At 70.2% G+C, this 55,752-nt stretch carries 53 protein-coding genes and 1 riboswitch (2 of these 54 running past the window's edge); of the genes, 25 read left to right on the top strand and 28 right to left on the bottom strand.

Annotated features, from left to right (window positions below):
- Positions 1-172, bottom strand: partial view of a ketopantoate reductase family protein gene (locus tag ACIHFB_RS09025; protein ID WP_400126095.1) — the 5' portion only. The gene continues 731 nt to the left of window position 1, outside the view; 172 of the gene's 903 nt are visible here — the first part of the coding sequence; its start codon is at positions 170-172; the stop codon falls past the left edge of the window.
- A 151-nt stretch (positions 173-323) separates the two neighbouring features.
- On the opposite strand from ACIHFB_RS09025, the gene ACIHFB_RS09030 reads away from it, so the two are divergent.
- A complete protein-coding gene (locus tag ACIHFB_RS09030) occupies positions 324-557 on the top strand; it encodes a DUF2277 domain-containing protein (protein ID WP_400126097.1) in 234 nt (77 codons plus the stop codon).
- Between the two features lie 241 nt (positions 558-798).
- Here ACIHFB_RS09030 and ACIHFB_RS09035 read toward each other — a convergent pair whose 3' ends face one another.
- Complete coding sequence (locus ACIHFB_RS09035) at positions 799-1,410, bottom strand: VTT domain-containing protein (protein WP_365278376.1); 612 nt, start codon at positions 1,408-1,410, stop codon at positions 799-801.
- A gap of 246 nt (positions 1,411-1,656) precedes the next feature.
- Here ACIHFB_RS09035 and ACIHFB_RS09040 point away from each other — a divergent pair, with 246 nt between their 5' ends.
- Positions 1,657-2,184 (top strand): superoxide dismutase family protein, encoded by a 528-nt coding sequence (locus ACIHFB_RS09040; RefSeq protein WP_365278374.1) that lies wholly within the window; start codon positions 1,657-1,659, stop codon positions 2,182-2,184.
- 97 nt (positions 2,185-2,281) lie between these two features.
- Here ACIHFB_RS09040 and ACIHFB_RS09045 read toward each other — a convergent pair whose 3' ends face one another.
- The 3 genes from ACIHFB_RS09045 to ACIHFB_RS09055 form a co-directional block, all read right to left on the bottom strand.
- The gene (locus ACIHFB_RS09045; RefSeq protein WP_400126099.1) at positions 2,282-4,213 is read right to left on the bottom strand and encodes an FAD/NAD(P)-binding protein; all 1,932 of its coding nucleotides are present in this window, start codon (positions 4,211-4,213) and stop codon (positions 2,282-2,284) included.
- 205 nt (positions 4,214-4,418) lie between these two features.
- Complete coding sequence (locus ACIHFB_RS09050) at positions 4,419-6,056, bottom strand: alkaline phosphatase D family protein (RefSeq protein ID WP_365278368.1); 1,638 nt, start codon at positions 6,054-6,056, stop codon at positions 4,419-4,421.
- Positions 6,057-6,194: 138 nt separating this feature from the next.
- Positions 6,195-6,839 carry an HNH endonuclease family protein gene (locus tag ACIHFB_RS09055; RefSeq protein WP_365278365.1) on the bottom strand — a complete coding sequence of 215 codons (645 nt, stop codon included), beginning with the start codon at positions 6,837-6,839 and terminating at the stop codon, positions 6,195-6,197.
- 386 nt (positions 6,840-7,225) lie between these two features.
- Between ACIHFB_RS09055 and ACIHFB_RS09060 the strand changes: the two genes are divergently transcribed.
- A complete protein-coding gene (locus ACIHFB_RS09060) occupies positions 7,226-7,807 on the top strand; it encodes a TMEM165/GDT1 family protein (RefSeq protein ID WP_365278362.1) in 582 nt (193 codons plus the stop codon).
- A gap of 166 nt (positions 7,808-7,973) precedes the next feature.
- Positions 7,974-8,636: an HAD family hydrolase gene (locus tag ACIHFB_RS09065; RefSeq protein WP_400126102.1), complete on the top strand. Its 663-nt coding sequence runs from the start codon at positions 7,974-7,976 to the stop codon at positions 8,634-8,636.
- A gap of 24 nt (positions 8,637-8,660) precedes the next feature.
- Here ACIHFB_RS09065 and ACIHFB_RS09070 read toward each other — a convergent pair whose 3' ends face one another.
- The gene (locus ACIHFB_RS09070) at positions 8,661-9,698 is read right to left on the bottom strand and encodes a peptidoglycan-binding protein (RefSeq protein ID WP_400126104.1); all 1,038 of its coding nucleotides are present in this window, start codon (positions 9,696-9,698) and stop codon (positions 8,661-8,663) included.
- Positions 9,699-9,860: 162 nt separating this feature from the next.
- Here ACIHFB_RS09070 and ACIHFB_RS09075 point away from each other — a divergent pair, with 162 nt between their 5' ends.
- The 3 genes from ACIHFB_RS09075 (at position 9,861) to ACIHFB_RS09085 (ending at position 13,212) form a co-directional block, all read left to right on the top strand.
- On the top strand, positions 9,861-11,936 hold the full coding sequence (locus ACIHFB_RS09075; RefSeq protein ID WP_400126106.1) for an MDR family MFS transporter: 2,076 nt from the start codon (positions 9,861-9,863) through the stop codon (positions 11,934-11,936).
- A gap of 309 nt (positions 11,937-12,245) precedes the next feature.
- Positions 12,246-12,827 (top strand): hypothetical protein, encoded by a 582-nt coding sequence (locus ACIHFB_RS09080; RefSeq protein ID WP_400126108.1) that lies wholly within the window; start codon positions 12,246-12,248, stop codon positions 12,825-12,827.
- A gap of 4 nt (positions 12,828-12,831) precedes the next feature.
- The gene (locus tag ACIHFB_RS09085; RefSeq protein ID WP_400126109.1) at positions 12,832-13,212 is read left to right on the top strand and encodes a hypothetical protein; all 381 of its coding nucleotides are present in this window, start codon (positions 12,832-12,834) and stop codon (positions 13,210-13,212) included.
- Here ACIHFB_RS09085 and ACIHFB_RS09090 read toward each other — a convergent pair.
- Positions 13,201-13,629: a DUF1992 domain-containing protein gene (locus tag ACIHFB_RS09090; RefSeq protein WP_365278350.1), complete on the bottom strand. Its 429-nt coding sequence runs from the start codon at positions 13,627-13,629 to the stop codon at positions 13,201-13,203. The two genes, ACIHFB_RS09085 and ACIHFB_RS09090, sit on opposite strands and share 12 nt — an antisense overlap.
- A gap of 97 nt (positions 13,630-13,726) precedes the next feature.
- On the opposite strand from ACIHFB_RS09090, the gene ACIHFB_RS09095 reads away from it, so the two are divergent.
- Positions 13,727-14,119, top strand: a complete 393-nt coding sequence (locus ACIHFB_RS09095) for a hypothetical protein (protein WP_365278347.1) — start codon at positions 13,727-13,729, stop codon at positions 14,117-14,119.
- Between the two features lie 16 nt (positions 14,120-14,135).
- Here the strand turns inward: ACIHFB_RS09095 and ACIHFB_RS09100 are convergent, their stop codons facing one another.
- Together ACIHFB_RS09100 and ACIHFB_RS09105 are read right to left on the bottom strand one after the other, a co-directional pair.
- On the bottom strand, positions 14,136-14,807 hold the full coding sequence (locus ACIHFB_RS09100) for an O-methyltransferase (protein WP_365278345.1): 672 nt from the start codon (positions 14,805-14,807) through the stop codon (positions 14,136-14,138).
- Positions 14,808-14,907: 100 nt separating this feature from the next.
- Positions 14,908-16,071 carry a DUF2330 domain-containing protein gene (locus tag ACIHFB_RS09105; protein WP_400126111.1) on the bottom strand — a complete coding sequence of 388 codons (1,164 nt, stop codon included), beginning with the start codon at positions 16,069-16,071 and terminating at the stop codon, positions 14,908-14,910.
- Positions 16,072-16,151: 80 nt separating this feature from the next.
- Here ACIHFB_RS09105 and ACIHFB_RS09110 point away from each other — a divergent pair, with 80 nt between their 5' ends.
- Together ACIHFB_RS09110 and ACIHFB_RS09115 are read left to right on the top strand one after the other, a co-directional pair.
- A complete protein-coding gene (locus ACIHFB_RS09110) occupies positions 16,152-16,559 on the top strand; it encodes an AraC family transcriptional regulator (protein ID WP_365278339.1) in 408 nt (135 codons plus the stop codon).
- 34 nt (positions 16,560-16,593) lie between these two features.
- A complete protein-coding gene (locus tag ACIHFB_RS09115) occupies positions 16,594-17,004 on the top strand; it encodes a VOC family protein (protein ID WP_365278336.1) in 411 nt (136 codons plus the stop codon).
- A 390-nt stretch (positions 17,005-17,394) separates the two neighbouring features.
- Here the strand turns inward: ACIHFB_RS09115 and proP are convergent, their stop codons facing one another.
- Positions 17,395-18,753 (bottom strand): glycine betaine/L-proline transporter ProP, encoded by a 1,359-nt coding sequence (proP, locus tag ACIHFB_RS09120; RefSeq protein ID WP_365278333.1) that lies wholly within the window; start codon positions 18,751-18,753, stop codon positions 17,395-17,397.
- Positions 18,754-19,141: 388 nt separating this feature from the next.
- On the opposite strand from proP, the gene ACIHFB_RS09125 reads away from it, so the two are divergent.
- Positions 19,142-21,217 carry a bifunctional glycosyltransferase 87/phosphatase PAP2 family protein gene (locus tag ACIHFB_RS09125; protein WP_365278330.1) on the top strand — a complete coding sequence of 692 codons (2,076 nt, stop codon included), beginning with the start codon at positions 19,142-19,144 and terminating at the stop codon, positions 21,215-21,217.
- Here ACIHFB_RS09125 and ACIHFB_RS09130 read toward each other — a convergent pair.
- The 3 genes from ACIHFB_RS09130 to ACIHFB_RS09140 are packed head-to-tail and all read right to left on the bottom strand — an operon-like array spanning position 21,180 to position 24,573.
- The gene (locus ACIHFB_RS09130; protein ID WP_365278327.1) at positions 21,180-22,316 is read right to left on the bottom strand and encodes a hypothetical protein; all 1,137 of its coding nucleotides are present in this window, start codon (positions 22,314-22,316) and stop codon (positions 21,180-21,182) included. The genes ACIHFB_RS09125 and ACIHFB_RS09130 overlap by 38 nt on opposite strands.
- On the bottom strand, positions 22,313-23,365 hold the full coding sequence (locus ACIHFB_RS09135) for a DUF2332 family protein (RefSeq protein WP_365278325.1): 1,053 nt from the start codon (positions 23,363-23,365) through the stop codon (positions 22,313-22,315). The genes ACIHFB_RS09130 and ACIHFB_RS09135 overlap by 4 nt, the downstream gene beginning before the upstream one ends.
- A gap of 35 nt (positions 23,366-23,400) precedes the next feature.
- The gene (locus ACIHFB_RS09140; protein WP_365278322.1) at positions 23,401-24,573 is read right to left on the bottom strand and encodes a glutamate-cysteine ligase family protein; all 1,173 of its coding nucleotides are present in this window, start codon (positions 24,571-24,573) and stop codon (positions 23,401-23,403) included.
- Positions 24,574-24,863: 290 nt separating this feature from the next.
- On the opposite strand from ACIHFB_RS09140, the gene ACIHFB_RS09145 reads away from it, so the two are divergent.
- A complete protein-coding gene (locus ACIHFB_RS09145) occupies positions 24,864-25,721 on the top strand; it encodes an alpha/beta hydrolase (RefSeq protein WP_365278319.1) in 858 nt (285 codons plus the stop codon).
- Between the two features lie 22 nt (positions 25,722-25,743).
- On the opposite strand, the gene ACIHFB_RS09150 is transcribed toward ACIHFB_RS09145, so the two are convergent.
- Positions 25,744-26,169: an ATP-binding protein gene (locus ACIHFB_RS09150; protein WP_400126114.1), complete on the bottom strand. Its 426-nt coding sequence runs from the start codon at positions 26,167-26,169 to the stop codon at positions 25,744-25,746.
- Positions 26,170-26,243: 74 nt separating this feature from the next.
- Here ACIHFB_RS09150 and ACIHFB_RS09155 point away from each other — a divergent pair, with 74 nt between their 5' ends.
- Both ACIHFB_RS09155 and ACIHFB_RS09160 read left to right on the top strand, forming a co-directional pair.
- Positions 26,244-27,092 carry a helix-turn-helix domain-containing protein gene (locus ACIHFB_RS09155; protein ID WP_400126116.1) on the top strand — a complete coding sequence of 283 codons (849 nt, stop codon included), beginning with the start codon at positions 26,244-26,246 and terminating at the stop codon, positions 27,090-27,092.
- Complete coding sequence (locus ACIHFB_RS09160; protein WP_400126118.1) at positions 27,052-27,402, top strand: DUF397 domain-containing protein; 351 nt, start codon at positions 27,052-27,054, stop codon at positions 27,400-27,402. Before ACIHFB_RS09155 ends, ACIHFB_RS09160 begins: the two co-directional genes overlap by 41 nt.
- Here the strand turns inward: ACIHFB_RS09160 and ACIHFB_RS09165 are convergent.
- Entirely contained in the window at positions 27,386-28,555 is a 1,170-nt protein-coding gene (locus tag ACIHFB_RS09165; protein WP_365278311.1) for a steroid 3-ketoacyl-CoA thiolase, read from the bottom strand. The genes ACIHFB_RS09160 and ACIHFB_RS09165 overlap by 17 nt on opposite strands.
- A gap of 456 nt (positions 28,556-29,011) precedes the next feature.
- On the opposite strand from ACIHFB_RS09165, the gene ACIHFB_RS09170 reads away from it, so the two are divergent.
- Complete coding sequence (locus ACIHFB_RS09170) at positions 29,012-30,247, top strand: cytochrome P450 (protein WP_400126120.1); 1,236 nt, start codon at positions 29,012-29,014, stop codon at positions 30,245-30,247.
- A 135-nt stretch (positions 30,248-30,382) separates the two neighbouring features.
- On the opposite strand, the gene ACIHFB_RS09175 is transcribed toward ACIHFB_RS09170, so the two are convergent.
- The 8 genes from ACIHFB_RS09175 to ACIHFB_RS09210 form a co-directional block, all read right to left on the bottom strand.
- A complete protein-coding gene (locus ACIHFB_RS09175) occupies positions 30,383-30,673 on the bottom strand; it encodes a hypothetical protein (protein ID WP_365288175.1) in 291 nt (96 codons plus the stop codon).
- A gap of 152 nt (positions 30,674-30,825) precedes the next feature.
- Positions 30,826-31,518, bottom strand: coding sequence for a YoaK family protein (locus tag ACIHFB_RS09180; RefSeq protein WP_400126122.1), 693 nt, complete (start codon positions 31,516-31,518; stop codon positions 30,826-30,828).
- 170 nt (positions 31,519-31,688) lie between these two features.
- Positions 31,689-32,108 carry a transglycosylase SLT domain-containing protein gene (locus ACIHFB_RS09185; RefSeq protein WP_365288179.1) on the bottom strand — a complete coding sequence of 140 codons (420 nt, stop codon included), beginning with the start codon at positions 32,106-32,108 and terminating at the stop codon, positions 31,689-31,691.
- Positions 32,109-32,444: 336 nt separating this feature from the next.
- Positions 32,445-33,290, bottom strand: a complete 846-nt coding sequence (locus tag ACIHFB_RS09190; protein WP_400126125.1) for an ECF transporter S component — start codon at positions 33,288-33,290, stop codon at positions 32,445-32,447.
- Positions 33,287-34,990, bottom strand: coding sequence for an ABC transporter ATP-binding protein (locus ACIHFB_RS09195; protein ID WP_400126126.1), 1,704 nt, complete (start codon positions 34,988-34,990; stop codon positions 33,287-33,289). The genes ACIHFB_RS09190 and ACIHFB_RS09195 overlap by 4 nt, the downstream gene beginning before the upstream one ends.
- The gene (locus ACIHFB_RS09200; protein ID WP_400126128.1) at positions 34,987-36,195 is read right to left on the bottom strand and encodes an energy-coupling factor transporter transmembrane component T; all 1,209 of its coding nucleotides are present in this window, start codon (positions 36,193-36,195) and stop codon (positions 34,987-34,989) included. Before ACIHFB_RS09200 ends, ACIHFB_RS09195 begins: the two co-directional genes overlap by 4 nt.
- Entirely contained in the window at positions 36,188-36,817 is a 630-nt protein-coding gene (locus ACIHFB_RS09205) for an SCO2322 family protein (RefSeq protein WP_400126130.1), read from the bottom strand. Before ACIHFB_RS09205 ends, ACIHFB_RS09200 begins: the two co-directional genes overlap by 8 nt.
- A complete protein-coding gene (locus ACIHFB_RS09210; protein WP_365288189.1) occupies positions 36,814-38,037 on the bottom strand; it encodes a prenyltransferase/squalene oxidase repeat-containing protein in 1,224 nt (407 codons plus the stop codon). Before ACIHFB_RS09210 ends, ACIHFB_RS09205 begins: the two co-directional genes overlap by 4 nt.
- A 131-nt stretch (positions 38,038-38,168) precedes the next feature.
- Positions 38,169-38,242, bottom strand: a riboswitch (cobalamin riboswitch).
- Positions 38,243-38,491: 249 nt separating this feature from the next.
- On the opposite strand from ACIHFB_RS09210, the gene ACIHFB_RS09215 reads away from it, so the two are divergent.
- Both ACIHFB_RS09215 and ACIHFB_RS09220 read left to right on the top strand, forming a co-directional pair.
- On the top strand, positions 38,492-39,160 hold the full coding sequence (locus tag ACIHFB_RS09215; RefSeq protein WP_400126132.1) for a phosphotransferase: 669 nt from the start codon (positions 38,492-38,494) through the stop codon (positions 39,158-39,160).
- Positions 39,161-39,452: 292 nt separating this feature from the next.
- Entirely contained in the window at positions 39,453-42,245 is a 2,793-nt protein-coding gene (locus tag ACIHFB_RS09220; RefSeq protein ID WP_400126134.1) for an NACHT domain-containing protein, read from the top strand.
- Positions 42,246-42,282: 37 nt separating this feature from the next.
- Here the strand turns inward: ACIHFB_RS09220 and ACIHFB_RS09225 are convergent, their stop codons facing one another.
- Together ACIHFB_RS09225 and ACIHFB_RS09230 are read right to left on the bottom strand one after the other, a co-directional pair.
- The gene (locus ACIHFB_RS09225) at positions 42,283-43,311 is read right to left on the bottom strand and encodes an MBL fold metallo-hydrolase (protein WP_400126759.1); all 1,029 of its coding nucleotides are present in this window, start codon (positions 43,309-43,311) and stop codon (positions 42,283-42,285) included.
- Positions 43,312-43,372: 61 nt separating this feature from the next.
- Positions 43,373-43,582 (bottom strand): hypothetical protein, encoded by a 210-nt coding sequence (locus tag ACIHFB_RS09230; RefSeq protein WP_365288191.1) that lies wholly within the window; start codon positions 43,580-43,582, stop codon positions 43,373-43,375.
- A gap of 115 nt (positions 43,583-43,697) precedes the next feature.
- On the opposite strand from ACIHFB_RS09230, the gene ACIHFB_RS09235 reads away from it, so the two are divergent.
- Positions 43,698-45,155, top strand: coding sequence for an aldehyde dehydrogenase (locus ACIHFB_RS09235; protein WP_400126136.1), 1,458 nt, complete (start codon positions 43,698-43,700; stop codon positions 45,153-45,155).
- A gap of 4 nt (positions 45,156-45,159) precedes the next feature.
- The gene (locus tag ACIHFB_RS09240) at positions 45,160-45,393 is read left to right on the top strand and encodes a ferredoxin (protein WP_365288195.1); all 234 of its coding nucleotides are present in this window, start codon (positions 45,160-45,162) and stop codon (positions 45,391-45,393) included.
- Here ACIHFB_RS09240 and ACIHFB_RS09245 read toward each other — a convergent pair.
- A complete protein-coding gene (locus ACIHFB_RS09245; protein ID WP_400126138.1) occupies positions 45,347-49,027 on the bottom strand; it encodes an NACHT domain-containing protein in 3,681 nt (1,226 codons plus the stop codon). The genes ACIHFB_RS09240 and ACIHFB_RS09245 overlap by 47 nt on opposite strands.
- Before the next feature lie 132 nt (positions 49,028-49,159).
- Between ACIHFB_RS09245 and ACIHFB_RS09250 the strand changes: the two genes are divergently transcribed.
- Positions 49,160-49,333 (top strand): hypothetical protein, encoded by a 174-nt coding sequence (locus ACIHFB_RS09250; protein ID WP_400126140.1) that lies wholly within the window; start codon positions 49,160-49,162, stop codon positions 49,331-49,333.
- A 43-nt stretch (positions 49,334-49,376) separates the two neighbouring features.
- On the opposite strand, the gene ACIHFB_RS09255 is transcribed toward ACIHFB_RS09250, so the two are convergent.
- A complete protein-coding gene (locus ACIHFB_RS09255) occupies positions 49,377-49,994 on the bottom strand; it encodes a TetR family transcriptional regulator (protein WP_400126142.1) in 618 nt (205 codons plus the stop codon).
- Between the two features lie 221 nt (positions 49,995-50,215).
- Between ACIHFB_RS09255 and ACIHFB_RS09260 the strand changes: the two genes are divergently transcribed.
- Genes ACIHFB_RS09260 through ACIHFB_RS09270 form a run of 3 tightly spaced genes read left to right on the top strand, consistent with a single transcriptional unit; the run spans position 50,216 to position 53,846 of the window.
- Complete coding sequence (locus tag ACIHFB_RS09260) at positions 50,216-52,009, top strand: glycosyltransferase family 4 protein (RefSeq protein ID WP_400126144.1); 1,794 nt, start codon at positions 50,216-50,218, stop codon at positions 52,007-52,009.
- On the top strand, positions 52,003-52,779 hold the full coding sequence (locus ACIHFB_RS09265; protein ID WP_400126145.1) for a class I SAM-dependent methyltransferase: 777 nt from the start codon (positions 52,003-52,005) through the stop codon (positions 52,777-52,779). Before ACIHFB_RS09260 ends, ACIHFB_RS09265 begins: the two co-directional genes overlap by 7 nt.
- Positions 52,776-53,846, top strand: coding sequence for a prenyltransferase (locus ACIHFB_RS09270; protein WP_365288207.1), 1,071 nt, complete (start codon positions 52,776-52,778; stop codon positions 53,844-53,846). The genes ACIHFB_RS09265 and ACIHFB_RS09270 overlap by 4 nt, the downstream gene beginning before the upstream one ends.
- Positions 53,847-53,894: 48 nt before the next feature.
- On the opposite strand, the gene ACIHFB_RS09275 is transcribed toward ACIHFB_RS09270, so the two are convergent.
- A complete protein-coding gene (locus tag ACIHFB_RS09275; protein ID WP_365288209.1) occupies positions 53,895-54,182 on the bottom strand; it encodes a hypothetical protein in 288 nt (95 codons plus the stop codon).
- Between the two features lie 184 nt (positions 54,183-54,366).
- On the opposite strand from ACIHFB_RS09275, the gene ACIHFB_RS09280 reads away from it, so the two are divergent.
- Both ACIHFB_RS09280 and ACIHFB_RS09285 read left to right on the top strand, forming a co-directional pair.
- Positions 54,367-55,749 carry a hypothetical protein gene (locus tag ACIHFB_RS09280; protein ID WP_400126147.1) on the top strand — a complete coding sequence of 461 codons (1,383 nt, stop codon included), beginning with the start codon at positions 54,367-54,369 and terminating at the stop codon, positions 55,747-55,749.
- A protein-coding gene (locus tag ACIHFB_RS09285; protein WP_400126149.1) for a substrate-binding domain-containing protein crosses the window boundary here: on the top strand, positions 55,746-55,752 show its beginning. It continues 1,562 nt past the right edge of the window; 7 of the gene's 1,569 nt are visible here — the first part of the coding sequence; it begins with the start codon at positions 55,746-55,748; the stop codon falls past the right edge of the window. The genes ACIHFB_RS09280 and ACIHFB_RS09285 overlap by 4 nt, the downstream gene beginning before the upstream one ends.

Genomic DNA, 55,752 nt, shown 5'->3' on the forward strand with positions numbered 1-55,752 from the left:
AGTCGCCGAACAGTCCGCTGCCGACCTGGATGCCGGCCGTGCTGAGCGTCTTGGCGGTGTCCTCTCCGGCCAGGCAGATCACCCGATGCCCGGCACGGGACAGAAGCGCGGCGAGCAGGCCGCCGATGCCACCCGGGCCGAGTACGGCCACGGTGAGTTCGTCGTTCGCCATGTGGATCCCTTCGTCGGTCGGCCCCGGAACGGTGGCCGCCTCGCAGAGATCATCGCAGCGGCCGGTCCGCGCCGTCTGCAACCTTTCGAGGATCGCCAGGATTCCCCGCGTATTCACTGCCGGATGTCCTGCGCGGGGTGAGACTGGGGTTATGTGCCGCAGTATCAAGACGCTCCGTCCGCCCGTGTTGGCCGAGGAAGCGACCGAGGAAGAGGTTCGGGCCGCCGCCTTGCAGTACGTGCGAAAGGTGTCCGGCTTCCGGGCGCCCGCCGCCCACAACCAGGAGGTGTTCGACCGCGCCGTCGACGCAATCGCAGAAGCAACGGCCGAACTGCTGGACGGCTTGGAGATCCGGGGCGGGGCGACAGCGCGCAGGGCAGGCTAGCTGAGCCTCGGGGGTTCCTGACCGGGGCTTGCGCTGCCGGAGGGTTCGCGCGGCGGGCGCCGAGCGTCCCGGCCGTGTCTCTGCCGGGGCTGCCGCCGGCTGGGTGGCCGGTAGGCGCTGGTGCGCCGCTCGAGACTTCTCACCGGCCCCCGCGCCGCCTGGCTGAAGGAGCGCATCGTCCGCTACGCCGCGATGCGCTCCCGGCGCCTCAACGGCCCCTACCGCTTCCGCTGACGGTGACTTACGCAGGTCCCCGGCGCATCAGATACCCCGCGGCCGCGCCCGCCGCGAACAGTGCTGCCACCGACACCGCCGTCGCCAGCCAGGTCGCGCCCAGCCAGTGCGCGCCGAAGTAGCCGAGGGCGACGCTGTAGGTGGCCCAGGAGAGGCCGGCCAGGGCGGACCAGGGGAGGAAGTCGCGGGCGCGGCGGTGGGCGGCGCCCGCGGTGAGGGAGACCACGGAGCGGCCGGCGGGGGCGAAGCGGGCCAGGACGACCAGGGCTCCGCCGCCGCGGGCGAGGGCGGTGCCGAGACGTTCCTGCGCGGTGGTCAGGCGTCGGGAGCGGGCGATGGCGCGGTCCAGGCGAGGGCTGCCCGCCCAGGCCAGACGGTAGGCGACGAGATCGCCCAGCACGGATGCCGTCGTGGCGCACAGCGTCAGCGCCAGGATGTCGGGGACCTGGTGCGACACGTCACCCGTCGCCGCGCTGGAACCCGCCGCTGCCGCCGTCGCCGCCGTGATGACCAGCACCCCGCTCGGCAGCACCGGCAAGAAGACGTCAAGGAGGACGGACAGGGCCACCACGGCATAAATCCATGGACTGGCCGTCAACGACCCCACACTCTCGAACACCGCTACTCCCGTGACTCCCCCGTTGGCCGGCCCAACCGTGCCGCGATGTCGCGGGGGAGCGGCAGGGGCGGCCTGTAACAGCCATACAGCGTACGCCGGGGGTGTGACAGCGGATTCACGGGGGGCTCGTGGGTTCGGCACGGCTTGTTCACCCGGGTGCCGCTTCCCGGGGGCGGCCCCGGCCGGTGTCCCGTAGCACGGACAGAGGGCAACACATCACTCTGAACGTGAGGAACGGTACACATCATGGTGGCAGGAATATGCGCGGGCGCCGTCGCCGCGGCCGTGCTCGCGGTGGCCGGCACCGCCGGCGTCGAGGACTGCACGATGCGGAAGGACGGGCGTTTCGTGCCGGCCTCCGCCGCTGCCGCGTCGGCGGCGGTGACGTACGACCAGAAGCTGGTCCCGGTCGGATCGTGGATCGAGATCGACCAGCGGACCAAGGAGAACACCGGCGCGACGACCGTGAAGTTGCAGGTCAAGGGCATGAAGCCCGGGCACGTGTACGGCGTCCATGTGCATCAGAAGCCCTGCGCCGCCGATCCCGCCGCTGCGGGCGGGCACTACCAGAACAAGGTGTCCACCGACCCGGCCGACGTCAACGCCAAGAACGAGGTCTGGCTGGACTTCACCGCCGACGCGCGTGGCTCCGGCCGGGCGACCGCCTGGCACTCCTGGGGATTCCGGCAGGGTGAGGCGAACTCGGTGGTGATCCACGACGTGCCCGGTTCGAGCGGGGCCCGCGTGGCCTGCTTCACGGCCGCCTTCAAGTAGGCCGCCGGTACGGGCCCGACAGACGCAACGGCGCCTCCCCACACGGTCCGGGAGGCGCCGTCGTACCAATCCGCACTCGTACTGATCCGCACTCGCGCTAATCCACACTCGCGAGTTCCGCATCCGCCCACGGCGTGCGTTCCGCTCCCGGCTCCGCCTCCGTCTCGGCCGTCACCGCACGCAGAACCGCTCTCGCCACCGCGTCGGCATCGGAAAGCGTGACCGAGTCCACGCCGGGTCTGGCGCCCGCCGCGGTCACCCAGTGCACGCCCTCGGTGGGTACGCCGAAGGCGAACCGCCTTGCGTGCGCGCGTCCTTGACGGTCGATCAGGCGGTAGGGCCGGGCGGTCACGTCCAGCCCTCCGGTTTCGTAGCCGTCGACGGTGTGCGGCCGGCACTGTCCGGTCTTCAGCAGCCGGGCGAGGAGGTCGTCGGCCGTGCGTCGCAGATCGGGTTCCGGAAGCCGCGCCTCGATGAGCGTCGTCACGTGTACGGCGGACCCCGGCACGTCGGGGGAGTGCGCGAGCCACGCCCGCTCGCCCTCGCGCACCTCCAGCCGCGGCCCGAGCACCTCGACCACGCCCGACTCCATCAGCGCGGCCAGTTCCTCGATGCGGCGCCGGGGCGGGCCGATGGAGAGGAACGCGTTGAGCGGCGTGTACCAGCGGTCCAGATGGTCGCGGCGGGAGGCGCCCGCGAGGCCGCCGTGGTCGACGATCTGCCGCAGCTCGTTGCGCAGATCGCGCAGCACGTCGAGCGCGGCCTTCAGCGGACCGGCGACATTGCCGAGGGCGGCCTGGGCGGCGTCCTCACGGAGATACGTCAGCAGCCAGCCGCGCCAGGCGTCGGGGCCGGCGAAGTCGCATCCCGCGTAGGGGCGGGAGATGCGGTCCCAGGACCAGCGGGCAGCCTCCGGTACCCCGAACTCGTCCAGTACGGGGGCCTCTTGGGGGCTGCGGTGCGGGACCGCGAGGAAGCGGTCGCGGAACTGCCGGGCGGGGGCGCCGCGATCCCCGAGCAGTGCCTCGTAGTAGACCGTCTCCACCTCCTTCGCGACCAACGGCCATATCTCCGTCAGGAAGTCCGGTGCCTCGCCGGAGTCGGCGCGTTTGCGGAAGCGGGCGATGGTCTCGTCGGTGAGGACGAGGGGGAGATGGCGGCCGTAGGGGCCCTTGGCGTTGTCGCCGCGGGCCTGGTACGGGATGCCGCGGCGGGAACCGGCGTACAGGCGTGGCTCGTTGCCGGACGGCAGGTAGTGCAGGTGCCCGTCCTCCGTGCGGGCGAAGCGGCCGCCGCGGCCGGTGGTCAACAGGGCCAGATGGTCGAAGAAGTTGAGGCCGAGGCCGCGCAGCAGGACCGGTTCGCCGGGGGCTATGGCGGAGAGGTCGACGTCGGCGGGGTTGGCGGGGGGTATGTGGCGCAGACCGTGGGTTTCGGCGTATGCCGCGTGCTGTCGCTGGGTCGTGTCCGTGGCGTTCGGCAGATGGCCCTGGGCGAGGACGACGGCGGACAGGGCGGAGAGGGTGCGGCCGTCGTCGAGGGTGAGGGTCTGGCGGTCGCCGGGGGCGTCGTCGAGCCGTACGGCGCGTGCCGTGTGCGTCTCGACGCGGATCGGCCGCGGTGCCTCGCGTACGACCTTCGCGAACACCCACTCCAGATAGCGGCCGTAGTGGGCGCGGGTGGGGTACTCGTCGGGGCCCAGGTCGCCGTCCGCCCAGTCGTGCAGGCTGGGGCCGGGGCGGACCGGGCCCGAGCAGTCCACGCTGTCGTCGGTGAACAGGGTCACCTGGCTGGCCACGGTGTTCATCAGCAGCTCGGCGGACTGCGCGGAGCGCCAGACGCGTCCGGGGCCGGGCGGCGCCGGGTCGATCACATGGACGGTCAGCCGGGCGCCGGGCGGGAGGAGTTCCGGCGCGGAGGCGCAGAGGCGTTCCAGCACGCTGGTGCCGCGCGGCCCCGCGCCCACCAGGGCGACCCGGACCTCGGCGGACTCGGCGTGCGCTGCGGATTCCGCGGGCGGTGCAGACAAAGCGGTGACTCCCGGGCGTGTGGGGCGCGTTGGGGCGAACCGCCCAGGGGAAGCGGACGGTCCGCCTCATCATGCCGTCGCCGGTACCGGGAGCCGAGACCCGGGCGGAAGGATTGACGCCCACTGTGGGATGCGTCACGAGCATCATGGGCCACGGGCGCAACAAACGTACGGAATAGGTGTATCGCGGGTGAACCGGGACCGTTCACGGTGTCAGCTGCGATTCCTCCACCGTCTTCAGCCGCGCCCCGCCCGTTTTCTCCGCCCGCGCCTGATCCAGCCGCAGCCGGGCGGAACGCCCGCGCAGCGTCAGTGTCATGAGCTGGTTGCCGAACCACGGCCCGCCCGTCCGGCGCCAGTCGATCGGCGGCCGTGGCACCCTGCCGTGTCCGGCGAACCGGCGGCCCAGGACGCGGGCGGCGGCGGACCAGCCGAAGCGGAAGCCGATGCGGATGGACATGGGGATTGAGTTGTGGACGGGGGAGCAGGTCAGCTGGAGCACACGGGCGTCCGGGGCGTCCGTGGGCCAGGTCGGCTCGGCGACGTACGCGTGGTGCACGTCCCCCGACAGCACGCACACCGTCGCCGGCGCCCGGTCCCCCGAACCGGCCTCGGCGATCAGCGCCGTCAGCGCGTCGAAGGACGACGGGAACGCAGCCCAGTGCTCCAGGTCCGCCCGGCGCCGCAGATCCTCCCCGAACCGCGCCCAGCGCGCGCCCTTCTCGCCCCGGCACAGCGCGGCGTTCCACCCCTCGGCGTCGTGCACCAGGTGCGGCAGCAGCCAGGGCAGGGAGGTGCCGATGAGGAGGTGGTCGTACGAACCCGGTTCCGCCAGCGCCTGTTCGCGCAGCCAGTGTGCCTCGCCGGGGTCGAGCATCGAGCGGCGCTCCTCGTCGAGGACACGGGCCGCCCGGGTGTCCACCATCAGCAGCCGTACCCGGCCGAAGTCGCGCCGGTAGCTCCAGCGGACGGAGGCGGGGTCGGCGTCGGCCTTGGCGGCGAACGCGCGCAGGGCGTCGGTGCCGTCGGGCGTCTCGCGTACGGCGGCGTACAGCGGGTCGTCGGCGAGCTCGGCCGGGGAGAGATTGCCGAGGTGCTGGTGCACCCAGTACGACATCAGGCCGCTCAGCAGCCGCTCGCGCCACCACGAGGTGGCCCGCATGTCCTCCAGCCAGGAGGCGGAGGTGTTCCAGTCGTCTATGACGTCGTGGTCGTCGAAGATCATGTAGCTGGGCACGGTGGACAGCAGCCAGCGGATCTCGGGGTCGAGCCACGATTCGTAGTAGAGCTGGGTGTACTCCTCGTAGTCCGCGACCTCGCTGCCGGGCGGCTCGCGCAGATCGCGGCGGGCGGCGAGATAGCGGCGGGTCGCCTTGGAGACCCCGTCGGCGTAGACCTGGTCGCCCAACAGCAGCAGCACATCGGGCCGTTCACCGCCCGGGTCGCCCGCCATCCGCGCGGCCAGTGTGTCCAGGGCGTCGGGGCCCACCGGATCGGCCTCGTCCGCGGGCGGGGCGGCCCAGCGGCAGGAGCCGAAGGCGACGCGGACGGAGTCGTCCTCGGCCGGCGTACGGATCAGGGAGGGCGGGAAACGGGAGTCGGGCAGCGGCCACACGGGCGCGCCGTCGAGGAACACCTCGTACGACTGCGAGGTGCCCGGCGCGAGGCCGCTCACCTCGACGAGCGCGTAGTGATGGCCCGCGATCTGGAAGGTGGGGGACTCGCCGCGGGCGCCGTCCGCGCAGCGCACCTCGGCGGTGCACGGCCGGCTCGACTCGACCCAGACGGTCGCCGACGAGCCGTCGGTGTACCTCAGCAGTGGACCCAGGCGCAGACTCGCCAACGTGATCGCCCTCCTCCGTCGCCCCGTACGGTACGGAACGACGGAGGTCAGCGGGGAGGTTCCCTCACAGAATCCGCTACAGAAACCGCGAGATCATCCGCCGGACCACACGCGGATCAACTGCGGATCACGCGCTGTTCAGCAACCGGACAGGTAGCTCGTCAGCGCGCTCTTCTCGGCGGAGTCGACCGAGAGGCCGTAGTAGTACTTCACCTGGACCCAGGCGCGGACGTAGGTGCAGCGGTAGGAGGAGACCGACGGCATCCACTCGGCCGGGTCCTGGTCGCTCTTGGACTGGTTCACGTTGTCCGTGACCGCGATGAGCTGCGGGCGGGTGAGGTCGTTGGCGAAGGACTGGCGGCGGGAGGTGGTCCAGCTGTCGGCGCCGGAGTCCCAGGCCTCGGCCAGCGGGACCAGGTGGTCGATGTCCAGGTCGGAGGCGGCGGTCCAGGTGGCGCCGTCGTAGACGGAGTACCAGCTGCCGCTGGTGGCGGCGCAGGCGGAGTCCTGGACGACGTTCGTACCGTCGCGCTTCAGGACGACCTCACGCGTGTTGCAGGTGCCGGACTGGGTGATCCAGTGCGGGAACAGGTCACGGTCGTACCCGGTGCGGTCCTCGGTGGCCACGGTGAGCTGGGCGAGGTAGCTGCGCGCGGTGGCGCCGCTGACGGGCGTGGGGAGAGCGGCGGAGGCGGTCGGGCTGTTGAAGAGTGCGACCGAGGCTATGAGTCCGGTGAACGCCGCGAGTATGCTGAGGCGTCGACGCGCGTAGAACTTCGGCATGCGAACTCCCTTGAGTCGTGGGGGTGTTGGGCGCGAGCGGGGAAATGCTCGCGGTGCCGTGTTGCGCTCGGGTGTTCGTTCGGTAAGAAACTAGTGACGCGTACATGACACATCAAGGTTGAGAGCGGAACTTTCTGGTCCGTTGTCGAACGCGTACGATGAATGACGCAGAAGGGGAGTAGCTCTTCGCCGGACCGTCGACATACTGCTCAGCTCGTCTGAGCCGGCGCCCGGAGGCGGGCCTCATATGTGAGGCCGGCCAGCGAGACCTTCGGCAAGCAGTGCACCGCCTGTGTCGTACGGCACGGGCGCCACGTGTGCTGCCGTGCCGAGGCGTCTTGTGATGTACGACTCTCGGTGGGGCAGCCCCGACCGATTGAGGAACCTTGATCAGCTTCAGTGTCCTGGCGCTCACGTTCGGCGTCGTCTTCCTCGCCGAGTTGCCGGACAAGACGGCGCTCGCCGGCCTTGTCCTCGGCACCCGCTATCGCGCCTCGTACGTCTTCGTCGGCGTCGCCGCCGCCTTTGCGCTGCATGTCGTGCTCGCCGTCGCGGCCGGGAGTGTGCTGACGCTGCTGCCGCAGCAGATCGTGCAGGCGCTGACCGGTGTGCTCTTCCTGGCCGGCGCCGCGGTGCTGCTGCTCAAGAAGGACGAGGACGAGGCGGAGGTCCGCAAGCCGGAGAACCAGTCCTTCTGGAAGGTGTCCGGGGCCGGGTTCATGCTCATCCTGGTCGCCGAGTTCGGTGATCTGACGCAGATCATGACCGCGAATCTCGCCGCCCGGTACGACAACCCGCTCTCCGTCGGGCTCGGCGCCGTGCTCGCCCTCTGGGCGGTCGCCGGACTCGGCATCGTCGGTGGAAAGGCCCTGATGAAGCGGGTTCCGCTGGCGCTCATCACCAAGATCGCGGCGCTGCTGATGCTCGCGCTCGGGGTGTGGAGCCTGTGGGAAGCCGTGACCGGCTGAGCTGAACGGTCGGTGAACCCTTCTCGAAGCGGGTGGCGGGAACGGGGCCGCGTTTTGTACCGTAGAGAAACAAACTGGCTCCGCCCGTTCTCCCTGACCGGCGGGCGGGCCCGGTTTGTTCCTGCGGGCCGAGGCCCTACTTCTGCGTTATGGAGCTGAGCTGCCGATGACGGCCACGACCGTGCTGACCGCCCGTGCCCTCCTGCTCGACATGGACGGCACCCTCGTCAACTCGGATGCCGCCGTGGAGCGGATCTGGCGACGCTGGGCCGAGCGGAACGGGCTCGACGGGGACGAGGTCCTGAAGGTCGCCCACGGCCGGCAGGGGTACGCCACCATGGCGCTGCTGCTGCCCGACCGGCCCGTGGACCGCAACCACGCCGACAATGCGCGCATGCTCGCCGAGGAGACCGCCGACACGGACGGCGTCGTCGCCATCCCCGGCGCCCCGGAGTTCCTGGCTTCGCTGCACGGCCTGCCGCACGCTCTCGTCACCTCAGCCGACGTCGCCCTCTCCACGGCCCGGATGGCCGCCGCCGGTCTCGCCCTGCCCGACCTCCGCATCACCGCGGAGTCCGTCGGCGCCAGCAAGCCCGACCCCGAGGGCTTCCTCAAGGGCGCCGCCGAACTGGGTGTCGACGCCGCCGACTGCATCGTCTTCGAGGACTCGGCGGCCGGTATCCAGGCGGGCCGCGCGGCCGGGATGCGGGTCGTGGGCGTCGGCGCGAGGGCCGGGTTCCACGGGCCGGACGCGCTGGTGAGCGACCTCACACAGGTGCGGGTGGAGGGCGCGGCGGACGGGACGATCCGGCTCCACGTCACCGGCTGATCGGCCGAACCCCTACTACGGCTCCTACGGCTCCTGTGTCTCCGACTCCAGCCGCTCCCGTGTCGTGAGGTCGTAGACCCCGTACTCCTCCGGCACGACTCCCCGCGCCAGCTGGTACCGGGTGACCGCGTCCTCGACGCCCTCGTTGTAGTTGCCCCTGGCTTCCCTCGTGTAGAGGTTGAGCTCGGTCAGCCGTAGCTCCAGCTCCAGGACCTCCGGACCCTTGTCGCCCCGGCTCAGGACCGGGTCCTCGATCTCGCGGCCGTTCTCCGGCGTCCCCGCGGAGTCGGTCGCGCCGCTCGCCGTGGGTGCCGCCGTCGTGGGCGTGGCGGTGGGCGTCGCGGTCGGGGAGGCGGTCGAGCGGGTCGGGGTCGGTGCGGGTGAGCGGCTCGCCGTGGCCGACGGGGAGGGTGCCGCGGACGTCGGCTGTCCGGAGGTGGCGCTCGCGGACGGGGACTCGGCGGCGGCGCTGGGCGTGCTGTCCGGCACGCTCGCCCGGACCTCCTCCGGCGCCGCGCGGTCCCGGGTCGGTGTGTCGTAGGAGAAGAGTCCGCTCGCCAGCCCGGCCGCCGTGACGACGGTGACGAGGGCGCCCGCCACTCCCAGCACGAGCGTGCGGCGGGGGCGCCGGGACGGTTCGTCGTCCTCGTCGGCCTGCGGATCGCCGGGCCCGGGGCCGAAGGGGCCGCCGGTGCCGGGCCCGCCGTCGTAGGCGGCGGAATCGCCCGCGAACAGGCTCAGATCGGCGGTACTGGGCTCGTTCGCCGCGGTTCCCAGCGGGGCCGGCATTGCGGGAGCCTCCGGCGGCACGGCCGGGATCGGCATCGTGGCGTCGGGGTCCGCGGCTCTCGGCGAGACCTCCGGGGCCGGCTCCGATGCGCCGTCCAGTTCGACGTAGGGGCGGATGCGCAGCGGATCGAAGTCCTCCGCCGCTGCCGCCTCCGCCGTACGCGTATCGCGCAGGGCGTCGGCCGCGCGCTCGGTGCAGCCGCAGGACGGGGTGTTGTCGACCCCCCTGGGCGCCCCGCACTCCGGGCATTGGTGACCCTTCGGCTCTGCCACGCGTTTGGTTTCCCTCCCCTTGCGAACTCCAGCGATTATGCAGACCCTTTCTCCACACGTTCCACACGCGCCCCGGAATAACGGATTCCGGCTGGATTGAACAGGCCATAACCGGTCACACCGGCCAGGATGGGGGAGTAACCAGAGCCTCGGGAGGTCTTCATGGCCGGGGATACGCACGGTGGGACGGGGAATGTGCGGGACGGACAGCCCCCGGAGCGGCCCCCGAAGAAGGGGGTCGCGGCGCGGGAGAACGTCTCCGGGAGCGTCCTCGTCCCGATCGGCGCCCTGCTCCTGGGGATGCTGCTGGCCGCCCTCGACCAGACCATCGTGTCGACCGCGCTGCCCACCATCGTCAGCGACCTCGGCGGCCTGGACCATCTGTCGTGGGTGGTCACCGCGTACTTGCTGGCGTCGACGGCCGCGACTCCGCTGTGGGGCAAGCTCGGTGACCAGTACGGACGGAAGCGGCTGTTCCAGATCGCGATCGTGATCTTTCTGATCGGATCGGCGTTGTGCGGAATGGCGCAAAGCATGTCCGAGCTGATCGCGTTCCGGGCCCTCCAGGGGCTCGGTGGCGGCGGGTTGATCGTGCTGTCGATGGCGATCGTCGGCGATCTCGTGCCACCGCGCGAACGCGGGCGCTATCAAGGGCTGTTCGGCGCGGTGTTCGGCGCGACCAGCGTGCTCGGGCCGCTGTTGGGCGGTCTGTTCACCGAGCATCTGAGCTGGCGCTGGGTCTTCTACGTCAATCTGCCCGTCGGCGTCGTCGCCCTCGCCGTCATCGCGACCGCCCTGCACATCCCGCGCCGGACCGAGAAGCACGCCATCGACTACCTCGGCACCTTCCTCATCGCCGCGGTCGCGACCTGCCTGGTGCTGGTGGCCTCGCTCGGCGGTACGACGTGGAGTTGGGGCTCGCCGCAGATCGTGGGCCTGGCGGTCCTCGGCGTCGTACTCGCCGTCGCCTTCGTCGCGGTGGAGCGGAGGGCGGCCGAACCGGTCCTCCCGCTGAAACTCTTCCGGATCCGCACCTTCACCCTCTCCGCCGTCATCAGCTTCATCGTCGGCTTCGCGATGTTCGGCGCGATGACCTATCTGCCGACCTTCCTCCAGGTCGTGCAGGGCGTCACCCCGACCATGTCCGGTGTGCACATGCTGCCGATGGTGTTCGGCATGCTGCTGGCCTCGACCGCCTCCGGGCAGATCGTCAGCCGCACCGGCCGCTGGAAGGTGTTCCCCGTCGCCGGCACCGGCGTCACCGCGCTCGGTCTGCTCTTCCTCCACCAGCTGGACGAGCACAGCTCCACCGCCGAGATGAGCGCCTACTTCTTCGTCTTCGGCCTGGGCCTCGGCCTGGTCATGCAGGTGCTGGTGCTCATCGTGCAGAACTCGGTGTCGTACGAGGATCTGGGCGTCGCCACCTCCGGTGCGACCTTCTTCCGGTCCATCGGGGCGTCGTTCGGCGTCGCCATCTTCGGCACGATCTTCGCGGGCCGCCTCGGCGACAAGCTCACGGAAGCCTTCCGGGGCACCCAACTCCCGCCCGGCGTCTCGGTGGACGCCCTGGAGTCCGACCCGCGCGGTATCGCCGAACTCCCCGCCGCGATGCGACCACCGGCACTGGAGGCGTACGCGTCGTCCATCACCGACGTCTTCCTGTACGCCGCTCCCGTCGCCCTCCTCGGCTTCGTCCTGGCCTGGTTCCTCAAGGAGGACAAGCTGCGCGGCTCGGTGACGGCGCCCGATGTGACGCAGACACTCGCCAGCAATCCGGTCGAGCGGTCCTCGTACGACGAGGTGTGCCGCGCGCTGTCCGTGCTCGGCACCCGGGAGGGCCGCCGCGAGATCTACCGCACGATCACCGAACGGGCGGGCTACGACCTGTTGCCCGCCGCCAGTTGGCTCCTGCTGCGCATCAAGAAGTACGGCTGGGCGGAACCCGGTGTTCTCGCCGAGCGCACCTCCATCCCGGTCACCGTCATCCTCGAAGCCGCCCGTCAGGTCGAGGAGCGACGGCTCGGCGTCCGCGAGGGCATCGACCTCGTGCTGACCGAGAGCGGACGCGAGGTCGCTGAACGGCTGTGGCAGGCCCGCGAGGGGTCCCTCACCGATCTCCTCGGCGACTGGTGGGGCCCGGACCGGCCCACCGACCTGACCCAGCTGGTCAAGGAACTCAACGAAGAGCTGTGCGGCTCGGAGCGGGAGCGGCCGCATGACGGGTCGGCGGGCCGGTGAGTAGTGGGGGGGAGGGGTGGTTTCGGAGCGTCGGCGGCTGCGGGTCGTGGGTGGCTGGTCGCGCAGTTCCCCGCGCCCCTTCAGGGCGTCCACTTCCCCGGCATGCCAGGCACACCCCAGTTGAGCGGCTTGCTGAACCAGCGCTCGGCGCCGAGGGCGCGGGCTCGCCCCCGTATTGCGCCACCAGCAACTGCCCGATGGACGGGGTGAGTTCGCTGCCCGTGTCGGCGGCGAGCTCGTCGGTCCAGGTCGGCATGTCGTCATTGTCGGGGGTCGTTTGGGAGGGGGTTTGGGGGCTACTCGGGCTGCATGTCCACAGGCGTGATCATTGTTCTGATCGTGATTGTGGCGGTCGTCGTCATCGGCGCGGCCGTCCTCCTGAACCTGCGTGGCCGGATGTCGTTCGGTGGCGGCAGGGATCTGAAGAAGCGCTTCGGGCCGGAGTACGAGCGGACCGTGGCCCGGCACGACGGAGACGCGCAGGCGGCTGAGCGTGAGCTGGCCGAGCGGGTGGAGCGGCACGGGGGGCTGAAGGAACAGCCCCTGGAGCCGGCCGTGCGGGAGCAGTACGCGACCCGCTGGGCCGCCGCGCAGGAGCGGTTCGTCGACTCCCCGCGGGAGGCGCTCACCGAGGCGGACCGGCTGCTCGCGGAGCTGGCCGGGTCCCGCGGGTTCCCGGACGGCGAGCAGTACGAGGAGCAGCTCGCCGCGCTGTCCGTGCACCACGCGGACCATGTGCACGGCTACCGGCGCGTTCACCGCCTCGCCCACGCGCGCGTGACCGCCGACGGAGACGGCCGCGCCAACACGGAGGAGATGCGTCAGGCCCTGATCGAGGCCCGGGCGCTCTTCGAGGACCTGGCCGAAACGAAGCAGCTGCAAAGGAGTTGAGACCATGCCGCAGACCTTGCCCCAGGCGACACCCCCGCTCCTCCCGCACGACGAGCGCGACAAGCTCGCGGAGCGCCTTCACCACGCGGTCTCCGGATTCATCGACGCGCCCCGCACTTCCGTCGAGGAGGTCGACCGGGTGGTCGAGGAGATCACCGGGCGCATCTCCGACGCCCTGACCCAGCGTCGCCGCACTCTGCGCAGGTCCTGGCAGTCCACGTCCACCGAAACGTCCACCGAAACGTCCACCGAAACGTCCACCGAAACGTCCACCGAAACGTCCACCGAAGCTTCCGCCGACAAGGCCGGCGTGCCCGACACCGAGCAACTCCGCCTCGCCCTGCGGGACTACCGCGAGCTGGCCGATCGGCTGCTACGCGTCTGAACCGTCCGCCGCGTCCGCCGCCCGGCGCTCCCGCCACTGCCGTACGACGTCCTCGACGTCGTACGGCTTCATTCCGAGCGGAGGTCCGGGCGGCGGCTTGAACATCATGTCGCGGAGCTTGGCGTTGACGTCTGTGATGATCTTCCGGACGATCCGCTCCGACGGCGCGACCAGGGCGGCCGCCAGGGCGTCCTCCGCCTCCTTGCGCAGCGCGAGTGACGGCGGCAGCACCGACCACCCCTCGCGGGCCATCTTCTGCTTGATCCACCACAGTTCGTCGTACGGAGCGTCGGAGCCCGGCGGGAACGGCTTTCCCGCACCCGGCAACTGGGCGAACTCCCCACGCTGCTCGGCGTCGCGGATCTGCTTGTCGACCCAGGACTCGAACCCCACGCCCGGTGGCTTTCGCTCGGTCATGAGTCCATTGTGCCGGACGCGGTGGGGCCGGGCGATTTATCATGCGGCGGCTACGTAGGGACACTTGCTGTGCCAGGACACCTCAGGAGGAACGCACGTGCTCGAACTCACCATGGCCGCCGTATCCGCGGCGGACGCGGGCGCCACGGCCGGCATGCTCATGGCCGACGCACCCAGTGACCCGGGCGCCGTGCTGCGGGTGGGCCGGGACAAGACGGTGTGCAGGCTGTCGACGCCCGACGAGTGGCTGTTCGTCTCCCGGGTCCACCTGGAGTTCCTGTGCGGCCCCGAGGGCACCTGGCAGGTGACCTGGCTGCGCGGCTCGCAGCCCGATCCGTCCTCCGAGGTGCGGCTGACGGTCGGCGAGCATGCGCAGCCGCTGTCCTACGGCGGGACGGTGCCGCTGCCGAGAGGCGGCAGCGGCGAGATAGTCATCGTGGACCGCACCGCGCCCCGCAGCGTCAACGTCGGCTTCTATCACGAGGTTTGAGTGCCGTGCCGGTACGTCACGCGAGCACGCGGGCCAGCGCGAACCCGTCGTAGCCCTTGCTGCCGACCGTCTGGATCGCGGTGCCGCTCAGCCTCGGGTGGGCGCCGATGAGTTCGAGGGCGGAGCGGGTGCCCCGCACGTCCGGGTCGGTGTCGTCGGCGTCGGCGACGCGGCCGCCGCGGACGACGTTGTCGACGATGATCAGGCTGCCCGCGCGGGTGAGCTTGAGCGCCCACTCCACATAGCCCGGGTTGTTGGCCTTGTCGGCGTCGATGAAGACCAGGTCGAAGGGGGCCGGGTTCTCGTCGGCGAGGTGGGGCAGCAATTCCAGGGCCGGGCCGACCCGCACCTCGACGATCTTGTCGAGGCCCGCACGCGCGACGTTCCGGGTGGCGACCTCGGCGTGCTTGGGGCTGTACTCCAGTGAGATCAGACGGCCGTCGGAGGGCAGCGCGCGGGCCATCCAGATGGTGCTGTAGCCGCCCAGGGTGCCGATCTCCAGGATGTTCCGGGCGCCCTGGATCTGGGCGAGGAGCTGGAGCAGCTTGCCCTCGGACGCCGTGACGCTGATGTGCGGGAGTCCGGCCGCTTCGCTGTCGCGCAGGGCCGCGTGCAGGTCTTCGTCGTCAGGTGCGAGGTGGGTGGAGAAGTAGAAGTCGACGTCGTCCCAGAGCTGCGACTCGCTCATGCACCGTGCCTTTCGTATGGCTAGTTAGAACTGCTAACTAGTTGCACTAACGAAGGTACTCGTGTGCGGGTTCCCTGTCAGCACGGCCTGTTGGCCGGTTTCAGCCGATCGGCCCAGGCGCGTGGGGCGGCAGCGGGGGTGCATCCGGTGGCGGCGGCAGCGGCGATGGCAACGGCCGCCGCCTGGACCGTCGTACGAAGATCACCGTCGCCGCCGTGACCGTCGCGGCCAGACCGCCCACGACGGTCAGCAGCCAGGCCGGGACGCCCGCGACCGTACGGAGGTGGTCCTCGTAGATCACCTGCTGGAAGGCGGTGTCGGCCGGTGCCCGGCGCAGGACGTGGTCGCCGGAGATGGCGGCGGGCCGCGGGAACTCCTGGCCGATGGCCGTGAGGAACCCGGTGCCCGCGGCGAGTTCGGCGACCGGGCCGCTCCGTGCGGTGACGCGGCCGGCGTAGACGACTCGGGGACGTGCGCCGCCGATCGCGGACTCCGGCTCCATGCGGTGGGCGGCGAGGACGTACAGGCCCAGCGACTGCGAGGTCGCCGCCAGCCGGGACAGGCGCATCGGGTAGACGGGCTCGTCGGCGGCGAAGGTGAGGTGGAGGGGGTCCAGGATGCCGCCCAGCGGGATGCCGGCGGTCTCGGGGGCGAGGCGGACCGCGACGTACTCCCAGCGGCGGTCGACGTAGGGGCGCAGTTCGCCTTCCAGGCGGGCGGGGAGGGCGAAGCCGTTGGCGGACAGCCAGTTGCCGAGCGCGTCCGGATCGCTCGCGGTCAGCCGGGCCACGTCGAACGGGCCGAGGCGCTGACGGCCGACGACGCCGACGCCCGGAGGTCCCGGCCCGGCGCCCGGTGGTGGGGGACCGCCGGCTGCGTTGCCGGAGACGAGGGGCCAGTCGCCGTCCTCGGGCCAGAAGTGGTAGCGGTCGCGGTGCACGGGGGCGGTGATGCGGTCCAGTTCGTCGAAGAGGGCGGGGTCGCCGAGGCGGACGGTCGCGCGGGCGGGAACGGGCATGATCCAGGCGGCGCGCTCGGCGTCACCGGCGACCGTCAGCCGCATCACGATCTGCTCCTGCCGGCCGTCCCAGCGCACCACGGAGACCTCGCGGTCCACGCTCACGCTCCGCTGTCCGCCGGGGATCACCGCCCCGCAGCCGCAGGCGTACGCCGGGGCGAGCAGGGCGCCCAACTGGAGGGCGAGCAGGGCGAAGATGACGGTGAGGACGCGCGCCTTCGCCCCTCCTCGTGGTCGAACCGCCATTCCCTGTGGCCCTCCTTTGACCGGCAGGGATCAGACGGTACGGCAGAGGGGCTGGTTCCGGAGGTGGAGATCCAGCTGTAATGGGCCTCGTGAGCCGCGCCGCTGAGGAGACCAACCGCCGGATGCTCCGCGCCCGCGACGCCATGGACCGCGCCTACGCGCAGCCGTTGGACGTCCCCGCGCTGGCCCGGATCGCCCATGTGTCCCCGGCGCACTTCACCCGCACCTTCCGGGCCACGTTCGGCGAGACGCCGCACCGCTATCTCCAGCGGCGCCGGGTCGAGCGGGCGATGTTCCTGCTGCGGGAGACCGACCGCAGTGTGACCGACATCTGCTTCGACGTCGGCTTCGGCAGCGCGGGCACCTTCAGCCGTACGTTCCGTGAGATCGTCGGCCGTTCCCCGCGGGAGTACCGCAAGGGGGCGGCGGCGCTGGACGTGCCGTCGTGCTTTGTGAAGGCGTGGACGCGACCGAGCAGTTTTGGATAAGTTTTCGCGCCCCCGGCGCCGTAGCGTGAAGCACATGTTCACCGCCATCACGCACTCGCAGATCTACGTCCTCGACCAGGACGAGGCCCTCGACTTCTACGTCGGCAAGCTCGGCCTGGAGGTCAACACCGATGCCGACCTGGGCTTCATGCGCTGGCTCACCGTCAATGTCCCCGGCCGCCCGGAGCGGCAGATCCTGCTGGAGAAGCCGGGTCCGCCGGCCCTGTCCGAGGAGACCGCGCAGCAGGTCCGTGAGCTGCTGACGAAGGGGGCGATGGGGGGTCACCTCATCTTCAGCACGGACGACTGCCGCAAGACGTACGAGACGCTGCGCGGCAAGGGCGTCGAGTTCACCGAGGAGCCCACCGAGCGTCCGTACGGAATCGACTGCGGTCTGCGCGACCCGTTCGGCAACAGCATCCGCTTTACGCAGCCGCTGGGTTGAGCGGCGGGGGTCGTGCCGCGGGATGCCGTCGGTCGGCTGCGGGCCGGTGGGGGTTTGTCGCGCAGTTCCCCGCGCCCCTGCGGGGACGAGCGGTAGTGCCGCGGGATGCCGTCGATCGGCTGCGGCGCCGTCGTGGCTGGTCGCGCAGTTCCCCGCGCCCCTGCGGGGCGCTGCCGGGCCGGTCGCGCCCGCGCGGCGAAGCTGCACATATCGACACAGCCCCGCGCCCCGCAAGGGGCGCGGGGAACTGCGCGACCAGCCCCCACCGGCCCGCAGCCGAACCGCATAGCCGGCGGAGCCCTTGGCCCCCACCGGCCCGCAGCCGAACCGCATAGCCGGCGGAGCCCTTGGCCCCCACCGGCCCGCGGCTGACGAACCGCGTGGCCGGCGTTACCCCTCGACGGACGGTGGGGAACCCGGCAGGGGCCTGCCTGCTGACTCCGTCATGCGCCAGACCGCGAAACCGCCGATCACGGCCGCCGCCATCATGTAGTACGCGGGCATCATCATGTTCCCCGTCGCTCCGATCAAGGCTGTCACCACCAGAGGCGTCGTGCCGCCGAAGAGGGAGACGGAGATGTTGAAGCCGATGGAGAGGGAGCCGTAGCGGACGCGGGTCGGGAAGAGGGCGGGGAGCGCGGACGGCATCGCGGCCGTGAAGCAGACGAGGAGCAGGCCGAGCGCTGCCATGCCCAGGCCGACCGCGACCAGGCTGCCCTGGCCGATCAGGAGGAGGGCCGGGACGGACAGGAGGAGGAAACCCGCGCAGCCCGCGGCGATGAGCGGGCGGCGGCCGACGCGGTCGGTCAGGGCGCCCGCGAAGGGCTGCGCGATCATCATCAGCGCCATCACGACCAGCACGACGAGCAGACCGTGCGTCTCGTCGTACTTCAGCTCGCTCGTGAGATAGCTCGGCATGTACGACAGCAGCATGTAGTCGGTGACGTTGAAGACCAGCACCAGGGCGACGCAGAGCAGCAGGGCACGCCACTGGCCGGTGATCATGTCGCGCAGCGGCACCTTCGGGCGGTCGGTCTCCGCCTTCTCCAGCTCGGCCGCGAACGCCGGGGTCTCCTCCAGCCGCATCCGCAGATACAGCCCGATGATGCCCATCGGGCCCGCGATCAGGAACGGGACGCGCCAGCCCCAGGAGAGCAGGTCGTCCCGCGACAGCAGCGCGGTCATCAGCGTGACCAGGCCCGCGCCGCCGATGTAGCCCGCCAGCGTGCCGAACTCCAGCCAGCTGCCGAGGAACCCGCGCCGTTTGTCGGGCGCGTACTCGGCGATGAAGGTGGACGCGCCCGCGTACTCGCCGCCGGTGGAGAAGCCCTGCACCAGCCGGGCGGCCAACAGCAGGATCGGGGCGCCGACGCCGATCACGGCGTACGACGGGATCAGACCGATCGCGAACGTGCCCGCCGCCATCATGATCATGGTCAGCGCCAGGACCTTCTGGCGGCCGATCCGGTCACCCAGCGGCCCGAAGACCATGCCGCCCAGCGGACGGACCAGGAACGCCGCGGCGAACGCACCGAACGTGGAGAGCAGCTGGGCCGTCGGGTTGCCCGACGGGAAGAAGACCTTGCCCAGCGTCACCGCGATGTAGCTGTAGACACCGAAGTCGAACCACTCCATGGCGTTGCCCAGCGCGGCGGCCTTCACGGCACGCCGGACGAGGGCCGGATCGGTGACGGTGACGTCGGGGGTGGTTGCGGGGGACGGGGGAGTCGCTACTGCGGCGGTCGCCAACGCTTCGCTCGCCTGCTTTCGACGGGGACAGGGACACGGCCCGCGCGGCGACGGTGACGGCGGGCCGAAAATCGACCATAGGTGCAGGTCAGTCGCTTACGTACCGTGCCCGGGCCGATGCGCGATGCAGTTAAACGGGGTGTATGCAGGGACGTACGTCCATCGCGCAAGCGCCTTGACCGGATCGAGTTGTGATCCTTCTCGCGCCCCGGGGAGGCAACCTCCCTCCCCCCGCACTATCGTCTTCCGGACAAAAGGAGAGCGGACGTCAGGTGAAGTGGGGGTGGCCTGCGTCCTACTCCGGGGGTGGTGCGAGCCTCATAGGGTTCGCATAGTGATCTCGCGCGTTGTGGCGCGTGGGGCGAACGGGGCGGGAGGCCGACGAGGCGTGGCGAATGCGGAACACAGCGGGCGACCGGCGGGTGCGTTCGGAGCGACGGCCATCGGCACGGCCAGGGCACGCCTGCGCGCGGCCCGCCTGGGACTGTGGCTGGTCGCCGCGATCCTCGCCGTGCGACAGGTGGCCGTCGTCCTCAGCACCCCGCGCGGAGAGCGGCTGACAGACCTCGAAACCTGGGTCGGCCCCGAAGGGGTCCTCCATGTGAAGGGCTCGCTGTACGAATCGACGCAGTTCACCGGCACGCCCTTCGGCGGCCTGGTGCTCAAGCCCCTCACCCGTTCGGCCGAACAGGCGCTCGGCTGGGGCTGGACCTTCTCCACCCTGCTGCTGGTCGTCGCGCTCGGCCTGGTCGTGGCCGGCGCCCTGCCCAAGCCCGTGACCTGGCGGGCCTCCATCCTGGCCGCGCCCGTCGCGATCAGCCTGCTGATGCTGTCGCTGCCGGTGCGCAACGCGTTCTGGTCGGGACAGACCGGCATCATCCCCGTCCTGCTCGTCCTGGCCGGCTGTTTCGCCGTCCGCGGCGAGCGCGCCAGCGGCGTCCTGATCGGTGTCGCCGCGGCCCTCCAGCCGACCGTGCTGCTCTTCGCCCCGCTGCTGTGGTTCACCGGCCGGCGCCGGGCCGCCCTGTCCACGGGGATCACGTTCGCCGCGACCACGGTCCTCGCCTGGGCGGCGATGCCGCACGACTCGTACACCTACTGGGTCCACCACATGGCGGGCACCGGCCTCGGCGGCGCCGCCGACGACCTCGCCAACCAGTCCCTGCACGGCGCGCTGCTGCGGCTGGGGCTCTCCGGTCCGCTGGAGATCGGCCTGTTCCTGGCGCTCGGCGCGACCGTCGCGGTCCTCGGACTGCGTCGCGCCGTGCGCTACGCCCAGGACGGCCAGCTGCTGCTCGCGGTCGCGGTCACGGGCTGCGCGGCCATCGCGGTCTCACCGACGACCTGGCAGCACCAGCTGCTGTGGGTGCTGCTCGCGGTCGTCGGCAGGGTCGGCAAGCGGGCCTCCGACCGCTACGTCTGGCCGGTGGCCGTGGTCATCGTGATGACGCTGCCCGCGAAGATGCTGCTGCCGAACATGTCGGCGGTGTACACACTCCGTGACAACGTAGTCCTGCTGGCCGCCCTCGCCGCCGCCACCGCCATCCCGTTCCTGTCCAGGACGTCGCCGTACTACCGCGCACCGATCCCGACGGAATACGCCCCACCGGTCCCGGCCCGCCTCAAACACGTCCCCCTGCTCCCGTTCCTGCGCCGGGTCCTGACCCGCCCGAACCTCCTCCTGGAGCTGCTGCTCATCCGCGTCACCTACGCGGCCTACCAGAAGGTCCGCCTCGCGGCGACCGGCGGCAGCAACGCGGAGGGCCGGGCGACGGCCGAGCACCACGGAGACCAGATCCTGTCGCTGGAGCGGTTCCTGCACATCGACATCGAGCACTGGGCGAACCACGCCGTGGTCAAGGTCGACTGGCTGCGGGGCTTCTTCGACTTCTACTACACGTCCTTCCACTTCGTGGTCCCGCTGAGCGTGCTCGCCGTGCTGTATGTGCGGCGCCCGGTCGACTACCGCTGGGCGCGGGCGTCTCTGGGGCTGACGACGCTGCTGGCCCTGGTCGGCTTCTGGCTCTACCCGCTGGCGCCCCCGCGCCTGATGCCGGGCCTCGGCATCATCGACACCGTGCACGGCGTCCAGGACTTCACCAAGCCGGACTACGGCACCCTGACCGCCCTGACGAACCAGTACGCCGCCATGCCGTCCCTGCACTTCGGGTGGTCCCTGTGGTGCGGCCTCGTCATCGCGATCATCGCGCCGAGATGGTGGATGAAGGGGCTGGGGCTGCTGCATCCCTTCTTCACGCTCACGGCGATCGTCGTGACCGGGAACCACTGGATTCTCGACGCGGTGGGCGGAGCGATGGCGGTGGGTGCCGGGTTCGGGCTGGCCTATGTGTTCCAGGGGCCGCGGGCACGGACCGTTAAGGCGGTGGCGGTCGGTCCGGAGCGGGAGTTGGCGCCCTCCGGCGGCGTCACCCACCCCGGATCAGGGCACCCACCTCGTGTTTGAGGAAGCCGTCCTGGCAGAACTCGAAGTGGTCCACCCTGCGCAGATCGAAGACCTGCCGGATGCCCCGCTGACGGGCCAGTGCGACGACGTCGTTGAACCTCTGCTCGAAATGAATCGAGAAGAAGACGCGGGTTCTGTCGCTGATGGACCTGATGCGGTCGATGCGCTGGAAGAAGAGGTCATAACGGCCGTCCGGCTCCCAGTAGTTCCATAAGTCCGCCGCGTGGCGCTGGACCTGCGCCAGGTTCTTTCCGCTGATCTTGTGGAGGTATTCGCAGACGTTCTGGAACTCGATGAGTGCTTCCGGAATCTGGGTGATGCGCTTCAGTTCGGCCAGCGGCTGTTCCGGGTTGAGGTGGGCTATCTTCCCCGAGATGACCATCGTCGAGTGGTTGATGTTCGGGTCGAGCAGCAGCACCGACTTGAGCTTGGGCTGCCGCTCCGGGTGGTCCCGCCACAACTCGGCGAGCCGGAACAGCATGTCGCAGCCGACCGAGAAGCCCACAAGAGTGATCCGCTTGTACGGGTACTGCCGCTGGAGGTTGTTGATGGCCCCGCTGATGAGGTCCGTGTGGGCGGCGATGCCGATCGGGCGATAGCGGTGGTCCCGCGCCTCCTCGACGTTGTGACCGAACAGCGTGATGGCGGCCGTGTGCTGCCGGGCGACGTTCATGAACGGACGGAAATCATCGGCGTCCAGGCCGAGTCCGTGCAACAGGATGATGAGATCGGAGGATTCCGTACGACGCTCCAGATACCAGAGCTGTCGGCCTATCACGGCATTGTCCGAGGGAAGGTCCTCCTCGAAGTCGTCGGCGTGGATGTCGAAGGAATGCCGCACCACTTCCCGGCGTAACTCACGGCGCCGTTCGGCGAGTCCGCGGGCCCACCAGGCGACCGAGAAGACGCCTGCCACGGCCAGGATCACGAGTGTGCCGCCGGCCACCACATGACTCCACGTCCAGCCGATCACGGACCGCGCCTCGTCGCTGTAGATGCCGATGGCGGTTCCCACGACGGCGCCCACCAGCGTCACGGCCGCTCTGTGCCGACGGGCGAATCCGGCCGCCCTTTCGACGAACTGCGAGCTGTGGATCATTGTCCCCCACCCTGCCCCACCAGCTCCGTCAAGCCGTTGCGTACGGTCACCGTTCCCATGAAGTGCCCGTCGGACACATCGGCCACGTGCAACGGCCGTGTGCTGCCGTCCTGATAGGCGTGGACGACGCTGCCCATCCGCGCCAGCGCATGGCTGGGCTCCATGCTCAGCAGCATGCCCGGAGTCCCCAGGGCTCCCATCACCGTCTCGATGACCCGGTTCCTGGTGTCGTCGTCGTACTGATAGAGCACGAAGCTGCACGTCACCACGTTGATGCGATGGGCGCGCAGATAGGCGGCAAGGGCGGGGAAGTCGAGGATGTCGAGCGGCCGCAGAACCATTCGCGTGCCCGCCTCCTCCGCCTGGCCCAGGGACCACTGCACCTCTTCGAAGCGCTGCTCGTAGTAGTCCGAGGGGCCGTGGCAGGTGCGCACCCAGTCGAGCGTCGGCAGCGGCGGACGGTCCACGCCGCCGACGAACTCCAGCGGAATCGTCCGGAACGGCAGCGGCGCGGGCCGCCAGCGCAGATCGCCCGCGAAACGGTCGTAGACCACCTTGTTGTTCAGCTGGCGCGGCAGCAGCCCGACGCTGGTTCCGAGGTCGAGGAGACGGACCTGCCGGAGGTCCCGGAACGCGGCGAAGGCTCCGACGACGAGCTGCGGCAGCAGGAACCGACGTGCTCCGGTGTACGAGTTCGAGTGACTGTCCATCAGACGCATGACGTCGGACGCCCGTTCCGACAGGGCGTCCGCGAGGGCCGGCACCCGATGGGTGGAGGACAGCTCCGGGCGGAACACATCCGCCAGCCTGCTGTCCTGGAGCGCCAGTTGCCGGACGGCGATGCCGAGCAGGGTGATGGCGTGGGCGTCGCTGATGTGGGGCCGCCGCTGCCACATCGCGGACAGCAACCGGTCGAGCCCGGCGGAGGCTTCGGACCGGGCCACCTCGCTCAGGCACTCGTGGAACAGGGACCAGCCGTGGTTGCCCTGCTGGTGCTGCCGCATGTCGGCCAGGGCCGTGAGCAGCGACTCCTTGCGCGTTGAGAGCACGAGCCTGCACTCCTTCGCAGACGGAGGACGGGAGGTCACGCGACCGCCATGCGGTTCGGCAGCCGCAGCTGCGCGGGGGAGAGCCCGCGCAACGTGTAGTGCGCGGCGAACCGCTCCACCGCGCCGAACACCTCCGGGGCGACGCCCAGCCGCCACAACCCCGCCAGGGCCAGCCGGACGACCGTCCGTGCGAGGGCATCCAGATCGGGGTCGGTCAGACCGTGCCGTGCGGCGTCGATCCAGTCCTGGCGGGTGGGCGCCGACGCGGCGGTGCCGATCAGCGAGGCGACCGCGTCGGACGTGGCCTCGTCGTCCATGAGCGCGGCCACCACCGCGACGGGCACCACCCAGTCGTCGCCGCTCTGGGCGTCGAGCATGCGCAGTTCCAGATGGCCGCAGGCCCGAACCGGCGGAACCAGGGACTTCAGATGATGGAAGACATCGTCGACCCCCACGGCCCGCGGGCCGTTCCCGCGCAGCCACCGTCTGAGGGACAGCCCGGCGGGCGCCGGCTCCCAGACCGCCGTGCGGTCGTCGGCCGGGTCGAAGTCCGTCCGCTGTATGGCCACGACTTGGGCGTCCAGGGCGTACCGGGTCCACACACTGCGCGGATCACTGCCCGACGGCAGCGGTCCGCTGCGGAACCGGTCGGTATGGAAACGCAGCAGCTGCCGCCCCGACAGCGCGGCCACCTCACGGGGGCCATGTGCCTCCAGTACAGGGGAGTTGGCGAACATCGCCATCAGCAGCGGACCGAGCGAGTTGGCGATCAGCCATCTCCGGGACCGTCCCCGCCACCCGTCCGAGCCGTCCCCGGCATCCACGTTCACCTGCACGGAAGCGGTGTTGCACAGCAGAGTGTCACCGGCGCTGCCGAGGTGCGCGTAGTAGCGCTTCAGCGCCTGGTAGCGCGGCAGCGCGACGCTGAACCGAGGAGGCCGATGGTCCAGCCCGGCTCCCACCAGCCGCATCCCCGCCTCCCGCGCCCGGCATCGAAGAACGGCCAGATCGGCGGCCACGGAATCGACGCAGCCTTGCAGTGAGGAGTACGGCAGACCGCTCAACTCCAGCTGCCCGCCGGGCTCCCAGGAGACCTGGCCGCCGTCCGGGAGGGTCCGCCCGGCCACGCGATCGACCTCTGTCAGTTCCTCGGGGCGGGGGCGGCGTGCCGGGTCGTCGACCGGCTGAAGAAACCATTCAAGCTCCACTCCTATCCGCCCCACCCGGTTTCGCGACAGCGAATGCTCGAAGATCATTCGTTTCGCTTCCGACTCACTCAACGCACTCAACGCACTTTCCAAGAAGCACGCCCCCGGTCGATGGCTGGTCAAGTCGTACAGCCATCATTACGCCAGATCCTTTTTACCCGCGTCCAGGGTGCGAGGCGTGGGGGTATGCCCGGGCCGGAAAAAAGCTGGATTCCTGCCCATGTGGGCCGGGTATTGGACTATGGTCTTGGGTCTCCGGCAACGGGGTCCGTCAGCTACCCATGAAGAGAGTGACTGAATCCATGGCTACCGTTTCATCCTCCGGTCACGTTGCGCACAAGCGTTTCGGTCAGTTGACCTATTTGGAGAGAGTGGCCGATTCTCGTGGGATCAGTATGTTCTTTCACGGGCTGGGGCTGGACGAGCGCGATTATCAGGAGTACCTGGAGACCCACGACACCCATGGCATCGCCGTCAGCCTGGCCGGCTACGCCCCGGGGCACCCGGATCCGCTGCCTCCCGTGCCCGCGAGCCGGCATGTCGAGATGGTGGCTGACCTCGTCGAACAGGTCAGCCGTGAGAATCCGGACAAGCGGATCGACCTCGTCGGGTTCTCCCTGGGGGCCGATCTCGTGCTCCAGCTCGCGGAGTTGTGGACGGCCGAGCCGGGCCGCAGGCGCCCGCCGGTCTCCGGTGTTCTTCTGCTGGACCCCAACGTGAATCAGTCGACCATGACGATCTCACGCCTTTTCGCATCCGCCGACCGTCGTGATCCCACACCCGCGTTGAAAGAGCTGGTCGGTCTGGCGCAGGATCGTGAAGTGCTGCGTTCGCTGTGCAGCTATGTCATCAAGATTTCGTCGAAGGATTTCGGTCAGGTGCATCGGCTCGCCAACGACATGATCCGTTACTGGGAGCCGGTTGGATACGATCAGTTTGGTGCCCGTGTCGCTCGTGTTGCCGAAATCGCTGATGTGGTGAATATCGTTCTCTCCGCCGATTACGGGAAGCACCTCCCGGGGATGAAGAATGCGGTGCGGCGTTATCACCCGCACGCGACGGATGTATCCCTCAACATCACGGAACTCGATCATTTCGAGCTCATTGAGAACGAGTTTCTGTCAAGGGAGTTGAAGGAGATCGGGTGACGACGGACTCCCCGTCACCCCGTCACCCGCACTCGAACCACACGGTCTTGCCGGCCTTCCCCCTCCGGTCCACGCCCCACTTGTCGACCACCGCATCCAGCAGCGCCAGCCCCCGCCCGTCCTCCGCCTCCGGACACAACTCGCTGCGTGTACGGGGCAGTTGCGGCGACCCGTCGGACACCTCCACCCGCACCCCCGCCGCCAGTCGCAGCACCAGCACCCCGCACCGCCGGTCCGGTACATGCCGTACGACATTGGCGACCAGCTCGGTCACCGCCAGCTCGGCGGCGTCGGCCAGCTCCGCCAACTCCCACTCGCGCAGCAGCGAACGGACGATACGGCGGATGTGCCGCGCCGAGTGCGCGCCGACGGTGAGACGCATGGCGTACTGGGCGGGGCGGGCGCCCAGGAGGGTGGGCGGCAGGGCGGGGGGAATGTGTTCGTTCACACCTCAAGGCTGGCCTGGCGCAACTACTCTGGGCTACGGATCGGATACAACTGGTTCTGGAGTGGGGGCTGTTAGTGACGCACATCAACGTCCTTGATCCGGGAGCGTCGCCGCTCGACTACTTCGGCTTCGAGCTGCGCCGCCACCGCGAGGCCGCCGGGCTGACGCAGCGCCAGCTCGGCGACATCCTCAACTACACCGGCTCACTGGTCGGCCAGATCGAGACGGCACGGAAGCTGCCGACGCCGGAGTTCAGCCAACGGGCGGACGCGGCGCTGGAGACGGGCGGGTTGCTGTACCGGCTGATCGACCTGGTGTTGCGGAGCCAACTTCCGGCCTGGTTCAGGCAGACGGCGGAGCTGGAAGCGCGGGCGACGGAGATCTGCACCTTCCAGACGCACATGGTCCATGGCCTCCTCCAGACCAAGGCCTACGTCCGTGCCGTCCTCGGCGTGCTCGACGAGACCAACCTCGACGACCGCACCGCCGTACGGCTCGCCCGCCAGCGCATCTTCGAGAAGGAGGAGCCGCCGGTCTTCTGGATGATCCTCAGCGAGGCCGCGCTGTACCAGGAGATCGGTGGCCGGGAGGTCATGCGGGAGCAACTCGCGCATCTGTTGGGCTTCGAGAGCAATCCGCGGATCAATGTGCAGGTGTTGCCGTTCTCGGCGGGGGCGCATGCGGGGCTGACTGGCTCGTACACCCTCTTCCGCTTCACCAGCGACCCGACCATCGTCTACACCGAGGGGTACGGCAGCGCGCATCCGACCGCCAATCCGGACACCGTCAAAGACTGCTCGCTCCGTTACGATCATCTGCAAGCCGCCGCGCTCTCCCTCAAGGACTCGGCGGAGCTGATCCGGCGCGTGATGGAGGAACGCTATGGCGAGCAAGGCGATTCCGACGGGGATCCAGTGGCGTAAGTCCAGCTACAGCAGCGACCAGGGCGGTGAGTGCGTCGAGTGCGCGCCGGTCGGGGACCTCGCCTGGCGGAAGTCGACGTACAGCGGCGACCAGGGCGGTGAGTGCGTCGAGTGCGCGCCGGTCGGGGACCTCGCCTGGCGGAAGTCGACGTACAGCGGCGACCAGGGCGGCGAGTGCGTCGAGATCGCCGAGGCACCCGCCACCGTCGCCGTACGAGACTCGAAGAAGACGACGGGCCCCATGCTCACCTTCCAGCCCGCCGCCTTCTCCACCTTCGTCGACTGGACGTCGGCTACAGCCGCTGAATGATCGTGCCGGTGGCCAGTCCGCCACCCGCGCACATCGTCACCAGCGCGAACTCCTTGTCGGCGCGCTCCAGTTCATGGAGTGCGGAGGTGATGAGCCGGGCCCCGGTGGCCCCCACCGGGTGCCCGAGCGCGATCCCACCGCCGTTGACGTTGACCTTCGCCAGGTCCTGCTCGAAGACCTGGGCCCAGCTCAACACGACCGATGCGAAGGCCTCGTTGATCTCGACGATGTCGATGTCCTTGAGGGACATCCCGGCCTTGCCCAGCACGGTGCGCGTGGCGTCGATCGGCCCGTCGAGGTGGAAGTGCGGGTCGGCGCCGACGAGCGCCTGAGCGACGATCCGGGCCCGGGGCCGTAGCTTCAGCGCCCGTGCCATCCGCTTGGACGCCCACATGATGGCGGCCGAACCGTCGGAGATCTGCGACGAGTTGCCCGCCGTGTGGATGGCCGTCGGCATGACCGGCTTCAGCCGGGCCAGCGCCTCCATGGACGTGTCGCGCAGCCCTTCGTCCTTGTCCACGAGCCGCCACATGCCCTGCCCGGCCCGCTGCTCGTCCTCGGTGGTGGGTACCTGGACGGCGAACGTCTCCTTCTTGAACCGCTCCTCGGCCCAGGCGTTCGCGGCCCGCTCCTGGGAGATGAGCCCGAGGGAGTCGACGTTCTCGCGGGTGAGACCGCGATGCCTGGCGATCCGCTCGGCGGCCTCGAACTGGTTGGGCAGGTCGACGTTCGACTCTTCGGGGAACGGCTTCCCGGGCCCGTGCTTGGAGCCCGAGCCCAGCGGCACACGAGACATGGCCTCGACGCCACAGCTGATGCCGACGTCGATGACGCCCGCGGCGATCATGTTGGCCACCATGTGGGAGGCCTGCTGCGAGGAGCCGCACTGGCAGTCGACGGTCGTGGCGGCCGTCTCGTACGGCAGCCCCATGGTCAGCCACGCGGTGCGGGCGGGATTCATGGACTGTTCGCCGGCATGGGTCACCGTGCCGCCGACGACCTGCTCGACGCAGTCGGCGGGGATGCCGGTGCGGCCGAGGAGTTCACGGTAGGTCTCGCCCAGGAGATAGGCGGGGTGGAGGTTGGCGAGCGCGCCGCCGCGCTTGCCGATGGGGGTGCGTACGGCTTCGACGATCACGGGTTCCGCGGCCATGGGGGATGGGTCCTCTCCTCGGGCCTGTCCGGCGGATCAGGCCTGGGTCGCGGGGCCCGGCACGCACACCCGCCGCGTTGTCGTCGGTCGCCATGGCTGCGCCATGACTCCCTCCTCCGCCTTGCAGGTGTACGCACCAGGCCTCGCTCACCCGTGTTTCTTCGGGCGCCCTGGGCCGAGGCCGGCCTGATCCGCCGGACAGGCCCGGGTTACCCGCGTGGCGCGGAGGCGTCCCGGCCCAGCCCGCCACGCAGAACTAGTACGCGTTCTAGTTCTGTGTGCAGTCTGCTGACAGGATGTCCACTGCCGCAAGGGGCGTGCAGCCTCCGAAGTTGCGATCTGCACGAACTCCGCACGCAATTGGGAGTGCCGTACCTCTTGCGACTTGTAGAACCCGTTACTACCTTCACGGCGATTCCCCGTTACTGATGGACCGTCAGATGTCCGGAGCCGCCGATGTCCTGTCCAGCGCTTCCCGACGGGTTCGACTTCACAGACCCCGATCTGCTGCAACACCGAGTCCCCCTGCCGGAGTTCGCGGAGCTCCGGCTGGCCGAACCGGTCCGCTGGATCCCCCAGACGTCCAACCTGGCGGGATTCCAGGACGAGGGGTACTGGGCCGTCACCCGGCATGCGGACGTCAAGTACGTCTCCACGCACCCCGAGCTGTACTCCTCCTACCTCAACACCGCGATCATCCGCTTCAACGAGCACATCGAGCGGGACGCGATAGACGCCCAGCGCCTGATCCTCCTGAACATGGACCCGCCGGAGCACACCCGGGTCCGCCAGATAGTCCAACGGGTCTTCACACCGCGCGCGATCCGGGCGCTGGAGGAGCGGCTGCGGACCAGGGCGGGATCGATCGTGTCGGAGGCGCGCGCCCACCCCGGCCCCTTCGACTTCGTCACGTCCGTCGCCTGTGAACTGCCGCTCCAGGCCATCGCCGAGCTGATCGGCATCCCGCAGGACGACCGGACCAAGATCTTCGACTGGTCCAACAAGATGATCTCGTACGACGACCCGGAGTACGCGATCACCGAGGAGGTCGGCGCCGAGTCGGCCACCGAACTCATCGCGTACGCGATGAACATGGCCGCCGATCGCAAGCAGTGCCCGGCGAAGGACATCGTGACCACGCTGGTGTCGGCGGAGGACGAAGGCAACCTCCGCTCCGACGAGTTCGGCTTCTTCGTCCTGATGCTGGCGGTGGCGGGAAACGAGACGACCCGCAACGCCATCACCCACGGCATGCATGCGTTTCTGACCAACCCGGACCAGTGGGACCTGTACAAGGCGGAACGCCCCGCGACCGCGGCGGAGGAGATCGTCCGCTGGGCGACCCCGGTCAACTCCTTCCAGCGCACGGCGACCCAGGACACGGAGTTGGGCGGCAAGCAGATCAAGAAGGGCGACCGGGTCGGCATCTTCTACGCCTCGGCCAACCACGACCCCGAGGTCTTCGACCACCCCGACGGCTTCGACATCACCCGCGACCCGAACCCGCACCTCGGCTTCGGCGGCGGAGGCCCGCACTACTGCCTCGGCAAGTCGCTGGCCGTGCTGGAGATCGACCTCATCTTCAACGCGATAGCCGACGCGATGCCGGACCTGCGGCTGGTGGGCGATCCGCGGCGGCTGCGCTCGGCGTGGATCAACGGTGTGAAGGAACTCCAGGTCACCCTGGCCTGATCCATCGACCCGGGCCGGCGGCAGCTCCCGGCGCGCCGCCGGCCCGTCCTCAAGGGGAGGTCCCGGCACCGGAGCCAGTGGCTCGGTGCCGGGACCTGTTTCACTGCATTCGGCCGCTCATGCGACCGGGCGTGCTCAGAAGGCGGTGTTGTCGCAGCCCATGGACGAGCCCAGGTGGTTGCCCTGGCCGCCCGAGTTGCCCTCGCCGTTGAGCCCGTTGCCCAGCAGGCCGTCGAGGATCCCGACCTGGCCCAGGATGTCGATGTTCAGGTCGTGGGACTTGCATTCGGTGCTCTGAAGGACGCTGTAGTTGCCGCCCTTGCCCTTGTCGCCATCGTCGCCGTGAGCGCTGGCGGTGCCGGCGCTCAGGGCGCCGACGCTGCCGAGGATGGCGACCAGAACGGCAGCCTTGCGAAGCTTGTGCATGTCATCTCCGGTGGGTGAGGTGTGTGCGGTCTGCGAAAGATCCGCTTCATACCGTTAAGGGAGATTAGTAACAGATGTTAAAGAAAGCCCGGTTTGACGCGCCGGGTTTTATGAGTTAGACCCCCACCTGCCGCAGGCGGCGTCGAGTGCGGTCACTCCCGGCCCGATGCCGTCACCGCCAACAGGGCGACCAGTACCGCCGTGATCAGCAGGGGCAGTCCCAGATTCACGTGGATCACCAGCCATGCGCCCAGCGCCGCGCCCACCAGCATGGCCACGACCGAGGCGGTGCGGCGCGGGGAGTGCACGCCCGTACCGCCGCCGGCGCGGGAGTCGGAGGCGAGACCGGTCAGGGTCATCGTCAGGACCGTGGTGGTGAGATCGGGGATGCCGAGCTTGCGGACCGTCGCGTTGCGCAGGCCCATCGCGAAGGCCGTCAGCGCGATGAGGGCGTAGCGCGTGGCCGGGGCGTCCGGTGCGGCGAAGGCGACCGCGGACGACGCGCCCAGGAGCAGCGCCTCCGCGGCGAGGGTGAGGCGGGTCCAGGTCCTGCGCGAGCCGCCGCCGCGCCAGACCGCCATACGGCCGCCCGCCACCGCGCCCACGAGGAAGGACGCCAGCGACGTCAGCGTGTGCGCGATGGAGAAGCCGGGTGCGCCCGCCGCCGCGAAGCCGAGGACCACCACGTTGCCGGTCATGTTCGCCGTGAAGACGTGCCCCAGCCCCAGGTAACTCACCGCGTCGATCAGGCCGCTGACCACCGTCAGCAGCAACAGCACCGGCACCAGCCGCAGTCCGCGCGCCTCGGGGTCGTACGGCTCTGTCTCGGCTCGCTGCGTGCTCATGGAATCTCCGGTCGGTGGGACGGGTGCGTTGCACTCGACGGGTGCGCTGCACTCAAGTCGACCACTGAGGCGGGGATTCTGGGCTCTTTGAGGTGAGCCGTTGTCGCAAAGGGTGAAGGCGGCGGCCCCGGGGATCGGGGGCCGCCGCCTTCACGTGCTGTGGGCCGGGATCAGTACCAGCCGTTGGCCTGCCAGAAGTTCCAGGCGCCGACCGGGCTGCCGTAGCGGTCGTTCATGTAGTCGAGACCCCACTCGATCTGGGTCTTGGCGTTGGTCTTCCAGTCCGAGCCGGCCGAGGCCATCTTCGAGCCCGGCAGGGCCTGGACCAGGCCGTAGGCGCCGGAGGAGGCGTTGGTGGCGTCGACGTCCCAGCCGCTCTCGTGCTCGACGATCTTGCTGAAGGCGTTGTACTGGGCGGTGCTCGGGATCATCTTCTTCGCGATCGCCTGCGCCTGGGTGGCGGAGGACGTGGTCGCCGCCTGCGCCGGGGCCGCGGTCAGGACCAGGCCGGTGGCGGCAGCGGCCACGGCGGCGGTCGTGAGGGCCTTCTTCGGGGACGCGATGCGGCGGGCGATGCGGGAGACAGACACGGAGAACCTTTTTCCTCGGGGACAGTGCGTCGCGGGCAAGCCGGTGCCGCACGGAGGCGGTGGGGGCATGCATCGGCGCCGTGGCCCTGAGGGCACATCGGCGCCGTGCGACGTCATCCAGAGAAGCAGGCCGGGAACGGGTCCGCAATGACCCCTTTTACTAGTTGTAGTCGCATCTGGGGTGAAGGTCGTTTGTGTGACGTGGCTCTCAATGTGCAGGTCAGAGGCGGTTATGGCATGCGCATGGCGTCCGAATTGCCCGACTAAGCTGGATCGTAGGTGATGTGGGTCATGTGGGGTGGTTCACCGCTCGCCTCACCGTCGGTTCATCGCCTCTCACGCAGCGGGTGCGTCGAATGTGACCGGCGCCTCGAACGCGGCCCGCCGAGTGGCCCGGCGCAGTGCCTTGAGGATCGCCGGGCCGAGGGTGACCGTCAGGACGACGGTGACGATCGCGCGGCCCAGGTCCCAGCCGAGCGAGGTGGCGACGCAGTACGCGATGAAGCGGGCCAGGTTCGCGGGGACGGCCGCGTCCGGGTCGAAGGCGACGTTCGAGGCGAGGGCGCCCATGAAGGGCCAGCCGGCCAGGTTCATCACCGTGCCGTAGACGAAGGCCGCCAGGAAGCCGTAGCCGGCGAGCAGCAGGAGTTCGGCGCGGCCGCGCAGCCGGTCGGGGCCCGGGAGCAGGCCCGCGCCCATCGTGAACCAACCCATCGCCAGCATCTGGAACGGCATCCACGGGCCCACCCCACCCGTGAGCAGCGACGACGCGAACATGGTGACCGACCCGAGAACGAAGCCGAAGCCCGGACCGAGGACCCGTCCGCTCAGCACCAGCAGGAAGAACATCGGCTCGATCCCCGCCGTTCCGGCACCGAGGGGACGCAGCGCGGCGCCCGTCGCGGCGAGCACCCCGAGCATCGCGACCGCCTTCGGACCGAGCCCCGACTCGGAGATCGTCGCCGCCACCACCGCGACCAGCAGCACCAGCAGCCCCGCGAACAGCCAGGGGGCGTCCTGGGCGTGGGCGCTGACCTGGGAGGTGGGCGGGGCGAGGAAGGGCCAGCCGAAGGCGATCACTCCCACCGCGCTGACCAGCGCGAGGGCGGTGACGGAGCGGGGACCGAGAGGGACCGGACGGGACTGAGGGGTCGGGCGGGGCTGAGGGGTGTCGACGGTCATGCCAGTGCCTCCCTCACCTGCGTGACCGTGAGCCACTCCTGCGGGGCCAGGATCTTCGTGACCTGCGGGGCGAAGGACGGGGAGGACACGACCACCTCGGCCGTCGGGCCGTCGGCGATCACCTCGCCCTCGGCCAGGAGGACCACCCGGTGCGCGAGCTCGGCGGCCAGTTCCACATCGTGGGTGGCCAGGACGATGGCGTGGCCCTGCGCCGCCAGCTCACGAAGGAGCGTGACCAGGCGGGCCTTCGCCGCGTAGTCGAGGCCGCGGGTCGGCTCGTCCAGGAGGAGCAGTGGCGGGCGGGCCGTGAGGACGACGGCCAGGGCGAGGGTCAGGCGCTGGCCCTCGGAGAGGTCGCGGGGGTGCGTGTCGTCGGGGATGCCGGGGAGGAGCTCGGAGACGAGGGCACGGCAGGTGCCGGGTTCTGCGCCCGCGTCGGCGTCGGCCGCCGTGCATTCGCCGGCGACCGTGTCGGCGTAGAGGAGGTCTCGGGGTTCCTGCGGGACCAGGCCGACGCGGCGGACGAGGTCGCGGGGCGGGGTGCGGTGGGGTACGGCTCCGCCGACGTGAACCGAACCGGCGGACGGTTCGGCGAGGCCGACGAGGGTGTTGAGGAGGGTGGATTTTCCGGCGCCGTTGCGGCCCATGAGGGCGATGGTTTCGCCGGGGGTGATGGTGAGGGTGATGTGGTGGAGGGCGCGGATGTGGTTACGGGTGACGGTGAGGGCTTGTACGGCGGCCGTGTAGGGGGAGGTTGGGGTGCTGCGTTTGCTTCGGAACCAGCGGGCGCCCAGGAGCTCGGGGGTTTCGGATCGTCGGCGGCTGCGGGCAGTCGGTGGCTGGTCGCGCAGTTCCCCGCGCCCCTGAGGGGCGGTGGTGGCGCGCTTGTTGAGTTGCTCGCGCAGGTTCGCTGCCCTTCGGCGGGCGTCTCGGACCGTCAGGGGTAGGGGGGACCAGCCTGCCAGGCGGCCCAGGGCGACCACCGGCGGGTATACCGGCGATACGGCCATCACTTCCGCCGGAGTGCCCAGGATCGGTGTGGCGCCCGGGGCCGGGAGCAGGGCGACCTGGTCGGCGTACTGGATGACGCGTTCCAGACGGTGTTCGGCCAGGAGGACCGTGGTGCTGAGGTCGTGGACCAGGCGTTGCAGGACTGCGAGGACCTCTTCGGCGGCTGCCGGGTCGAGGGCGGAGGTCGGTTCGTCCAGGACGAGGACTTTCGGGTGCGGGGTGAGGACCGAGCCGATGGCGACGCGCTGCTGCTGGCCGCCGGAGAGGGTGGCGATGGGGCGGTTCCGCAGATCGGCCAGGCCCAGCAGGTCCAGGGTCTCCTCGACGCGTCGGCGCATCACGTCCGGGGCGAGGCCCAACGACTCCATGCCGTAGGCGAGTTCGTCCTCGACGACGTCCGTCACGAAGTGGGAGAGCGGATCCTGTCCCACCGTGCCGACCACGTCGGCGAGTTCACGCGGCTTGTGCGTACGGGTGTCACGGCCCGCCACCGTGACACGGCCGCGCAGGGTGCCGCCGGTGAAGTGCGGGACGAGCCCGCTGACCGTGCCGAGGACCGTCGACTTGCCGACTCCGGACGGGCCGGCGAGCAGCACCAGCTCGCCTTCCGGCACCTCGAAGTCCACGCCCTGGACGGTGGGTTCGGCCGCACCGTCGTACGTCACGGAGACATCGTCGAAGCGGATCATGACTGTTCCTTCGGGTTGGGCGCGATGAAGGCGGGGAGCAGGCCGAGGAGTACGGCCGCCGCGGGCCACAGGGGGAGGGTCGGGGCGACCAGGGGGACGAGGCCGGGGTGGAGTGCGGCCGGGTCGTGGGCCGCCGCGAGGGCGAGGGCGGCGGCCACGGCCGCGCCGGACGCGGTGACCAGCCAGGCGCGGACGTTCCAGGGGTCCGGGCGGTAGCGGGTGCGCAGGGAGCGGCGGCCCCCGAGGTGGAGTCCGGCGAGGGCCGCGGCGACTCCGGCGAGGAGGACCGGGAGGCCGTACGTGCCGCCTTCGGCGGTGAGGAGTCCGTACGTTCCCGCACAGACGCCGAGCAGGCCGCCGAGGGTGAGGGCGGTGGTCGTACGGCGGACGGCGGGCGGGACGTCGGCGGTACGGCCGTAGCCGCGGGCGTCCATCGCGGCGGCGAGGGCGACGGAGCGTTCCAACGCGCCCTCCAGGACCGGGAGTCCGACGTGGGCGAGGCCACGGATGCCCCTGTCCGGGCGGCCGCGCAGACGGCGGGCGGCGCGCAGCCGCTGGACGTCGGCGATGAGGTTCGGCGCGAAGGTGAGGGCTACGACGACTGCCACGCCGGTCTCGTACAGCGCGCCCGGGAGGGACTTGAGGAGGCGGGACGGGTTGGCGAGCACGTTCGCCGCGCCCACGCAGATGAGGAGCGTGGCGAGCCTCAGGCCGTCGTAGAGGGCGGCGAGAAGTGATTCCGCGGTGACCTTCCCGCCCAGGCGGATGCCTTGGGCCCAGTCCGGGAGGGGGACTTCGGGGAGGGTGAGGAGCGTGTGGCTGCCGGGGATGGGGGAGCCGAGGGCGACGGCGAAGAGGAGGCGGATGGCTATGACGACGAGGGCGAGTTTGACGAAGGCGGAGTAGGAGCGGGCGGTGGGGGTGTCGGGGCGGCAGGTGGCCACGACGTAGGCGGACGTGACGATGAGGAGGGCGAGGAGGAGGGGGTTGGTGGTGCGGGTGGCGGCGGTGCCGAGGCTTATTGACCAGAGCCACCAGGCGCCGGGGTGCAGTTGTGCGCGGGGGGTGCCGCGATGTGTCGTTGATTGTCTGCGGCGCCGTCGTGGCTGGTCGCGCCCCGCGGCGGAGCCGCATATCGATACAGCCCCGCGCCCCTTTAGGGCGCTGTCGAAACGGAGTTGACTTCGCCCGGCCCGCTCAGCCATGTCGGCGCCGCCGCGTTTGCCACACCGCTGCCGTTCCCAGTACTGCCACCACCGCCGCGCCTGCGAGCAGTCCCACCGATGGGCCGCCGCCGTCCTTCTTGCCTGCCCTCGCCGTGCCGTTCTCCTTCGTCACCTGCTCCCCGCACCCCGTCTCCGGGTAGCCCGCGATGGCGCAGAGGAGGGCGTTGGTGTCGTAGCGCAGGGGCTTGGCGACGCCGGCGAGCGCCTCGGCCGATGAGGCGTCGGGGGAGATCACCGCGCAGGCCGTACGGGGCCGGGGCGGGGTTTCTCCCTCGGGTGCGTCCGCCGGAGTACCGAAGTCGATGACCAGGGCGACCCGCTTCTTCCCGTCCGCGGGAGGGGTCTTGGCGCAGATGGAGGTGAAGTCGGCCGTGCCGCGGGGCTTGCTGGCGTCGGCCGAGTCCTCGCTCACCGCGAAGCGGAAGCCCTGGACGTCGCCGTCGGAGGGGCGGGCGAGGGAGGGGCCCTGGGTGGCGTAGGTCCAGGTGTTGCCGGTGCGGTCCCAGAAGGACCAGTAGCGGTAGCCGGTGGCGTGCGCCTGGCCCGCGGTGCCCGTCCAGACGAGGATGAGCACGAGCAGGGCGGAAAGGCGGCGGGTCATGGCTGCCGCCGCTTGTTGCGGCCGCTCAGCAGGAAGCCGATGCCGATACCGGCGACGAGGCCGATGCCGACGATCCACCAGACGTTGAAGGAGGAGTCGTCGTCGCTCTTCTCGCTGGGGGCGGTGGCCTGCTCGGTGGCCTGCGGGGCCGGGCCCGTCGCGTTGAGCTGTTCGACCAGGTTCGCGCCGCCGAAGTCGCGCGGGTCGGCGCCGGTCGCGGTGGCGGCGAGGATCAGCTGGGCGTAGGCGGCGGGCCCGCTCTGCTTCGCCCAGTCCGCGGTGTTCTCCTCCAGCCAGGTCAGCGGCTGCTGCGCCGCCTTCGGCCCTCCCGTCACGGCGAGCGCGACGACCGCGTCCGCGGTGTTGCCGTAGTCGGGCTGGTCCTCGGCGCCGGGGAGCGCGGACTTCAGGTAGCCGTCCTTGCGTACCGTCTCGGCCAGGTAGGACGCGCCGTTGGCGGCGGCCCGGTCCGGGTCGGGGCGGGTGGCGTCGGCGCAGGCGAGGTCCGTGTCCGCAGCAGTCTTCGCCGACTCCATGCTCATGCCTTTCATGGCGAGCACGGCCGCCGCCGTCGCATCCGCGTTGGCGGCCAACTTGCCCTTCTTGTCCGGCTGGTAGGCGAAGGCACCGCCGTCGGCGCACGTCAGGGCCAGCTCGCGCAGGGCGTCGAAGGGGGACTTGCCGTCGTTCTCCGCGGTCTCGGGGTCCTGGCCGATGGAGGTCAGGGCACCGATGACGAGGGAGGTCGAGTTGGCGTCGCTGGGCCCGCCGGGGGTGTAGCCCCAGCCGCCGTCCTTGTTCTGCCGGGCCTTCAGCCAGTCCGCCGCCTTCATGGCGAGGTCCATGTGTTCGCCGCCGCCGTCTCCATCTCCGGCGAGGGACAGGGCCTGGGCCGCGGCGGCCGTGCTGTTGGTGTCGACCATGACCTTGGCGTCACAGGCCTTGGCGGGCTCGGCGCGGAAGGCGGCGAACGCCCCGTTCTCGCACTGCTGCCCGATCAGCCAGTCGACGGCCTTGGCGGCCGGCTTCACGTCCGACTTGATCTGCGCGATCAGGGCCAGTGACTGACGCCAGACACCGTCGTACGTCGGGTCGGTGCTGCCGTACAGCCCGTCGGGTATCGCCACCGACGGGGAGGGCGACGGGGCGGCGACGGCGGGCGCGGCCGTGCCGATCACGGCGAGGGCGGCCAGGACCGCGGCGCTGCGGCGGACGTTCATGATCGGCGGGTGCCTCTCCCTGAAGGGAGCCGGGCAGCACGGGACACCCCCGGGCGGCTCGGCTCCGTATACCTCGACGGTGCCGCACACCGGCCGGTTGCCGATGCGCGTGAGCCGGTCACGACCATCCGGGGCAGTCCGGCTCACCGCCCTCCACGAGCGGCTCACGGTTGCGGGCCAGCGCCGGAATTACACCGGCTTCCCCCCGTACGGGTGTGATGACGACCTGCCCACTCTACCGGGACGGGGGCGGGGGGCTGGGGGGTGGCTGTGAGCGGGGCCGGGGGCACTGTGCTGCCGGCAGCGCCGCGAGATGTCGTCGTAGTGCGGTTGGCAGTGGCGCGAGATGTCGTCGCGTTGCGCTTGCGGTGCCGTGGGATGCCGTCGTCGTGGCTGGTTGCGCAGTTCCCCGTGCCCCTTCAGGGCGCTGCCGCGATCTGCTTGGATTCTGGCCATGCCGCCAACGGGGAGACTGCTCGGCTCCGGTCGTGACGCCGACGTGTACGAGATCGACGAGGCGTGGGTGCTGCGCCGGGACCGGCAGGGGTGGGGGGACTCGGCGGCCGTGGGGGCGGTGATGGACCATGTGCGCGGGTACGGCTACCCGGTCCCGCGGGTGCGGCTGCCCGACTCCTCGCGGACCGACCTGGTGATGGAGCGCCTGTCCGGACCGACGATGCTGGAGGCGTGCCTCGCCGGTTCGCTCGGCCCGGAGGAGGCGGGCGCCACCCTCGCCGGTCTGCTCCGCGAGCTGCACACCGTCCCCGCCCGCCGGTCGGAGGGCGCCCGCATCCTCCACCTCGACCTGCACCCCGACAACGTCATCCTCACCGCCGACGGCCCCCGAGTGATCGACTGGACCAACACGGAGGAGGGTGACCCGGCGCTGGACTGGGCCATCTCGTCGATGATCCTCGCCCAGGTCGCGGTCGACGACACCCCGATCGCCGCACCTGCCACCGCCATGCTCACGGCCCTCCTCGCCGATCCGTCCCACCTCACGGAGGACGCGCTGGCGGAGGCCCGGCGACGGCGGGCGGCCAATCCGACGATGACCCGGCGAGAGGTCGAACTCCTCGGTGTTGCCGAGGAGTTCATCCGCAGGCAGGTGCCCTTTGGGTGATGCGCCCCGGTGCCGCCGGGCGTTGCGGAGTCAGTCCGAGTCCGTTTGACGCCGCCTCCGGATCGTCAACGCCTGGTACACCGTCAGTCCGGTGTTGAGAAGGGCCGACAGCCCGATCAGCGCCGCCGTCACCGTGTCCACGATCTGCATCGTCTCTCGCTCCTCGTCGCCTCTGCCGCCGCCGGGTGCATCCCGGACTCGAAGGCCTGCACACGATTGGCGGCTCGCCAGGACAGCGACTCCAGCGCGGTGGAAAATGCTGGACGTACGTGGACGGAGGGGGCGGCGCCGCATGGAGCAGCAGGACAGTCCGACGACTGAATTCGTCGTGTGGCTCGTGCATTTGAGGGCCAGGGCGGGCCACCCGTCACTGATGGCGCTGTCGGAACAGACGGCACGCGTCCCGCACCCCTACCACGTCGCCAAGTCGACGATGGGCAAGGTGTTCCAGGGCAGCGGCCTGCCGTCGCTCGACGTGGCCGTTGCCGTGGCGGGAGCCTGCGCGCAGTACGCGGACTGGGGTGCCGCACGGGTGGCCCAGGTGCAGCGGGAGTGCCGGCAGCGCTGGGCGGCGGAGAAGGCCGCGACCGAGGCCGCGTCCATGGAAGCGGCTCGCAAAGCGGTGTCGTTCGTATCCGCGGACCTCGACTTCATCAGCAAGTACCAGCAGAGCGTCGTTCCGTTGCTCGACACGATGGAACTGTTCGGCGTCACGCTGAGCCACCCCGACTTCCAATACCGGATGAGCACGTCGTACATCAGCCTCACCGTGGAGGAACGCGGCTCGGGAGGCCGTGTGGGGGACGGGCCCCAGCGGGTGGAGAACGCCCTGGGCGGTTCCACGCGCGTCCTGTTGCGTGGGGACGCCGGATCGGGGAAGACGACGCTCCTCAAGTGGCTGGCCGTCGGCTCGATGCTGCGGACGCTTCCGGGGCCGATGATCACATGGCAGGGGCTGGTCCCGTTCTTCCTGCCGCTACGCCGCTTCAGCGAGGGTGAGTTGCCCCGGCCCCACGAGTTCATGGCCTACGCCGGCCGAATCGTGGCCGAGCAGGCTCCGTCCGGCTTTGTGGCCAAGGTGCTTGAGCAGGGTCGTGGGCTGGTGCTGATCGATGGCGTGGACGAACTGCATGCCGACCGCAGGCATGAGGTGCACGCCTGGCTGCGTGAACTGACCGGTGCCTACCGCAACTGCCATTACGTGATCACGTCACGGCAGGCCGCCGTCACCGAGCTCTGGCTCAGTGACCAGCGGTTCGACTCCTTCGAGCTGGCCCTGATGAGTTCGGGCGACCAGAACCAGTTCATCCGGCACTGGCACGGCACCATGCGTGAGGCGGCCGGAAGTGAGGAGCAGCAGCAGCGTCTCACCACCCACGAGCACGCTCTGATTCGCAGCCTCGCCCGCCGCCGCGAGCTACGCAGACTGGCAGGCAACCCGCTGCTGTGTGCCCTGCTGTGCGCTCTGCACTGGGACCGCGCGATGCATTTGCCCGACGATCGGATGAAACTGTACGAGGCGGCGCTCGACATGCTGCTGATCCGCCGGGATCAGCACCGGGGGATCGATGACGGGGGACCGCCGCTGCGCAGTGGGGTGCGGGAGATGCTGCTGCGCAGACTCGCCTACTGGATGATCCGCAACGACAGGTCGGAGGTGTCGTTCCAGGAGTTCGTGGAACTCATCCGCGGCTATCTGGAAACGTCGGTCCACGAACCGCCCGACGCCGACCTGGTGGCCCGTCAACTTCTGGTGCGCACAGGTCTACTGAGGTCACCGGCCACCGGCCGGGTGGACTTCGTGCACCGTACCTTCCAGGAGTATCTGGCGGCCGAACAACTGCTCAACGAGCGTGATCTCGACTTCCTGGTCAGCCATGCCCACCAGGACCAGTGGCAGGAGGTCGTCGTGATGACCTCTGGCCGCGCCCGTGACCGCGAGCGGAACGAGCTCATCGGGGCCCTGCTGAAGCGCGCCGACGACGAACTCCATCACCGGCTGTCGTTGACGATCCTCGCCGTCGACTGCGTCACCGGTGCGGCTTCACTCGACCCGGAGCTGCGCCGGGAGGCGGGCCGACGCGCGGCGGAGCTGATCCCGCCGCAGAGCATCGAGCAGGCGACCGCGCTGGCCGGTCTGGGCGAGGTCGCGCTGGATCTGATGCCCGGTCCCGAGGCCGGGCTACGGCCCGATGTGGTCAACGCGATCATCCACACCTGCCGACTGGTCGGCGGGGCATCCGCCATGCGGGCGCTGGCCCGGTTCGTCCCGGACGCCACCATCGCCGTGGAGCGTCAACTGCGCACCATGTGGGCGGAGTTCGACCCCTCAGAGTTCGCCCGTGTGGTGCTGTCCCCGTTGCGGTGGGAGGACCCGCTCCGAGTGGGCCCGGCCTTTCTGGCGCATGTGGGTCATCTGACCCATCTGCAGGAGCTGCGGGTGTCCGGTCCCGCCGACAGCTACGCGGTGCTGGGCCGGTTGGCGGAGCTGCGCTGGCTGGCCATCGACGAGCCCCAGCCCTCGTTGCCGCACCTGATCATGCCGCCGTCCCTGCGCACGCTCCACCTTGAGGGCGCGGTGGAGCACCAGGCGTTCCTCGGCCTTGCCCAACGTGGCCTGGAGGAGCTGTCCCTCGGCGGTGCCCCGTGCCCCGACTGCAAGAGCACTCCGTGGCAGATGCTGGCACAGTGGCCCGATGAAGTGCGCCGCGGTGTGCGGTCCCTGACCGCGGAACAGGACGTGATCGACAGCCCGTCGTCGGCCATCGCGCAGCGGCTCCCGGCGCTGACATGGCTGCGGATCAAGCGCGCCTGGGACGTAGGCCCGGATCACGTGGCGACCTACCTCGAACGGCTGGAGGAGTTGCCGTCCGTGGTCACGTTCGAGATGGAGTTGAGCGCCGACCGTACTCCGAGCCTGTCCGACATGGTGTCGGCGTTCCCGCACTGGCGACCCCGGCGTGGGCGGCCCGGCACCGACGGGGTCAACTGGGTATTCATCCGGGCTGCTCCGCGGGTCGGCGGCAGTGATACAGCGGGGAGGAACGCGGCGCGGACCGCGACGCAGGCCTCTGCGGCGCCGTGAGTCCCGGCCCGTGTTCAGCCGCCGCTGTCCACCGGCCCTACACGGCCACGTACGTCACCGGATCCGTCCCCGTCACCGCCTCCGCCCGTCCCAGCTTCACCAGGCGTCGCAGATGGGCTTCGGCCTCTGAGACGGCGATGTTTCTGGATGCGTAGGGGATGTGGGACCAGGGGCGGTTCCACTCCATGCGTTCGGCGAGCTGCCAGGGGGTGAGGGGCTCGGCGAGGAGGGTGAGGAGGCCGGTGAGGCGGTCCTCGTGGTGGGTGAGCAGCTCCCGTACGCGGGCGGGTGCGTCGGTGAACGCGTGCTGGTGGGCGGGGAGCACCTCGGCGGGGGCCAGGCGGCCGACGCGTTCCAGGGAGTCGAGGTAGTCGCCGAGGGGGTCGGTGACGGTGGCGTCCTCGGGGTCCTCGTACAGGCCGATGTGCGGGGTGATCCGCGGGAGCAGGTGGTCGCCGGAGAACAGGCGTCCGTGGCCCGGGAGTTGGGAGGGGTGTTCTTCTTCCAGGTGCAGGCAGACGTGGCCCGGTGTGTGGCCCGGCGTCCAGATCGCGCGCAGGCGGCGGCCGGGGAGGTCGAGGAGTTCGCCGGGGACGATCTCGCGGTCGGGCAGGGCGGGGGAGAGGCCGGGGACGCCGGTGCGGGGGCGTGCGGTGCGCAGGTGCGCGATCTGGTCCTCGGGGGCGCCGACCGCCGTGAGCTTGCCGGTCATGTACGACATCCAGCGCCCGGGGCCGGTCGAACGGGCCCGCCGGACCAGCGCCGCGTCCGCCTCGTGCATCGCGATCCACGCGCCGGACGCCTCGCGCACCTTGCCCGACAGACCGTGGTGGTCGGGGTGGTGGTGGGTGACGACCACGCCGTGGATCCCGGCGGGCGAAGTCCCGCACGCCGCAAGCCCGTCGGCGAGGGTGTCCCAGGACGTCGGGTCGTCCCAGCCGGTGTCGATGAGGACCGGTCCGCGGTCGGTGTCGACGACGTACACGAGCGTGTGGCCGAGGGGGTTGTCCGGGATGGGGACCTGGATCGACCGCACCCCACCACCGTGATCGGACACCTGCGCCATGAGCTCCCCCATCGCCGACTCCGGTCACTATAACTAGAACGGGTTTCGATGGGAGCCCCAGTCATCCAGGCTTGGCCTCCCGCATGCGCTCCGGGGTCCAGAACTTCCGGATCTCCTCCGGGCTCTTCTCCTCCTTGTGGACGGACACGCCGTTGCTGTCCACCTCGTCCCATGTCGCGATCATCCACCCCGCGCCACAGGCCGCCGTCGCCATGGCTGCCACGAACACCGCCCAGGTGCGCCTGCGTTCACGGGTGGTCATCGCTGTCACCAGCGCATCGTATGCGCGAAGTGGTGTGCGTTCCGTGGACTCTATGGAGTAGAACTGGTATCAGTTCCGTGTATCTGATGGATCGTCAGAGTCACGCTTCGGGGAGGCAGTCGCCATGACCGAGCTCGTGGAACACGGACAGCTGTTCATCGGCGGGGAGTTGACCGACCCCCTGGGCAAGGACGTCATCGAGGTGATCTCGCCGCATACGGAAGAGGTCATCGGACGCGTGCCGCACGCGTCGCAGGGGGACGTCGACCGGGCCGTCGCCGCCGCGCGGGCCGCGTTCGACGAGGGGCCCTGGCCGCGGATGAGCCTCGACGAGCGGATCGCGGTGGTCACCCGGATCAAGGACGCGGTAGCGGTGCGGCACGAGGAGATCGCCCGCGTGATCTCCTCCGAGAACGGGTCGCCGTACTCCTGGAGCGTCCTCGCCCAGGCGCTCGGCGCGATGATGGTGTGGGACGCGGCGATCACCGTCGCGCGGGACTACGTGTACGAGGAGAGCCGCGCCGGCGTGCTCGGCCGGATCCTCGTGCGCCGCGAGCCCGTCGGCGTCGTCGCGGCCGTCGTCCCGTGGAACGTCCCGCAGTTCGTCGCCGCCGCCAAGCTCGCACCCGCGCTGCTCACGGGGTGCACGGTGGTGCTGAAGCCGTCGCCCGAGTCGCCGCTGGACGCGTACATCCTCGGCGAGATCGCCAAGGAGGCCGGGCTGCCGGAGGGCGTGCTGTCGATCCTGCCCGCCGACCGGGAGGTCAGCGAGTACCTGGTCGGGCACCCCGGCATCGACAAGGTCTCCTTCACCGGCTCGGTGGCCGCGGGCAAGCGGGTGATGGAGGTCGCCGCGCGCAACCTCACCCGCGTGACACTGGAGTTGGGCGGCAAGTCGGCGGCCGTCGTGCTACCGGACGCGGACGTCGAGGCGGCGGTCGCCGGGATCGTCCCCGCCGCGTGGATGAACAACGGACAGGCCTGTGTCGCCCAGACCCGCATCCTGCTGCCGCGCTCCCGCTACGACGAGTTCGCCGAGGCCCTCGCCGCCGCGGCCGGCGCACTGGTGGTCGGCGACCCGCTGGACACGTCGACCCAGGTCGGCCCCCTGGTGGCCCGACGCCAGCAGCAGCGCAACCTCGACTACATCCGCATCGGCCAGGAGGAGGGCGCCAAGATCCTGACGGGAGGCGGCCGTCCGGCCGGCCTGGACCGCGGCTGGTACGTCGAGCCCACGCTCTTCGGCGATGTCGACAACTCGATGCGGATCGCCCGCGAGGAGATCTTCGGCCCGGTGATCTGCCTGCTGCCCTACGGCGACCAGGACGAGGCCGTGAAGATCGCCAACGACTCCGACTACGGCCTGTCCGGCAGCGTCTGGACGGCGGACGTCGAGCGCGGCATCGACGTCGCCCGCCAGGTCCGTACCGGCACCTACTCGGTCAACACCTTCAGCCTCGACATGCTCGGCCCGTTCGGCGGCTACAAGAACAGTGGCCTGGGGCGGGAGTTCGGCCCGGAGGGCTACGGCGAGTACCTCGAACACAAGATGATCCATCTTCCGGCGGGCTGGGAGGCGTAGCGGCATGGGAGACCGCTGGCAGGTCGAGGTCGACCGCTCCATCTGCATCGGCTCCGCCCAGTGCGTCCACCACGCCCCGGACGGCTTCCGCCTCGACACCGGACGCCAGTCCCACCCCGTCGAACCCGAGACGGACGCCAACGAACAGATCCTGGAGGCGGCGGAGGGCTGCCCGGTGGAGGCCATCATGATCACACTGCTGGGGAGCGGGGAGCCGGTGTTCCCGCCGGAGGAGTAGGGCCCCGCCAGACCCGCTCGACCTCCTGGAACTCGGCCTCGTGGGCGCCCTTCGGCAACACCGCCCGCAGCGGGCGCAGGTCCGAGGGGCGCAGCAGGCCGAACGCTTCGGGGGGAAGGACGCCGAGGATCTCGGCGGCGTGGGCGGAGAGCCAGTCGTGGAGGTCGAGTTCGGATGCGAGGCGGAGAAGTCCGATGAGGGCTTCAGGGTGGGTTGCGGCGGTGTGCGGGAGGTCGAGATCGGCGAGCAGAGTGTCGAGCTCGCGGGCCGCGGCATCGCCGTGCAGGGAGCCTGCCCATCGCCAGGTGTGTGTGGAACGGCTCAGGTGCTCCACGTGCTTCAGGTCTTTGAGGGTGACATTCCCGCTGTCCTGGGGGGCTTCGGGCTCGACGAAGAATCTGCGGAATTCGTTGAGCACGTCTGCCAGAAGGGGGCTTCCCCGCTTCAGGGCGTCGCCGATGCAGCGCAGGACCAACTGCCTCATCGCATCGGTGACGAGGCCTGTCCTGCTGAGGGGCCATTTCAAGTGGGACAGCACCTGAACCAAGGCGTCGTCGGGCATCGAGGGGGCGTCGTGGACCAGCTGACGCAGCACCGCCTCCAGATGGACGACTGCCTCGAGATCCACCGGGTGGCCCACTTGGTCCAGGCACATGGCGTACAGGTCAGGAAGGGTCAGGGGTATCTCCGGGTCCCTGATGAGCAGAGCGACGAGGGTCTGAGCTTGCGTCCGGGTGGTCGGCCTGACCCCGTCGGCGGCGGTGGGGAACTGGACAAGCAGCGGATAGCTGGTGTGCAGGAGCAGCTCGATGTCGGCGTCCCCCGTGAACATGGCCCGTCTGATCACGGCATCGACGTGACTCGTGGGGTAGAACAGCAGCGGCTTGCTCCAGCGGAGTTCGTGGTGGGCCAGTGGTTCCCGTTCCATGCCGATGAGCATGTCCGGGGTGTGTGCGACAGGCCGGTTCGGATCGAGTGGCGGATCGCGGCGGAGGCTGAGCGTCGAGCACAACAGATCCCATGACTCCGGGGGCATCTGCGCCTGCCACCCCAACGCATGCCGACGCCAGGCAGCAACCAAGTCCCCTTCTGCCCCGAGGAGTTGCGAGGCATAGACCTCGCCGGCCGCGAGCACCGCGACCAGCAGCAGGTTGGCCTCGTACACCGCGTCCCGGTACGTCCGCGTCTTCCGGACCGGTGCATACCCCGCCTCTGTACGGTGCCCGGGACCGCCCCACGCCGCTGCCCTGAACAACTCGAAGAGCGCATCCACCAGTTCGGTCCCCGCCCGTTCGCCGGGCCGGTCGATCAGCATGCTCCTCAGGTTGTGCACGATCTGCGCGCGGTCGGTGAGCGGGGTGAACGAGAGCAGGGCGTACAACTCACCGTCATCCAAGGGGCCGTGCCCGACACACCGTCGCAGCGCCTCGTCGATCAGCCGCGCCGCCAGGTGCTCACCGAAGGTCGCGTGCATGAACTCGTAGCTGCGCAGCCGCTCTTCCGTGACGACGGCCTGCGCCTCGTGCACGAAGAAGAACCGCCCGAAGAGCGGCCCTGCCCCGCAGTCCGCGGAGCCCTCGCCCAGCGCCCGCAGGTCCCGGTCCGCCTCCTCGCCGCGGATGGACTGGGCACCGCGGTGGAACATACCGAGTGCGATCACGGACAGACGGTGCAGTTCGCGTTGGACGGCGACTGACTGCTCGGCCGGCGGCAGCGGGCCGTCCTTGTCGACTTGGCGGTGGACGAACTCCGTGAGCAGCCGGTCGTACAGCTGCGTGCGGCTGATGCCCTGGTCGCGCAGCAGGTGCAGCGCGTTGCCGACCGAGTCGTACAGCGCGAGCATGAGCAGCAGCAGAGGCTGGGCCGCCAGGTCCCGGTGCGGCAGGACGGTCTCCGGTGTCAGCGGCTTGAGGCCGTGCAGGTCCTGGTAGCCGGCGTTCGTGGTGTTCCAGATCGCCAGCCACCGCTCGATCTCCGGCTCCGCGAACGGCTCCAGGCGCAGCACCTGGCTGTTGCGGGGGATGTCCGCGCGGTCGGCGACCACCGTGCGGCTCGTCACGATCACGATCAGCGGGTGGCCGAGTTCCGACTCGCGTTTCTGGAAGTCCTCGACCTCGCGCAGATACCCCCACTGCCGTCTGGAATCGAGGTGCTGCGCGCCCGCCTGGAGCAGCTCGTCGAACCCGTCCAGCAGCACCACCGGGATCACCCCGGGCTCCGCCTCCGACCAGTCCGGCCAGCTCACCGACCGTCCCGTGGACCGCTTCAGGGCGTGCTCCAACTGCGTCTGCACGTCCACCTCGGCGGGCGTGTGCCTCAGCTCGATCCGGAGCGGACGGAATTCGCCGACCGGAAGCCGGGCCGCCAGGAGCCTGGTCAGCAGCGACTTGCCGGCGCCGGGGTGGCCGAGCACGAGCAGCGGGGAGAGCAGGGCGGGCAGACCGAGCAGATACGCGGCGAAGAAGTGCTCGATGGTGTCGTACAACGGCTGCTGCGCCCACCACTTGTCCGAGGCGACGCCCTGCGTGAAGCCCTCCGGCCGTTGCAGGGGGGCCAGCCGGAAACGCGGATTGACGTACCCCTGCGCCAGGCTAGGCAACAGGGGGCCCGGAGAGTCGAGGGAGGCGATCGGGTCGCGCAGCCGAGGACGGGCGGCCGGGAAGGGCGTGCCACGGCCCGCGCATTCGTCCAGCAGGGCCTCCAGCCCGGCCAGCCCGATTCCGTCCGGCCCATCCGCCGCGGCCCGCACGACGGTGCCGCGCGGGGCGAACGTGAGGGCGAACTCGGGGCAGTGCAAGGACAGTTGGGTGATCAAACGGACGCAGTGCTCGTAGCGGTCCCGTTGTCGGGCATCACCGGTGGCGCCGGTGTCGTCGGTGTGGGGGTGGGCGGTGGCCGGCGGCTCCTGCGGTTGGAGCGCTTTGCGCGTCAGGAGCCGGACGAAATCCACGGCGCCCATCTGGGACAGATGGTCCGCGCACTGGATCAGCGCCTCCGCCAGCGTCACCCGGGCGGCCCAGAGCAGGGCGCTGCGGGCGAGGCCGTGGACGGCTCGCACCCGTTGCGGGAAATCGTCCAGCAGGGCGTCCAGGACGAAGGGCGGGCGGCCGTCCGAGCACGCCGGCTCCAGCAGCGCGTCCGCCGTGTTCAGCAGCTCCGACCGGCCGTCGGCCAGCAGGCGCACCGCCTCGCCCACGCCCATGTCCAGGCAGTCGGCTGCGTCGAGGGCGGGCGAGGCGGCGGGGACGGGAGGAGACGAGACGAAAGGGGCGGCGAGGCGCTCGGGTGCGGGCGCCGTACGTGTGCGTTCCACGGCATGTTCCAACTCGGCGTGCCGCCCCCGCCACCACTCCACGTCCAGGCGGGGCCCCACTCCCGGCACGGACCGCACCGCGTGCCGCTCGGCGCACAGGCGGACGATCGACCGCACGTCGTCCAGATCCGGAGCCGTCCGCCGTCTCCCGCCCAGCAGTTCCGAAACCGAGCTGGCGCCCCGGCCGAGGGTCCGTGCGATTTCCGCCTGCGGGACACCGCAGGCGCGCACCAGACGGCCCAGCTCGATGCAGAAGTCCGCGACGGGACCCGTGGGGGGTGCGGTCAACTCCTGGCCCCTTCGGCGCGGTTCGGCGGACACTTCAGAAGCGTAGGACCTGACCTGCGTCTTCCGCCGTGAGTTCGGCGGGATCCGGGATCGGGCCGGGGTGCGGTGCGGGCGGGCGATGGTCATGGCGCAAACCGTCGGCCACCGCCGTACCCGGAGGAACCCATGACCTTCCCGTCGCTTTCCGTCTCTGTCCTGTGCACGACCGTGCTCGTCTTCGGCGCGGTCTACGGGGGTGTCGTGCTGCCCGCCGTGTGGTCGCGTCGGCCGGCCCGGCGGCACGCGGCCCTCAAGGTGCTCACCGAACTCCTCGCCGCCCTGCGCCACCGAAGGCGATGAGGTGGTGTCCCGAGGCCGCCGCGGGCTCGCCGCCCTTTTGTGCTTACGCGTTCTCCGGGTCCGTCAGGTCGATCAGCCTGCACACGGTCTCGATGTCGATCTTGACCTGGGCGATGGAGGCGCGGCCCGAGAGCCAGGTGATGAGGGCCGAGTGCCAGGTGTGCTCGATGACGCGGACGGCGGAGAGCTGCTCGGGGGTGGGGTTCTCCAGGCCCATCGCGTCGAGGATGATCACCGTCGTCTGGCGGGAGACCTGGTCGACCTCGGGGGAGACGCTGCGGTCCGCGAAGGTCAGGGCGCGGACCATCGCGTCGGCTAGGTGCGGCTCGCGCTGGAGTGCGCGGAAGGCCCGCATCAGGGTCTCCGCGACCCGCTCCGCGGCCGTGTCGCCGGCCGGCGGCTTCTTCCGCAGCGTGCCGTGCATGTGCTCCAACTGGTCCTGCATCGTGGCGACCAGCAGATGCACCTTTGACGGGAAGTACCGGTACAGCGTGCCGAGGGCCACCTGCGAGGACTCCGCGACCTCGCGCATCTGCACCGCGTCGAAACCACCCCGGCTGGCCAGTTGCGCGCTCGCGTGCAGGATGCGGCGACGGCGTGCCTCCTGCCGCTCGGTGAGGGGCGGGGAGGCGGGGTGCGAGGTACTGGCAACCGCTGGCATGGGTCCCGTTCCGTGACAATCCGTGAGGGTGTGCGATCAGACAGCATGGCAGGCTCGGTGGCGGTAATGCCGCCGTGGCGTGAATCACCTGATCCACCGCTCACAGCGGCCCTACCTGCCGGTAGATTCAGAGCCTCTTGAACGATCAAGTCTGTAACTTGTTCTAGATTAGCGTCCCGGCGTAATCTCGCGGGACAGTGCAGTGGAGAAGGGGGCCCAGAGTGACCGCTGAGGCCAGTCAGGCGGGGTCCGACGAGGATCCGGCAGCCGACGGCGGGCGACCGCTCCGTATCGCGCTCCTCACCTACAAAGGGAACCCGTTCTGCGGCGGCCAGGGCGTCTACGTACGACACCTCTCGCGCGAACTCGCCCGCCTCGGTCACCGCGTCGAGGTCATCGGCGCCCAGCCGTACCCGGTCCTGGACGAGGGCCGGGGCGACGACAACCTGAGCCTCACCGAGCTCCCCAGCCTCGACCTCTACCGCCACCCGGACCCCTTCCGGAACCCCGGGCGCGACGAGTACCGCGACTGGATCGACGCGCTCGAAGTCGCGACGATGTGGACCGGCGGCTTCCCCGAGCCGCTCACCTTCTCCCTGCGGGCCCGCCGCCATCTCCGCGCCCGGCGCGGCGAGTTCGACGTCGTCCACGACAACCAGACCCTGGGCTACGGCCTGTTGGGCGACGTGGGTGCGCCGCTCGTCACCACCATCCACCACCCGATCACCGTGGACCGCCGGCTGGAGCTGGACGCGGCCGAGGGCTGGCAGCGGCGATTCTCCGTCCGCCGTTGGTACGGCTTCACCCGCATGCAGAAGCGCGTCGCACGCCGACTGCCGTCCGTGCTCACCGTCTCCGGCACCTCGCGCCAGGAGATCGTCGACGATCTCGGCGTCCGCGACGACCGCATCCACGTCGTCCACATCGGCGCCGACACCGACCTGTTCGCGCCGAATCCCGCGGTACGGCAGGTGCCGGGCCGCATCGTGACCACGTCCAGCGCGGACGTTCCCCTGAAGGGCCTGGTCTTCCTCGTCGAGGCACTGGCCAAGGCCCGCACGGAACACCCCGAGGCCCACCTCGTCGTCGTGGGCAAGCGCCCTTCGGAGGGGCCGGTCGCCCAGGCCGTCGAGCGCTACGGCCTCGAAGGCGCCGTCGACTTCGTCAAGGGCATCTCCGACGCCGAACTCGTCGACCTGATCCGCTCCGCCCAGGTCGCCTGCGTACCGTCCCTGTACGAAGGCTTCTCCCTCCCCGCCGCCGAGGCCATGGCCACCGGGACCCCGCTGCTCGCCACGACCGGCGGCGCGATCCCCGAGGTCGCCGGACGCGACGGCGAGACCTGCCTCGCCGTACCACCGGGCGACTCCGAAGCACTGGCCGCCGGCCTGAACCGCCTCCTCGCCGACCCACAACTGAGAACCCGCCTCGGCCACGCCGGCCGCGAACGAGTCCTCAACCACTTCACCTGGGCAAGGGCCGCCGAGGGAACGGCCGCTCACTACCGCGAGGCGATCACCCGCTCCGCGGGCCCTGAGTCCAGCCGCCCCGCGCCAGGCCCTCGGCCCTCCACACCCCGCAACCCCGACCGCTCCGCGGCCACAGAGATGAGCGGGGTCGACAGGGTGACCACGGGTGGGGCGCTCAGCGTGGCGAGTGCAGCAGGCACGGCGAGTACCACGAGCGCGGCGGACGTGGTTCGCACGGCGTCCACGGCCGACGCGACTTGCACGGCGTCCACGGCCGACGTGACTCGCACGGCGTCCACGGCCGACGTGACTCGCATGGCGGCGACGGCGAATGCGGCTCCCGCGTCGGCCACGGCCGGCACGACTCACACGGCGCCTTCGGCCAGTACGGCGGCCACAGGCAGCGCGGTTCACGCACCGGCCACGGCGCCCACGGCAACCCCGGTCCACACGGAGCCCACCTCCCGCCCGGCGTCCGCGCCCCCAGAAGCCGCAGTCTCACCCGGTGTTTCAAGTGCCTATCCCGAAAGCAGGGCCACGTGCTGACCGTCGACTTCTCCCGGTTCCCGCTTGCGCCGGGTGATCGTGTGCTGGACCTCGGGTGTGGGGCCGGGCGGCATGCGTTCGAGTGTTATCGGCGGGGGGCGCAGGTTGTGGCGCTGGACCAGAACGGTGAGGAGATCCGCGAGGTCGCGAAGTGGTTCGCGGCGATGAAGGAGGCGGGGGAGGCTCCGGAGGGGGCCACCGCGACGGCCATGGAGGGCGACGCCCTCGCGCTGCCCTTCCCGGACGAGTCCTTCGACGTCGTGATCATCTCCGAGGTGATGGAGCACATCCCGGACGACAAGGGCGTACTCGCCGAGATGGTCCGGGTGTTGAAGCCCGGTGGCCGTATCGCGGTCACCGTCCCCCGCTACGGCCCCGAGAAGGTCTGCTGGGCCCTGTCCGACGCCTACCACGAGGTCGAGGGCGGCCACATCCGCATCTACAAGGCGGACGAGCTCATCGGCAGGATCAGGGAGGCGGGGCTGAAGCCGTACGGCAGCCATCACGCCCACGCTCTCCACAGCCCCTACTGGTGGCTCAAGTGCGCGTTCGGCGTCGACAACGACAAGGCCCTGCCGGTACGGGCGTACCACAAGCTGCTGGTCTGGGACATCATGAAGAAGCCCCTCGCGACGAGAGTCGCCGAGCAGGCGCTGAACCCGCTGATCGGCAAGAGCTTCGTCGTCTATGCGACCAAGCCGCATCTGCCGGATCTGCCGCGTCAGTCGCGTCAGTCGCGTCTGTCGGAGGCCGAGGTGGCCGCCAAGTGACCACCCCCCGGACAGAACACCTCGTCCTGCCCGGGGTCCTCACCGCCGAGCAGGCCGCCGCGACCGTCGCCGGCATCCTCGACGTGCAGCGGGAGGACGGCGCGATCCCGTGGTTCCGGGGGCATCACCTCGACCCGTGGGACCACGTCGAGGCGGCGATGGGCCTGGACGCGGCGGGCGAACACGAGGCCGCCGAGCGGGCGTACACCTGGCTGGCCGACCATCAGAACGAGGACGGTTCGTGGTACGCGGCCTACCACGACGGAGACCCCGGCGCGGTCACGGACCGGGGCCGCGAGACGAACTTCGTCGCCTATATGGCCGTAGGCGTGTGGCACCACTACCTCGCGACCGGCGACGACATGTTCCTGGACCGCATGTGGCCCACCGTGTACGCGGCGGTCGAGTTCGTGCTGTGCCTCCAGCAGCCGGGCGGACAGATCGGCTGGAAGCGCGAGGACGACGGCAGGGGCGTGAACGAAGCGCTGCTGACCGGGAGTTCGTCGATCCACCACGCGCTGCGCTGTGCCCTCGCCATCGCCGAACAGCGTGAAGAGCCGCAGCCGGACTGGGAGTTGGCGGTCGGCGCGCTACGGCACGCGATCCGCCGGCACCCCGAGCGGTTCCTCGACAAGGACCGCTACTCGATGGACTGGTACTACCCGGTGCTGGGCGGCGCGTTGACGGACGCGGAGGCCAAGTCCCGTATCGAGACGGACTGGGACCGCTTCGTCGTACCCGGCCTCGGAGTCCGCTGCGTCATCCCCAACCCGTGGGTGACGGGCGGCGAGTCGGCCGAACTCGCCCTGGCGCTCTGGGCGATGGGCGAGTCCGACCGCGCGCTGGACATCCTCCAGTCCATCCAGCACCTGCGGGACCCGGAGTCCGGCCTGTACTGGACGGGCTATGTGTTCGAGGACCGGACCGTATGGCCCCGGGAGCTGACCACCTGGACGGCCGGCTCCCTCCTCCTCGCGGTCGCCGCACTCGGCGGCGACGAGGCGACGTGTGCGGTGTTCGGCGGGGAACGCCTGCCGAGAGGGCTGGACCCCGACTGCTGCGGCTGAGCGCCACGACGGACCCGCAGGCGGGGCACCGGACATCCGGCGGGGCGCTCAGTGCCGCCCGATCCGGCCGGCCAGGGCGTGTCCCACGAACAGGTACACAACCGCTGCGAGGCCGTAACCGCAGACGACCCGCGCCCATTGCTCGTCGAAGGTGAACAGGTCATGGGACCAGCCGGCAAGCCAGCGGGCCGCGTCGTGGATGAACTGCACGAAGTCGTTCGCGCCGTTCGCGTCCAGCAGATACATCAGGATCCACAGGCCGAGGATGCCGGCCATGATGTCGGCGACGATCGCTATGACCGTCCCGGCCTGATTGGAGCCAGAGCTAGGAGACATATCCTCCGGGTTGCCCTTGAACCCTGAATCAAACCCGGGGGCTTGGAAAGCCGAGGTGAGTGGCCCTCAGACGCCGGGCTGCCGAACGCCGTTCACCTCTCGTTCCGCTGGAATCGGCCCTACCAGGGGCCGGTATTCCGAATGATCTCCGATGATCCTGCCCCCGGAGAGGGCAGGAGAGCCGGTGTCCGAAGCAGACAGACCGCATGCCACATCCGAAGCCGACCGAGCACGCACCCCGCAGGCCCCACAGGCCACACCACAGACCACCCCACGGACTCCACGCACCACGGAGGAACCACGGCTGGCGACCCGCAGCAGGGCACGCCGCCGTCCTCGGTTACCACTCCATGTCGCCGTAGCCCTTCCGCTCGCCCTGGCCGGTCTGATCGCCCTGCTCGTCACGGGCAACGCGCTGCGTCCGTTCGACCGCATGATCACGATCGAGGCCAGGATGGCCTCCAAGTCCGACTACTTCAAAGACCCTCAGGTGCAGCGGCTGCTGCTGAAGCACGGCATCCGGGTCGACATCCACCGGCTCGGCTCCCGGGGCATCGCCACCCAGTCCCTGGAGGGCATGGACGCCGTCTTCCCGTCCGGCCAGCCCGCGGCCAAGCTGATCCTCAACCGGCAGAAGCACTCGGGGGATTCGGTGCGCCCCTTTGTCACCCCGCTGGTCCTCGGCACGTTCCGGGACTACGCCGAGACCCTGGAGAAGGCGGGCGTGGCCACCCCGCAGCCCACGACGGGCGGTGGCAGGACGCTCTACTACGACCTCGGCATGGGCAAGTTCATGGGCCTGCTCGACGGTCTGGTCGACGGCCGCGAAACCGGCACCCAGGACCGGGACGACATCAAGAACGAACCCGCGGACACCTGGAACGGCATCGGCTTCGACGAGGACGGCAGGAACAGCAACAGCGGCCGCGTCCTGGTCCGCACCTCCAACGTCTGCGAGTCCAACTCCGCGGGCACCTATCTCAGCATCCTCGCCTTCGTGGCGAACGGCGACAGCACACCGGGCGCGGGCGAGGCCGACGAGACCAAGGCGATGGAGGAGGCCAGGAAGGTCGCCCGGACCATCAAACCCCTGATCGACCTCCAGGGCATGTGGGCCGACGAACAGGCCGACAGCTACCTCTCCGGCCTCGGCAAGAGCATCGCACCCATCTCCCTCATCTATGAACATCAGTACCTGGCCCACCAGATCGACTACCAGCAGAAGAACCACAGGCAGGACACCGACCGCGTCCTGCTCTACCCCACCCCCTACGCCCTCACCGAACCGCAGCTCATCTCGCTGAGTCCCGACGGCGACGAACTGGTCCGCGTCATCAGGGACGACCCCGACCTGCGTCGGCGCGCCATCGAACTGGGCTTCCGCGTCCGCTTCTCCGGCGACGACGGCACCAGCGACCAGCTCAACACGTACCTCGGCGAGCACGGCATACAGGTGCCGAAGCCGAACCGCGACCAGACCAAGGTGTACGAACCCGACCTGGACGTCCTGGAGGAGATCATCAACTCCGTGGGCACCTGCCCACCGCCCGTGCAGGGCACTTCATGAAGC

This window comes from Streptomyces sp. NPDC051963 (assembly GCF_044593495.1).
Classification (GTDB): Bacteria; Actinomycetota; Actinomycetes; order Streptomycetales; family Streptomycetaceae; genus Streptomyces.

Excerpts from the sequence above, each read along its gene's own strand:
- ACIHFB_RS09030 (WP_400126097.1), top strand. The coding sequence starts at position 324 with ATGTGCCGCAGTATCAAGACGCTCCGTCCGCCCGTGTTGGCCGAGGAA.
- ACIHFB_RS09040 (WP_365278374.1), top strand. The coding sequence starts at position 1,657 with ATGGTGGCAGGAATATGCGCGGGCGCCGTCGCCGCGGCCGTGCTCGCG.
- ACIHFB_RS09055 (WP_365278365.1), bottom strand. The coding sequence starts at position 6,839 with ATGCCGAAGTTCTACGCGCGTCGACGCCTCAGCATACTCGCGGCGTTC.
- ACIHFB_RS09065 (WP_400126102.1), top strand. The coding sequence starts at position 7,974 with ATGACGGCCACGACCGTGCTGACCGCCCGTGCCCTCCTGCTCGACATG.
- ACIHFB_RS09075 (WP_400126106.1), top strand. The coding sequence starts at position 9,861 with ATGGCCGGGGATACGCACGGTGGGACGGGGAATGTGCGGGACGGACAG.
- ACIHFB_RS09080 (WP_400126108.1), top strand. The coding sequence starts at position 12,246 with ATGTCCACAGGCGTGATCATTGTTCTGATCGTGATTGTGGCGGTCGTC.
- ACIHFB_RS09085 (WP_400126109.1), top strand. The coding sequence starts at position 12,832 with ATGCCGCAGACCTTGCCCCAGGCGACACCCCCGCTCCTCCCGCACGAC.
- ACIHFB_RS09090 (WP_365278350.1), bottom strand. The coding sequence starts at position 13,629 with ATGACCGAGCGAAAGCCACCGGGCGTGGGGTTCGAGTCCTGGGTCGAC.
- ACIHFB_RS09100 (WP_365278345.1), bottom strand. The coding sequence starts at position 14,807 with ATGAGCGAGTCGCAGCTCTGGGACGACGTCGACTTCTACTTCTCCACC.
- ACIHFB_RS09105 (WP_400126111.1), bottom strand. The coding sequence starts at position 16,071 with ATGGCGGTTCGACCACGAGGAGGGGCGAAGGCGCGCGTCCTCACCGTC.
- ACIHFB_RS09110 (WP_365278339.1), top strand. The coding sequence starts at position 16,152 with ATGGGCCTCGTGAGCCGCGCCGCTGAGGAGACCAACCGCCGGATGCTC.
- ACIHFB_RS09115 (WP_365278336.1), top strand. The coding sequence starts at position 16,594 with ATGTTCACCGCCATCACGCACTCGCAGATCTACGTCCTCGACCAGGAC.
- ACIHFB_RS09130 (WP_365278327.1), bottom strand. The coding sequence starts at position 22,316 with ATGATCCACAGCTCGCAGTTCGTCGAAAGGGCGGCCGGATTCGCCCGT.
- ACIHFB_RS09160 (WP_400126118.1), top strand. The coding sequence starts at position 27,052 with ATGGCGAGCAAGGCGATTCCGACGGGGATCCAGTGGCGTAAGTCCAGC.
- ACIHFB_RS09165 (WP_365278311.1), bottom strand. The coding sequence starts at position 28,555 with ATGGCCGCGGAACCCGTGATCGTCGAAGCCGTACGCACCCCCATCGGC.
- ACIHFB_RS09170 (WP_400126120.1), top strand. The coding sequence starts at position 29,012 with ATGTCCTGTCCAGCGCTTCCCGACGGGTTCGACTTCACAGACCCCGAT.
- ACIHFB_RS09175 (WP_365288175.1), bottom strand. The coding sequence starts at position 30,673 with ATGCACAAGCTTCGCAAGGCTGCCGTTCTGGTCGCCATCCTCGGCAGC.
- ACIHFB_RS09180 (WP_400126122.1), bottom strand. The coding sequence starts at position 31,518 with ATGAGCACGCAGCGAGCCGAGACAGAGCCGTACGACCCCGAGGCGCGC.
- ACIHFB_RS09190 (WP_400126125.1), bottom strand. The coding sequence starts at position 33,290 with ATGACCGTCGACACCCCTCAGCCCCGCCCGACCCCTCAGTCCCGTCCG.
- ACIHFB_RS09195 (WP_400126126.1), bottom strand. The coding sequence starts at position 34,990 with ATGATCCGCTTCGACGATGTCTCCGTGACGTACGACGGTGCGGCCGAA.
- ACIHFB_RS09200 (WP_400126128.1), bottom strand. The coding sequence starts at position 36,195 with ATGGCTGAGCGGGCCGGGCGAAGTCAACTCCGTTTCGACAGCGCCCTA.
- ACIHFB_RS09205 (WP_400126130.1), bottom strand. The coding sequence starts at position 36,817 with ATGACCCGCCGCCTTTCCGCCCTGCTCGTGCTCATCCTCGTCTGGACG.
- ACIHFB_RS09210 (WP_365288189.1), bottom strand. The coding sequence starts at position 38,037 with ATGAACGTCCGCCGCAGCGCCGCGGTCCTGGCCGCCCTCGCCGTGATC.
- ACIHFB_RS09215 (WP_400126132.1), top strand. The coding sequence starts at position 38,492 with ATGCCGCCAACGGGGAGACTGCTCGGCTCCGGTCGTGACGCCGACGTG.
- ACIHFB_RS09220 (WP_400126134.1), top strand. The coding sequence starts at position 39,453 with ATGGAGCAGCAGGACAGTCCGACGACTGAATTCGTCGTGTGGCTCGTG.
- ACIHFB_RS09225 (WP_400126759.1), bottom strand. The coding sequence starts at position 43,311 with ATGGCGCAGGTGTCCGATCACGGTGGTGGGGTGCGGTCGATCCAGGTC.
- ACIHFB_RS09235 (WP_400126136.1), top strand. The coding sequence starts at position 43,698 with ATGACCGAGCTCGTGGAACACGGACAGCTGTTCATCGGCGGGGAGTTG.
- ACIHFB_RS09240 (WP_365288195.1), top strand. The coding sequence starts at position 45,160 with ATGGGAGACCGCTGGCAGGTCGAGGTCGACCGCTCCATCTGCATCGGC.
- ACIHFB_RS09250 (WP_400126140.1), top strand. The coding sequence starts at position 49,160 with ATGACCTTCCCGTCGCTTTCCGTCTCTGTCCTGTGCACGACCGTGCTC.
- ACIHFB_RS09255 (WP_400126142.1), bottom strand. The coding sequence starts at position 49,994 with ATGCCAGCGGTTGCCAGTACCTCGCACCCCGCCTCCCCGCCCCTCACC.
- ACIHFB_RS09275 (WP_365288209.1), bottom strand. The coding sequence starts at position 54,182 with ATGTCTCCTAGCTCTGGCTCCAATCAGGCCGGGACGGTCATAGCGATC.